Origin of the sequence: Blautia sp. AF19-1 (assembly GCF_003479155.1) — a bacterium.
GTDB classification, from domain to species: domain Bacteria; phylum Bacillota; class Clostridia; order Lachnospirales; family Lachnospiraceae; genus Fusicatenibacter; species Fusicatenibacter saccharivorans.
Genome location: NZ_QUGQ01000020.1, coordinates 1 through 57,671 on the forward strand (window position 1 = coordinate 1; position 57,671 = coordinate 57,671).

General features: G+C 46.0%; 53 protein-coding genes and 2 tRNA genes (1 of these 55 running past the window's edge). 8 read left to right on the forward strand and 47 right to left on the reverse strand.

The window, feature by feature from the left end:
• Window positions 1-381: 381 nt before the first annotated feature.
• The 23 genes from glmM to DWX26_RS12945 all read right to left on the reverse strand — a co-directional run bounded on the left by glmM (window position 382) and on the right by DWX26_RS12945 (window position 22,499).
• Window positions 382-1,767 carry a phosphoglucosamine mutase gene (glmM, locus tag DWX26_RS12830; protein WP_118601568.1) on the reverse strand — a complete coding sequence of 462 codons (1,386 nt, stop codon included), beginning with the start codon at window positions 1,765-1,767 and terminating at the stop codon, window positions 382-384.
• 3 nt (window positions 1,768-1,770) lie between these two features.
• Complete coding sequence (locus DWX26_RS12835; protein WP_118601569.1) at window positions 1,771-3,258, reverse strand: flippase; 1,488 nt, start codon at window positions 3,256-3,258, stop codon at window positions 1,771-1,773.
• Between the two features lie 65 nt (window positions 3,259-3,323).
• The gene (locus tag DWX26_RS12840) at window positions 3,324-4,058 is read right to left on the reverse strand and encodes a glycosyltransferase family 2 protein (protein ID WP_118601570.1); all 735 of its coding nucleotides are present in this window, start codon (window positions 4,056-4,058) and stop codon (window positions 3,324-3,326) included.
• Window positions 4,048-5,292, reverse strand: a complete 1,245-nt coding sequence (locus DWX26_RS12845; protein WP_118601571.1) for a hypothetical protein — start codon at window positions 5,290-5,292, stop codon at window positions 4,048-4,050. The genes DWX26_RS12840 and DWX26_RS12845 overlap by 11 nt, the downstream gene beginning before the upstream one ends.
• Before the next feature lie 178 nt (window positions 5,293-5,470).
• Entirely contained in the window at window positions 5,471-6,760 is a 1,290-nt protein-coding gene (locus DWX26_RS12850; protein WP_118601572.1) for a hypothetical protein, read from the reverse strand.
• Window positions 6,761-6,769: 9 nt separating this feature from the next.
• A complete protein-coding gene (locus tag DWX26_RS12855; protein WP_118601573.1) occupies window positions 6,770-7,525 on the reverse strand; it encodes a glycosyltransferase in 756 nt (251 codons plus the stop codon).
• Window positions 7,526-8,851, reverse strand: coding sequence for an adenylyltransferase/cytidyltransferase family protein (locus DWX26_RS12860; protein WP_118601574.1), 1,326 nt, complete (start codon window positions 8,849-8,851; stop codon window positions 7,526-7,528).
• Between the two features lie 21 nt (window positions 8,852-8,872).
• Window positions 8,873-9,946, reverse strand: a complete 1,074-nt coding sequence (locus DWX26_RS12865; protein WP_118601575.1) for a pyridoxal-phosphate-dependent aminotransferase family protein — start codon at window positions 9,944-9,946, stop codon at window positions 8,873-8,875.
• A 106-nt stretch (window positions 9,947-10,052) separates the two neighbouring features.
• Complete coding sequence (locus DWX26_RS12870; protein ID WP_118601576.1) at window positions 10,053-10,280, reverse strand: DapH/DapD/GlmU-related protein; 228 nt, start codon at window positions 10,278-10,280, stop codon at window positions 10,053-10,055.
• Window positions 10,281-10,564: 284 nt separating this feature from the next.
• Entirely contained in the window at window positions 10,565-11,836 is a 1,272-nt protein-coding gene (locus DWX26_RS12880) for a CDP-glycerol glycerophosphotransferase family protein (RefSeq protein ID WP_118601578.1), read from the reverse strand.
• Window positions 11,837-11,848: 12 nt separating this feature from the next.
• Window positions 11,849-12,796 carry a glycosyltransferase gene (locus DWX26_RS12885; protein ID WP_118601579.1) on the reverse strand — a complete coding sequence of 316 codons (948 nt, stop codon included), beginning with the start codon at window positions 12,794-12,796 and terminating at the stop codon, window positions 11,849-11,851.
• Window positions 12,797-12,838: 42 nt separating this feature from the next.
• Window positions 12,839-13,330, reverse strand: coding sequence for a PssE/Cps14G family polysaccharide biosynthesis glycosyltransferase (gene pssE, locus DWX26_RS12890; RefSeq protein WP_118601580.1), 492 nt, complete (start codon window positions 13,328-13,330; stop codon window positions 12,839-12,841).
• A complete protein-coding gene (pssD, locus tag DWX26_RS12895; protein ID WP_118601581.1) occupies window positions 13,331-13,804 on the reverse strand; it encodes a PssD/Cps14F family polysaccharide biosynthesis glycosyltransferase in 474 nt (157 codons plus the stop codon).
• Window positions 13,805-13,824: 20 nt separating this feature from the next.
• Window positions 13,825-15,075 carry a nucleotide sugar dehydrogenase gene (locus DWX26_RS12900; protein ID WP_118601582.1) on the reverse strand — a complete coding sequence of 417 codons (1,251 nt, stop codon included), beginning with the start codon at window positions 15,073-15,075 and terminating at the stop codon, window positions 13,825-13,827.
• 1,194 nt (window positions 15,076-16,269) lie between these two features.
• Window positions 16,270-17,499 (reverse strand): peptidase U32 family protein, encoded by a 1,230-nt coding sequence (locus DWX26_RS12905; RefSeq protein ID WP_055228330.1) that lies wholly within the window; start codon window positions 17,497-17,499, stop codon window positions 16,270-16,272.
• Window positions 17,496-18,161 carry an O-methyltransferase gene (locus tag DWX26_RS12910; RefSeq protein WP_055265050.1) on the reverse strand — a complete coding sequence of 222 codons (666 nt, stop codon included), beginning with the start codon at window positions 18,159-18,161 and terminating at the stop codon, window positions 17,496-17,498. Before DWX26_RS12910 ends, DWX26_RS12905 begins: the two co-directional genes overlap by 4 nt.
• A 30-nt stretch (window positions 18,162-18,191) precedes the next feature.
• Window positions 18,192-18,605 carry a solute-binding protein gene (locus DWX26_RS12915; protein WP_118601583.1) on the reverse strand — a complete coding sequence of 138 codons (414 nt, stop codon included), beginning with the start codon at window positions 18,603-18,605 and terminating at the stop codon, window positions 18,192-18,194.
• A 26-nt stretch (window positions 18,606-18,631) separates the two neighbouring features.
• The gene (locus DWX26_RS12920; protein ID WP_158579754.1) at window positions 18,632-18,967 is read right to left on the reverse strand and encodes a YlbF family regulator; all 336 of its coding nucleotides are present in this window, start codon (window positions 18,965-18,967) and stop codon (window positions 18,632-18,634) included.
• A 5-nt stretch (window positions 18,968-18,972) separates the two neighbouring features.
• Window positions 18,973-20,637, reverse strand: coding sequence for a ribonuclease J (locus tag DWX26_RS12925; RefSeq protein WP_055218756.1), 1,665 nt, complete (start codon window positions 20,635-20,637; stop codon window positions 18,973-18,975).
• A 178-nt stretch (window positions 20,638-20,815) separates the two neighbouring features.
• Entirely contained in the window at window positions 20,816-21,076 is a 261-nt protein-coding gene (locus DWX26_RS12930; RefSeq protein WP_022461718.1) for a DUF1292 domain-containing protein, read from the reverse strand.
• A 15-nt stretch (window positions 21,077-21,091) separates the two neighbouring features.
• Window positions 21,092-21,535 (reverse strand): Holliday junction resolvase RuvX, encoded by a 444-nt coding sequence (gene ruvX, locus DWX26_RS12935; protein ID WP_055228327.1) that lies wholly within the window; start codon window positions 21,533-21,535, stop codon window positions 21,092-21,094.
• Window positions 21,536-21,546: 11 nt separating this feature from the next.
• Window positions 21,547-21,810, reverse strand: a complete 264-nt coding sequence (locus tag DWX26_RS12940; protein ID WP_022461716.1) for an IreB family regulatory phosphoprotein — start codon at window positions 21,808-21,810, stop codon at window positions 21,547-21,549.
• A 206-nt stretch (window positions 21,811-22,016) separates the two neighbouring features.
• A complete protein-coding gene (locus DWX26_RS12945; RefSeq protein ID WP_442857768.1) occupies window positions 22,017-22,499 on the reverse strand; it encodes a glycoside hydrolase family 3 N-terminal domain-containing protein in 483 nt (160 codons plus the stop codon).
• A gap of 136 nt (window positions 22,500-22,635) precedes the next feature.
• On the opposite strand from DWX26_RS12945, the gene DWX26_RS12950 reads away from it, so the two are divergent.
• A complete protein-coding gene (locus DWX26_RS12950) occupies window positions 22,636-22,878 on the forward strand; it encodes a hypothetical protein (RefSeq protein ID WP_055265060.1) in 243 nt (80 codons plus the stop codon).
• A 225-nt stretch (window positions 22,879-23,103) separates the two neighbouring features.
• On the opposite strand, the gene DWX26_RS17565 is transcribed toward DWX26_RS12950, so the two are convergent.
• A complete protein-coding gene (locus DWX26_RS17565) occupies window positions 23,104-23,229 on the reverse strand; it encodes a hypothetical protein (protein ID WP_319638347.1) in 126 nt (41 codons plus the stop codon).
• Between the two features lie 299 nt (window positions 23,230-23,528).
• Between DWX26_RS17565 and DWX26_RS12965 the strand changes: the two genes are divergently transcribed.
• Both DWX26_RS12965 and DWX26_RS12970 read left to right on the forward strand, forming a co-directional pair.
• Window positions 23,529-24,164, forward strand: a complete 636-nt coding sequence (locus DWX26_RS12965) for a helix-turn-helix domain-containing protein (protein ID WP_117813047.1) — start codon at window positions 23,529-23,531, stop codon at window positions 24,162-24,164.
• The gene (locus DWX26_RS12970; protein WP_055265068.1) at window positions 24,145-24,966 is read left to right on the forward strand and encodes a hypothetical protein; all 822 of its coding nucleotides are present in this window, start codon (window positions 24,145-24,147) and stop codon (window positions 24,964-24,966) included. The genes DWX26_RS12965 and DWX26_RS12970 overlap by 20 nt, the downstream gene beginning before the upstream one ends.
• Before the next feature lie 84 nt (window positions 24,967-25,050).
• On the opposite strand, the gene DWX26_RS12975 is transcribed toward DWX26_RS12970, so the two are convergent.
• The 3 genes from DWX26_RS12975 to DWX26_RS12985 form a co-directional block, all read right to left on the reverse strand.
• Complete coding sequence (locus DWX26_RS12975; RefSeq protein ID WP_118601587.1) at window positions 25,051-27,078, reverse strand: glycoside hydrolase family 31 protein; 2,028 nt, start codon at window positions 27,076-27,078, stop codon at window positions 25,051-25,053.
• An 88-nt stretch (window positions 27,079-27,166) separates the two neighbouring features.
• Window positions 27,167-29,485: an alpha-xylosidase gene (gene yicI, locus DWX26_RS12980; protein ID WP_118601588.1), complete on the reverse strand. Its 2,319-nt coding sequence runs from the start codon at window positions 29,483-29,485 to the stop codon at window positions 27,167-27,169.
• A 276-nt stretch (window positions 29,486-29,761) separates the two neighbouring features.
• Complete coding sequence (locus DWX26_RS12985; RefSeq protein WP_118601589.1) at window positions 29,762-30,712, reverse strand: phospho-N-acetylmuramoyl-pentapeptide-transferase; 951 nt, start codon at window positions 30,710-30,712, stop codon at window positions 29,762-29,764.
• A 167-nt stretch (window positions 30,713-30,879) separates the two neighbouring features.
• On the opposite strand from DWX26_RS12985, the gene DWX26_RS12990 reads away from it, so the two are divergent.
• Both DWX26_RS12990 and DWX26_RS12995 read left to right on the forward strand, forming a co-directional pair.
• The gene (locus DWX26_RS12990; RefSeq protein WP_118601590.1) at window positions 30,880-31,755 is read left to right on the forward strand and encodes an AraC family transcriptional regulator; all 876 of its coding nucleotides are present in this window, start codon (window positions 30,880-30,882) and stop codon (window positions 31,753-31,755) included.
• A 45-nt stretch (window positions 31,756-31,800) separates the two neighbouring features.
• Complete coding sequence (locus DWX26_RS12995) at window positions 31,801-32,442, forward strand: endonuclease III domain-containing protein (protein WP_022463034.1); 642 nt, start codon at window positions 31,801-31,803, stop codon at window positions 32,440-32,442.
• Window positions 32,443-32,532: 90 nt separating this feature from the next.
• Here DWX26_RS12995 and DWX26_RS13000 read toward each other — a convergent pair whose 3' ends face one another.
• The 11 genes from DWX26_RS13000 to tadA all read right to left on the reverse strand — a co-directional run bounded on the left by DWX26_RS13000 (window position 32,533) and on the right by tadA (window position 45,173).
• A complete protein-coding gene (locus tag DWX26_RS13000) occupies window positions 32,533-32,970 on the reverse strand; it encodes a MarR family winged helix-turn-helix transcriptional regulator (protein WP_022463033.1) in 438 nt (145 codons plus the stop codon).
• Between the two features lie 163 nt (window positions 32,971-33,133).
• Complete coding sequence (locus tag DWX26_RS13005) at window positions 33,134-34,483, reverse strand: MATE family efflux transporter (protein ID WP_118601591.1); 1,350 nt, start codon at window positions 34,481-34,483, stop codon at window positions 33,134-33,136.
• Window positions 34,467-34,931 (reverse strand): MarR family winged helix-turn-helix transcriptional regulator, encoded by a 465-nt coding sequence (locus tag DWX26_RS13010; protein ID WP_022463031.1) that lies wholly within the window; start codon window positions 34,929-34,931, stop codon window positions 34,467-34,469. Before DWX26_RS13010 ends, DWX26_RS13005 begins: the two co-directional genes overlap by 17 nt.
• Window positions 34,932-34,957: 26 nt before the next feature.
• A complete protein-coding gene (locus tag DWX26_RS13015) occupies window positions 34,958-36,289 on the reverse strand; it encodes an ABC transporter substrate-binding protein (protein ID WP_243030674.1) in 1,332 nt (443 codons plus the stop codon).
• 58 nt (window positions 36,290-36,347) lie between these two features.
• Window positions 36,348-39,554, reverse strand: coding sequence for a hybrid sensor histidine kinase/response regulator (locus tag DWX26_RS13020; protein WP_118601592.1), 3,207 nt, complete (start codon window positions 39,552-39,554; stop codon window positions 36,348-36,350).
• A gap of 518 nt (window positions 39,555-40,072) precedes the next feature.
• A complete protein-coding gene (locus tag DWX26_RS13030) occupies window positions 40,073-40,858 on the reverse strand; it encodes a Cof-type HAD-IIB family hydrolase (RefSeq protein WP_242857168.1) in 786 nt (261 codons plus the stop codon).
• A gap of 99 nt (window positions 40,859-40,957) precedes the next feature.
• Window positions 40,958-41,031: transfer RNA gene (locus tag DWX26_RS13035), tRNA-Pro, on the reverse strand.
• 236 nt (window positions 41,032-41,267) lie between these two features.
• The gene (locus DWX26_RS13040) at window positions 41,268-42,563 is read right to left on the reverse strand and encodes a PcsB-like coiled-coil domain-containing protein (protein WP_117761688.1); all 1,296 of its coding nucleotides are present in this window, start codon (window positions 42,561-42,563) and stop codon (window positions 41,268-41,270) included.
• 190 nt (window positions 42,564-42,753) lie between these two features.
• A complete protein-coding gene (locus tag DWX26_RS13045; RefSeq protein WP_118595855.1) occupies window positions 42,754-44,187 on the reverse strand; it encodes an RsmF rRNA methyltransferase first C-terminal domain-containing protein in 1,434 nt (477 codons plus the stop codon).
• A gap of 172 nt (window positions 44,188-44,359) precedes the next feature.
• Window positions 44,360-44,445, reverse strand: a tRNA-Ser gene (locus DWX26_RS13050).
• Between the two features lie 179 nt (window positions 44,446-44,624).
• Window positions 44,625-45,173, reverse strand: a complete 549-nt coding sequence (gene tadA / locus DWX26_RS13055; protein WP_117509593.1) for a tRNA adenosine(34) deaminase TadA — start codon at window positions 45,171-45,173, stop codon at window positions 44,625-44,627.
• A 107-nt stretch (window positions 45,174-45,280) separates the two neighbouring features.
• Here tadA and DWX26_RS13060 point away from each other — a divergent pair, with 107 nt between their 5' ends.
• Entirely contained in the window at window positions 45,281-46,462 is a 1,182-nt protein-coding gene (locus DWX26_RS13060) for a DUF6128 domain-containing protein (protein WP_118595856.1), read from the forward strand.
• An 8-nt stretch (window positions 46,463-46,470) separates the two neighbouring features.
• On the opposite strand, the gene DWX26_RS13065 is transcribed toward DWX26_RS13060, so the two are convergent.
• The 4 genes from DWX26_RS13065 to DWX26_RS13080 all read right to left on the reverse strand — a co-directional run bounded on the left by DWX26_RS13065 (window position 46,471) and on the right by DWX26_RS13080 (window position 51,494).
• Window positions 46,471-47,166 (reverse strand): anaerobic ribonucleoside-triphosphate reductase activating protein, encoded by a 696-nt coding sequence (locus DWX26_RS13065; protein ID WP_117813038.1) that lies wholly within the window; start codon window positions 47,164-47,166, stop codon window positions 46,471-46,473.
• A 102-nt stretch (window positions 47,167-47,268) separates the two neighbouring features.
• Window positions 47,269-48,354, reverse strand: a complete 1,086-nt coding sequence (gene trpS, locus DWX26_RS13070) for a tryptophan--tRNA ligase (RefSeq protein ID WP_022461312.1) — start codon at window positions 48,352-48,354, stop codon at window positions 47,269-47,271.
• 164 nt (window positions 48,355-48,518) lie between these two features.
• Window positions 48,519-49,283 (reverse strand): YlmH family RNA-binding protein, encoded by a 765-nt coding sequence (locus tag DWX26_RS13075; protein ID WP_022461313.1) that lies wholly within the window; start codon window positions 49,281-49,283, stop codon window positions 48,519-48,521.
• 66 nt (window positions 49,284-49,349) lie between these two features.
• Window positions 49,350-51,494, reverse strand: a complete 2,145-nt coding sequence (locus DWX26_RS13080; RefSeq protein ID WP_118601593.1) for a Tex family protein — start codon at window positions 51,492-51,494, stop codon at window positions 49,350-49,352.
• 209 nt (window positions 51,495-51,703) lie between these two features.
• On the opposite strand from DWX26_RS13080, the gene DWX26_RS13085 reads away from it, so the two are divergent.
• Together DWX26_RS13085 and DWX26_RS13090 are read left to right on the forward strand one after the other, a co-directional pair.
• A complete protein-coding gene (locus tag DWX26_RS13085; protein ID WP_055218430.1) occupies window positions 51,704-52,183 on the forward strand; it encodes a hypothetical protein in 480 nt (159 codons plus the stop codon).
• 19 nt (window positions 52,184-52,202) lie between these two features.
• Window positions 52,203-53,021: a DUF975 family protein gene (locus DWX26_RS13090; protein ID WP_118601594.1), complete on the forward strand. Its 819-nt coding sequence runs from the start codon at window positions 52,203-52,205 to the stop codon at window positions 53,019-53,021.
• Between the two features lie 89 nt (window positions 53,022-53,110).
• Here DWX26_RS13090 and DWX26_RS13095 read toward each other — a convergent pair whose 3' ends face one another.
• From DWX26_RS13095 to DWX26_RS13115, 5 genes are all read right to left on the reverse strand, one after another.
• Window positions 53,111-54,328, reverse strand: coding sequence for a homoserine dehydrogenase (locus DWX26_RS13095; protein WP_055228305.1), 1,218 nt, complete (start codon window positions 54,326-54,328; stop codon window positions 53,111-53,113).
• A 30-nt stretch (window positions 54,329-54,358) separates the two neighbouring features.
• Window positions 54,359-54,805 (reverse strand): ACT domain-containing protein, encoded by a 447-nt coding sequence (locus tag DWX26_RS13100; protein ID WP_022461318.1) that lies wholly within the window; start codon window positions 54,803-54,805, stop codon window positions 54,359-54,361.
• A gap of 92 nt (window positions 54,806-54,897) precedes the next feature.
• Window positions 54,898-55,749 (reverse strand): TPM domain-containing protein, encoded by an 852-nt coding sequence (locus DWX26_RS13105; RefSeq protein WP_118601595.1) that lies wholly within the window; start codon window positions 55,747-55,749, stop codon window positions 54,898-54,900.
• The gene (locus DWX26_RS13110) at window positions 55,746-56,855 is read right to left on the reverse strand and encodes a TFIIB-type zinc ribbon-containing protein (protein WP_118601596.1); all 1,110 of its coding nucleotides are present in this window, start codon (window positions 56,853-56,855) and stop codon (window positions 55,746-55,748) included. The genes DWX26_RS13105 and DWX26_RS13110 overlap by 4 nt, the downstream gene beginning before the upstream one ends.
• A gap of 56 nt (window positions 56,856-56,911) precedes the next feature.
• Window positions 56,912-57,671: the 3' portion of an SPFH domain-containing protein gene (locus DWX26_RS13115; RefSeq protein WP_055228302.1), read on the reverse strand. Its footprint extends 494 nt past the window's final position; the window shows 760 of its 1,254 coding nt (coding positions 495-1,254); the start codon falls outside the window, past its right edge; it ends in the stop codon at window positions 56,912-56,914.

Sequence of the window (57,671 nt, forward strand, 5' to 3'; positions counted from 1 at the left end):
ACTTCCGACTACTCTATTCTCCCCAGCATAGCTGGGGGATTAGACTTTTCATTAAAGCAAACGTGGCGAACCATAAAAGCAAATTGTTATCCTTAAGCATTAACATAAGTGCACAGTTGATTACAATCTAATGGAAACAGTAGATTCCATAGCTGTACTTGCCAATATACCCAATAGATGCAAGTACTTTTTCCCTCCAGACTCTCCACTGATGCATCTACAAAACAAGAACAGGCATCCAAGCATTAATCCTGCGTTTCCATTACAAACTATTCCTTCACATCTCAGCCAGTCATAAGACCGTTGCCTGCTGCTCACCACGGAGAGGTGTGTGAAGATTTGAGCAGCTTACTGTGTGGATGTATATCCACACAGCCTGATTTATGCTTTATAGCCCTTTTCGCAGATTACATTGACCACTTCATCCACATATTTCTGGCAGGTATCGTGCTCAGGCGCTTCCACCATAACACGCACCACCGGCTCGGTACCGGATTCACGCACCAAAATACGGCCAGTATCGCCCAGTGCATCGGTAACTTTACTTACTGCTTCCTGCACAGCCGGGTCGTTCTGTGCCGCCTTCTTATCCGTAACACGGACATTCTCCAGCACCTGCGGATAAATCTTCAGCGGGGAGGCCAGCTCGCTCATCGGCTTCTTCTTGGCCAGCATGACCTCCATCATCTTCAGGCTCGTCAGGATGCCATCGCCGGTGCTGGCGTACTTGCTGAAAATGATATGACCGCTCTGCTCACCGCCAATACGGCAGCCGTTCTTGGCCATATACTCGTAGACGTATTTGTCGCCCACGGCGGTCTTTGCGTAACCAATCCCCTGCTCGTCAAAAGCCTTGTACAGGCCAAAGTTGGACATAACTGTAGTGACAACGGTATTGGTCAGCAGCTTACCACGCTCTTTCATGTAGCAACCATAGATATACAGAATGTGGTCACCAGTGATGACATTGCCTTTCTCATCTACACACAGGCAACGATCCGCATCGCCGTCGTAAGCAAATCCAACATCCAGACCTTTTTCTACAACAAACTTTTGCAAACCCTCAATATGAGTAGAGCCTGCATCGTTATTGATGTTCAGTCCGTTGGGCTGGTTATTGATCACATAGGTATCTGCGCCGAGTGCGTCAAACACAGACTTCGCAATATTCCAAGAGCTGCCGTTGGCACAGTCAAGACCGACCTTGACGCCCTTGAAGGAATAGATACCCAGAGAAATCAGATAGCCCATATAGCGGTTGCGGCCTGCTACATAGTCCACCGTGCAGCCAATATGCTCTCGATGTGCAAACGGCAGCTCTGGCCAGTCCTGGTCGAACACATGGAGCTTACCATCAATGTAGTCCTCAACCAGCAGCAGCGTTTCTTCTGGCATCTTCTCACCGTAGCAGTCGATCAGCTTGATGCCATTGTCATAGTATGGATTATGGCTGGCGGAAATCATAATGCCGCAGTCAAAGTCATCCACACGGGCAATATAAGCCACCGACGGGGTGGTGGTAACATGGAGCAGATAGGCATCTGCACCAGATGCAGTCAGGCCTGCCACAAGGCTGTACTCAAACATATAAGAACTACGGCGAGTATCCTTACCAATAACAATACGAGCGGGCTCGTTATCTCCGTTACGCTCACGGAGAGCATTATAGTACCAGCCAAGAAAACGCCCTACCTTGTAGGCATGGTCAGCTGTCAAAGTAATTCCGGCTTCACCACGGAAGCCGTCTGTTCCAAAGTATTTTCCAATTATTTATTTTCCCCTCTTATTGCAAAAACGTAAGAACGAAGAAGTCTTCTCCCTAACAGCATTGTATCCCTCATTTATTATTGGATCTTTAAGAATCCACAAAATAATGTAATACAAGCCAAAAAAGACAATTGTCTGAGTAGCTAAATAAAAGAAAATATTATTCACTGAAAGAAGTTGTCCTGTAAAGATTTCAACTACGCAGGCAACAGCTATAGCGAAAAAATAGTTGTATGCTTTTATGCGCCTTAAAAGTTCTGCAATATATTTCTTGCATCCGATTCCCATCCAAATTGCATTCCAAACCTCTGTTATCAATGTACCTATTGCGGCTCCAAAAGCACCTAGTGATGGAATCAGAAGAAAGTTTAGAATCAAATTAATCCAAAGTCCTACAAATATACTCTGAGAATATCGATTTTCATTTTCATGAGGTATTAAAATCTGATTACCAAATATATTTGTAATACATAACACAATAATACACACAGAAAGAATAACCAATGTATTTGAAGCATCCAAATATTCTCTTCCGCAAAAGAAAAGAAGGAGTGGTTTAACATTAAACATAATAAAGATTGATAAAGGAATAGCAAGTACTAATGTAATCCGTAAAGATTTTTCTAACAAAGTGACTACTTTAGATTCATTTTTATTCTTTATATAAAATGTGATACGCGGTATCAAAACTGATGTTACAGCAGTTGACAAAGCCAAAACCAAATTCTTGATTTTAAGAGCCGCATTATATAAGCCAACAGCCTTCTCAGAATCAAGTATGCCAATCATAACCACATCGAAATTAGAATAAATAGTAATCATAACTGATGCTGAGAACAAGACAAAAATTGGCTTTAAATGCTTTTTAAAATCATGTTTCTCGCTCACCTGTCCCTTAAAAGAAATATATTTTCGTACATTCAAGAAATTGCAAATATAATTTGCTGCCGATGCAAATACTGTCACAAAACCGTACCATAAATAATCTTCCGAATTTCTTATAAGAAGAAATGTTAAAGCGACTGAAATAGTTTTAAACAGCAGCGAACGTTTTGTAATATATTCATATTCTTCAAGCGATTGATAGAGCCACTCAAATCCAATACTCGTCAGTATTATTGTAATGCTTTGAACAGCAAAGAGATAGCGATATTCATAAAACTTAGGATAGAAAGCAACGCCAATAAATAAAAGAATATATGCAACAATTGTAGCACACAAATTGATTACAAAGAGTTCATAAACCAAGCCAGATAGTTTTTCCTTATCATTGCGCACCTTCGCACATTCACGTAACCCGTAAGCCGGAATACCTAATGTTGCTATATAGCCAAAATACTGCAGCACCGAAGTTACAAAAGCGACTTTTCCGGTTCCAATGGGTCCTAAAACCCTTGCAACATAACTATACGTAAGTAAAGGAAACACACAATTTGACACTGTCAACAGTGTGCTCATAATGATGTTCTTTTTTATGGACTTCTCTCCCAATTTTTCAGTCTCCTTATTACAATAACAATTAAGAGAAACAAACCATCTTCTCTAATATAAATTCATTATTTCCCAAGTAATGCTTTTTTTAATCTTAGCTTAAGGCTTGTAATATAATACTCCTTAGAGGAAATCAGCTTATATTTATGTTTAATTTCATTACTTTCGATTGCCCCCACTAGTGATGAAGACATTCCACCAAGTGAAAAATTACTAACAATTTTCATAATAGGTATAAACGATACCTTTCTGCTAAAATAAAATTTTAAGAATAAATCGTAGTCTGCGGATGATTTGTATGTTTCATCATACATGCCCAAGTCAAGATACGTATCTCTTGTAACAAAACATGATGGGTGTGGTATCATAACTTTATTGAGAAACTCATAATTTATCATATAAATCTGATAAGGCTTATTATTCAGATAATTATATGTCATACCATACAGCACACTGTACTTTTCATGATTAAAACTATATACAATTGTTTGAAGCGCATCCGGCTCATACCAGTCATCGCTGTTTATGATGCCAACTAGTTCACCACTAGCCATTTTGATTCCTTTATTCATCGCATTATAGATGCCTGAATCTCTTTCACTAACTACTTTAAGCTTTGATCCAAAAGCGTTGCGGTATGCATCAATTATTTTCAAAGTGTCGTCCGTTGACATGCCATCAATTATAATATATTCATAATTACTATATGTCTGAGCAAGAACACTTTTTAGTGTACGTTCAATTGTTTTCTCGCTATTATAACAAGCTGTAATAATAGAAACTTTGTAGTTATCTGACATTATTTTCCTTCTCCATTTTTATCAACTGATTCTTTTCTTCTAATAGTAGTACGGACAATATAAAGATTCCAAATCCCGTTTCCCAGTACCAATGGATTTCATTAACAGATGTAATAATAAAAAACAGATAGAAAAACAGGAAATACGTTTCGTTCGTTTGTTTAAAAATATTAACTGACATTTTTATCAGTTTCCGCCAAATCATAATTACCCACATAGCTCCAAGAGTGCCATATATATATATATATCCAAAAACACCATTGTCTGAAAGAAATATTGCCTTATTATACCCTGCCGCTTCTAGTGCTTTTTGAATATATGGATAGCCTGCCCCTAATATCGGATGTTGTGCTATCATACTTAAATACAATTTACGTCCGTCCAGTCTAACACCGAAATGTCCATAGTCAGAAAAGCCAGATTTAATTTGATAAATTAAGTCCTGGGCCATGGTTGTATTGAGCAAAAGTACAAATAGAACAACACCTAAAAAAGTGTATACGATTTTAGTGTCTATCCCTGAACGTTTGATGTACATGGCCAAGGCAAGACAAATCAATAGAGCTATTGATGTTAGGCGAAATTTTTGAACAACCATGGTTTCAAATATTACTAATAAGCATGTTACTGCGGACAGTAATCTTTTCTGATGGCTTCTTTTTTTATCTAACAATTTGTCAGCTTCTACCATAAACAGAAAATCAAGCAACGTAGGCATGAAGTAAAATCTCAAGCCTCCGTATCGCGTGCTAGTGTTTACATGTAAAAACATAAATGATGGAGCTATCAAATACTGTAGAATAAACAAGAACAACTCTAAGAACGCAACAATTTTTAAGGCCTCAAAAAGAGTTGAGTACCTAATATTTCCACTTTCAAGTGCCTTTTTTATAAGAAAATAAATCAAGCACCATATTATAAGTCTCCTTTGTTGAATTAAACCGTCTATAATTGATTGTCCAAAAACAAGGTTGCTTTGAATACTACTTGTAAGAATCAAAGCAAAAAATAAGACAATATATAGATCCAAATTATATTCTATGTTAATTATTTTTTTCTTAGTTCGTAATGACTTAATCAAAGCGAACGTAAAAAAGACAAGTAAGCCAACATCAGATGGCTGCAGTTTCAGTATCTCAAATGCTTCATCTGCAAAATATAGAAATGACTGAATGCAAACAATCATAACCACTAGCACTAATTTATTTTTTGATATCTTCATTTCTTCAGACATTGATTTCCAAAGGTAAAATCACGTTTCTCCTTAAATTATATTGTAGTAGTTATTTAAGTCCCTCTCCAAGGACTATATGCTATAACCGACTTCATTGTCTGAGTATCCAGAATAAATCATATATACGATTATTCAATAGAAAACAGTTCTGTCTTTGAAGTTAATAGTTATAAGGCAATCATCTTAACATATGCCATTGAAGAGCCTTATAAATTGCATTAATTATCAGCATCTGTAAATCGACGTTCGATTGCTTAACATACGTAGGCTCTATACATCCTTTCCCTCCAACAAGATTAAGAATATCTGTGTTAGCTTCATATTTAAGTGGGCCTTTACTAGTGGATTTATTCATAATGTCAAGAATAGTATCATCTCGCAGATCCGAAATAAATTGCTCTATCGTACTGTACACCTTTCCATTGTTATTTTCATTAACCAATGAAGCAATATTCCCACTATCTGAATCTGTAATCACTAAACAGTTTGCCGAATAAGCCTCATGATAAGTATACGAATACGTCTCTGGGCAAAGCGACCACAAAAAAGCACAATTTATTCCATTATCAACTAAAGCTTCATACATTGCTTTAGGATTATCTGGTTTAACTTGTACATAAACATTAGTAACACCATCGATTTTTATATCAGATGTGCCAAAATAAAACAGCTCATATTCTAACTTTTCACTTTTAACTACATTTGCCACCTTAATCCATTCATTTTTTCCTTTGTTATCACCAAATTTCCCCAAAAAAGCAATCTTAATTTTATCATTCAGGTCTGGCACAAGAGTATTCACACCAAAAGCCTTTTGATGTGGCACAACAAAACAATGATTTTCTTGAACCAAATCCCCGAATGTCATAAGCCATAAATTCATAGCTATTTTCGATGGAGCAACAATATATAGGTTTTTAAAGCTACCTAATATTTTTCTTGTTTTTTGCTGGATACTTTTAATACCATGTACATATTGACAATCTATGCAATCATCACATGGCTTTGCTGTATATCCACAAAATCTACTTCCGTTTTCTAATAGATTGGGATGCTCACAGATTGAGTTATAATCATGCACAAAAAAATAGGTATTACATTTCGCAATACTTGATATTCTATTCAAAAATCGTATATTATTCTTTTTCAAATGATGAATATGAAATGCTATCATTTGCTTTTCACCGCGTTCGTATCGCATGAGCATTCTAATTATTTCTTCTTCATCAACAAGCTTCTGAAAGGAACCATCGATTACTAATGTATATATATTTCGCTTAATGCAATTAAATATCATTCCGCTTATTCCGCCAGGCTTTAATGGTGCAATTTGAATATATGATACACCAGCATTATTAAAAAGCTGACAATGCTCAGCTATAACTTTATCTACTCCACCATCTGCTTTAAGATAATTACCATAGGAGACTGCCAAAACATACTGATTGTTAATTTCATGAATTCTCATACATCTCACCTAGTAATTTTCTCTAAATACTTTCTTTTTAAATGCCCAGATTTCTCTCAATAGCCTAACATATATATAATTTGTATTTATCTTATAGCATGTTGTCCATATACGCTTAAAATCTTTCCTGTATTTGTCACTTAACTCTACAAGCCCATCCATGTATTTAAGATTTATTTTTCCTTTGCTAAAGTGATGTACATTCACCGGAACAACATAGACCGCACCTCCATTTTTACGGTTATACAGACACAACTCAACGGCATATAAATGCCAACTGTTGCATAATTTTTCGTCAAAATCGTGTCTAATATACGTTTCTTTTCTCATTCCAAACAGAAATTCATCCACGCAGGATACTTGAATTGGAGCTGAAACAGTAGTCAACAATCGAGGATCATATTTCTCCCCTGATGTATAGATACCTATATTTTCTTTCCTACCTTCAACCGCTCCCGCAACACCTAAAATTGTTCCTACTGGATAATCGGCTATATATTTAGCAAATAAGGAAAGTTCGTTTTGTGTCTTAAAAATAATATCTTGATGCGCAAAAACAAGAATATCACCCTTAGCTTTCAGAGCTCCAAAATTAAGTGCTTCTGCAGCCGATTTAAATTGATTGTTGACGTTATTTACAGGAACAAAGTCGTATGTGCACGCTTGGTCTGATAAAGTTTTCTTCAGCTGTTCATTCATTCTTTGTTTATCATTATATACACATATAACAGATATACTGTACTCCCTATTTTTATCCTCCATCATTTAAATCCATGTCACCTTTCTTCCGTTTTCATAGTCTTCTATTATTTTAGAAATTGCTAGGCTTGTTTCATATTCAATATTATAATTTCGTGTATTCTTTTCTATTGCCCTACTAAAAGTCACAAGTTCATAGCGGATTCCCTCTCCCTCAAGTTGATAGAAATATCTTTTATTCTCATTTGAATTTTCATACCTAACTTCAAAATAATCGGTCTTCCACCATGGCGCAGGTACATAAATGTAGCCTTTGGTTCCTGAAACGATAAGATTTCCTTCTGATTTTACTCCATCACCAACTTTAATTGAAGCAACTGCGTGTTCAAAAACAAAATCTATTTTGGTAAATAGATCAGAGAGTTGATTGTTTCGATATGAAACAATCCTTTTCGAAGTATAGTTCGTTCTTAATATACCAAATATCGGCAATAACGCTGTTGGGGCCCATTCATAAAATCCAGGCCAGTCTGAGTATTTATTGTTAGCAAAAGATTTCAAACTTGTACAAGTTGCATCAACTGAAACAACTCTTCCAATTTTCCCACTTTCAATTAATAAAAGTAATCTTTGATATGCTGTTGAATAAGCGGTCTTTATTCCTTCCATTAGGACCACCCCTCGTTCATTGGCCATACCAAACAAATGCTTGGTTTGATTGAAGTCTACCGCGATTGGTGACTCGCATAAAACATGTTTTCCGCACTCAATAGCATGTAAAATTTGACCATAGTGTAAACTCGGAAGAGAACGAATATAAACAGCGTCCACTTTTTTAAGAAAATCATCATAATTATCCGTTACTGTATCAACTGAAAGAACTCTATTATCTAAACCATTTTCTTCATCTGTACAAACGGCAACCACATCTACGCCATTTACATAATCACATTCACTATATACCTTGTTTAAAAAACTAGAACTACCAACCAGCCCAAGTCTAATAGAGTGTTGTATACTTCTTAATTCAGTACTCGAAATTCCTTCTGTTCGTTCCAGATACACTACTTTGCAGTATTCATTCAAATAATCGAATTTCCCTACCCAATCCGACCCAACTGTAAAAATATCCACATCATACCTGCGAATATCATCTATCTTTTGCCCCTCATATTCCTCCACAATGATCTTATCCGCAAGCCCTGTAGCACGAACTGCCTCAATGCGCTCCATCAATGACTGCTGCACATTGATTTTTCCGCGAGTTTTATCAAAGTCATCTGCCGTGACACCTACAATTAAATAATCACCCAGTGCTTTTGCGCGTTCCAATAGCTTAATATGACCATAGTGAAGCAAGTCATATGTACCATATGTAATCACTTTTACCATATCTTGCTTCCCTCCATATAATCAAAGAAGTCCACGCTTCTGTAAATCCTTAAAAGCATTCACAAGTGTAGTATTGTCCTCTTTTGTCAACGCACCAATATGACCAACCCGGAAAATGGTATCTTTCATTTCTCCGCCATTAGGACAAATCCAAATGCCATACTCATCTTTGAGCGTCATAAAAACATCGTAGGCCGAAACATTCAGCGGATGCAACGGTGTAACTGCGTTGGACATTGACTCAGAAACGACTTCAAGAGGCAATCCCTTAATCTTAGCTCTAAAATCTTGAGCAAGTTCCGCAATTTTCTTTGTTTCACTCTCAACACCACCTGCAGCTTCAATTTCTTTTAAACGCGCATTAATTTGACGCAAAGTTCCCACTGCTGGCGTAAAAGGTGTCTGTCCCCGCTCGCCATTTTTAAGAGCAGATTTTAGATTCAGATACATGCACTTCACATCACGCTCCTCTACACGCTTGACAGCTTCATCAGATAAGACAATAACCGATACACCCGGAGGACAAGCCAATGCTTTCTGGGAACCCGTAAGCATTACCTGTACACCAAGTTTGTTCATATCAAAGTCATCTGCAAGGAAGGAGCTAATGGCATCTACGACCAGAAAGATTCCGTTCTTCTTACAAAACTCACTGATCATCTCAATGTCATAGTGAACACCAGTTGAGGTTTCGTGTACATTAACGAGGAACCCAGTAAAGCCTTTCCCATCGTACATATCCAACTGTTCTTTTTTAAGTGCTTTACCTTTCTTCAGCTTGATTTCCTCATACGGAATCTCATGAATCTGGCACAACTCCACAAAACGCTGACCAAAGCTGCCGCCGTTTACGACTAGGACCTTATCCGTCTTATCAAAGACATTCATAACAGTTGCTTCCATAGCTGCCGTACCAGAACCAGTAATAAACACTACTCTAGCGTTATCGCCGGCTTTTGCAAATTTTTTCATCAACTTTTCATTTTCAAGCATGACAGCAGAAAACTCAGGCGTTCTAAAATATGGAACCTGTTCTGCGCCAATAGTGCGCACTGTATTATCTGACATTACCGGACCAACTGTAAAATTAAGCATTTTATCTATCCTCCACCTAACCAATATCGTTCTAGTTCTATAAAATCATCAAAACAAATAATAGAACTGTTATCTTTAACAAATTCTCTCCATTCAAGTTACCACTTCATAAAACTGGTAGCCGCTTTATAATCCTTGCAGGAACACCTGCCACCATTGTGTTTTCCTCAACATCTGTTGTAACAATAGCTCCTGCTGCCACAACACACCCTTTTCCTATTGTAACTCCTGGCAGAATGAGAACCTCTGCACCTATCCAGCACTTTTCCTTTATATGTATAGTTTTATATACGTCTTTACCTGCTCGTCTTCCCCCCCCCGTTGCACATTTCATGTGTTTCGCATATAAACTTAACGCCCATAGCTATGTCACAATCGTCTTCTATTATAATACGACCGCCTTGTCCTATTCCTGTATGAAACTCGCAAAATTTATTAATATAAACATTATTTCCTATTTCAACACGATTAGTCTGAAAGTATGTAGTTTTGGAAATTGTCGAATTATTTCCTACTCGAATACCTAGCAAATTCAATCCCACATTTGTGTACTTCTGTGGAAGCAATTTTATTATAACCGCTATAATCTTTTTCCATCCTTTATCAAGAAATCGCATTTTATCTTTCCTCAAAATCCATACGCAGAATATTTGCAATTATATTTCCGATTTCCTCTTCATTTCTCGTTGATAATTCACCAATGATTTGCTCGCGTTTTTGCTTTATAGTGTCCCCATTATTTAGATAATCAACTATCATTTTACAGATATCATGCGATTTATTTAAATGATAGAAGCCTTCATCCATTTTCTTACCTACAATATCAAAATTATCGCTTTTTCCACAATATATAATTGGTTTATCAAGGAGTAAAAACTCAATAAGCATCGATGAAAAATCGGAAATAATCAAATCCGCATTGCGACCCGATATCAAATAGTTTTCGCAATCATCAAATGATACATTTTTCATTAAATCAATACGATGCCTCAAATTTGCCACATCTATTTTGCTCATAACACCAAGCTTTAAAAAATTCTCAAACATCAACGGATGCGGGCGAATGACCAGAAATAAATTTTTATTACGTGGCATTTCAAAGAAATTCAAAAAAGGGTTAATAAACTCAAAAAAAGAAGTGCCATCATTAGCGAGACTTTCAACCGACCAACGTGGTGTCCACAAAATAGTAAATTTTTCTTTACCCTGAGCATTCTCACTCGTTTTCAATCTATTCACAACATCAAATCGAGGGTATCCAATATTATAAATTTTACGTAAGGTCTCGTTTCTAGCCAATTTTTTACAGTACTCATAAGAAGAGTCACCATCGCAGAATGTCATATAACAATATGGGAAGAAGTTCATGTTATATTCTATTTCTAAGTGATAGCCTTTGACAAATTCATATCCATAAGGAATATAGCAAATTCGAGTGTATCTTGATACAACAGCTGGCCTCAATTGCTCTGGATATTCCTTAGCATAAGGTCGAGTATAAAAAACATAATCCGGATGCAGCTGTTGCAAATCTATCCATTTTTTATTAATCTTATCGTACCCGTCAATTACATTTCTATTTTTTTTTCTTGCAAACTCAAATGCTGGATTATCTTTAATATTAGGATACTTGGGCAAAGTATAAATCCATACTTCTGTGTTCTGCATGCGATTAATTGCCTCATATACAGTTTTTGAGGAATTCCAGATTTCACTATATTCCAGAACAAACACTACACGCATTTTATCTTTGCTTTTTTTTATTTTATTTATGTTTTCCGCGTAGTTCTTTGTTCCTTTTTGATAGCTTATCATATAGTGAACTTGTCGAATTGGCTTTGCCATTTCTGAATAATACAGGCCTTTTATAATATTTTTTAAAGTGCTCATTCTTCCCCCTTCTTAGATACGGCCAAACAAAAATGCAGCCCTATATCCAATTTCATCAGTAAGAAATAGTCTAAACCGCCCCCGATAAAAAACTTTCTTCACCTTTTTGTCCATTGTATTAGGTTGAGCGAATAATTCAATTATTCTCTTATTTTCTTGTGACATATTTTCCAGGTCATGAACATTTAAGTAATTGATTGTATCCTGAATAGAAGCCATTCCATCCTTCTGCAAATATATTTTATTTGCCATATTTAATAGCCTATGAAACTTCCCGGCCGGATTCATTCCAACCGTCGTTGCTGATGCATGTCGTCTGTATTTTGCACACGGTTCTGAAGAATAAATCACGATACCCTTTGCAGCACAATAAATTTTCATGAAGGTATCTTTAAAATCGTTTCCACCATTTTGTACAACAGTTCGCATAACATCTCTAAGACAATTGTTAAATAGAAAAGTCATTCCCATAGCTTCTCCGCCTAATAACATTTCCTGAAGTGAATATTTCGCAACGGTAGGCTTTTTGTGGTCTATAAACCTTGCATTCCTTATATAATTCAAATTTCCATCATAATAATCAACTGCGGAGTAGAAAAGTGATGGCTTGCTTTCTTCACCAAACTTTTCGATTGCTTTAACTGCTTTTTCTATTTTATCTTCATTCCAGACATCGTCCTGATCACAAAACGCATAGTAATCGGCTTTTGGAATTTCAAGAAGCGTGTTAATAAAACACATTGGATACCTTAAGCTTTTTTTACTAAATAATTCGAATTCAATCGTTCCTCGTTTATGCTCAACATATTCTTTTATGATATCAAGTGTTTTATCACTAGAGCCATCATCATGAATATAGACCTTAATATTTTTATATGTTTGTTTTCTTAAACTTTCCAACTGTTCAGATAAGTATCTTTCTCCATTATATGTAGCTAAAATTATTGCAACTTTTTTCATTTATTCTCATCCTTATCTATATAATCGCACACTACATCTTTTTTATAATGTGCTAATATATGTGTCTATGCTTTCTATAATATTACAGGTATTTGATTGATATCGTTTATACTTTGCATGCTTCACTATCTCCAATGCATTTGCAAGTTCACATGTATTATAACAAGTACAAATCAAATTAAGATCATCAAATTGCTTAATTAGCTGAAGTTGATGGTCATCAACATGTTCTCCATATTTTGCACGGCGGGGAACAGCTATGACCTTCTTTTCCTTCTTTACAGCTCCAATAATAGCGCCAGTACCTCCATGAGTTATGACAATATCGGCTTCTCCCATTTCTTTGCTGAACTCATCTCTGTTTAAAAACTTTTTATAGCTATATTTTTCGGGCAAATAATCGCTATATCCAATCTGCGCAAATACATTTTCAGCGTCAACTATTCCCTTTTCGCACAACTCATCTACAGCCTTCAACAATCTATTAAATTGAAATTTTTGTGATCCAAGTGTTATAAAAATCTTATTATCCATTTAATAGATTCCTCCTAAATATATGGCTTTAGGATAGAACTTTAGCATCGGCTTCCACTGAACATAAAACTGATCTGCAAATTTATAGAGCAGTTTTCCGGTTTCTGTCGGAGAAGTAACTTTTGCAAAAGATTCAATGTAAATCAGCTTTTTCCCCATAAGTTTAGAAATCAAACAAATCGGTATCATCGCTAGAACTCCTGTGCAGATTACTACATCAGGTTTCTCTTTTCTGTAAATGCCGATAGACTTCCAAGCATTTTGAATCATCCGCCAGATAAAATCTTTTTCTCTGCGGTTGACCTGCTGCATATAATATGTTTTTTCATCTTTTGCTTCTGCGTTATAATCAGTCTTTTCAGTAATGACAAAGCTATCATATTTTTCCATCAGCGGTTTTAACATCATGAGCTGCTCATAGTGTCCGCCTGATGAAGCCGCAAAGCATATCTTGATTTTTTTCTTTTCATCCATCTCTTAACCAACCCACACTATTAGTCACGCTGGAAAATATCGCGTGTATAAACCTTATCCTTCACATCATCCAGACACTTGTCATAGCGATTTGCGATGATGGCATGGCTCATTTCCTTGAACTTTGCCAGGTCATTCACAACAACAGATCCAAAGAAAGTCTCACCGTCTTTCAGAGTTGGCTCATAGATGATCACAGTTGCGCCCTTTGCCTTAATACGCTTCATAACACCCTGGATAGAACTCTGACGGAAGTTATCGCTGTTGCTCTTCATGGTCAAACGGTACACACCAATCGTTACCTTTTTCTCTTTATCTTCATCAAACTCGTTCTCTGCATCGTAGCCGTAGTAGCCTGCTAGCTTCAGGACACGGTCGGCGATGAAGTCTTTTCTTGTTCTGTTGCTCTCAACGATTGCTTCGATCAGATTCTCCGGCACATCAGCATAGTTAGCCAGCAGCTGCTTGGTATCCTTCGGCAGGCAGTATCCGCCGTAGCCAAAGGACGGATTGTTGTAGTGGCTGCCGATACGAGGATCAAGGCAAACACCATCGATGATCTGCTGGGTGTTCAATCCCTTGCTTTCTGCATAGGTGTCCAGCTCGTTGAAATAAGCCACGCGCAGGGCAAGATATGTATTGGCGAACAGCTTAACAGCCTCTGCTTCGGTGAAGCCCATGAACAGGGTGTCGATGTTCTCCTTAATAGCTCCCTCCTGCAGCAGATCAGCGAACTCATGAGCTGCTTCGACCAGCCGCTCATCGTTCAAGTCAGTGCCAACGATGATACGAGAAGGATACAGATTGTCATACAGAGCCTTAGACTCACGCAGGAACTCCGGGCTGAAAATGATGTTCTTGCTGTTGAACTTCTCACGCACGCTTGCGGTGTAGCCAACCGGAATGGTGGACTTGATGACCATAATTGCATCCGGATTGTACTCCATGACCAGCTTGATCACAGCCTCAACCGCAGATGTGTCGAAATGCTGCGTGTGACTGTCGTAGTTCGTAGGGGCCGCTATAACAACAAAGTCCGCATCAGAGTATGCAGCCTTTGCATCCAGTGTTGCGGTCAGGTTCAGTTCTTTTTCTGCGAGATACTTCTCGATATAGTCATCCTGAATCGGGGACTTACGGTTGTTAATCATGTCCACCTTCTCCGGGATGATATCCACAGCAGTCACCTGATGGTGCTGGGAGAGCAATGTAGCAATTGACAAACCAACATAGCCTGTACCGGCAACCGCAATTTTATAGTCCTTTTTCATAATCCTATATCCTCCTGAAATTCATCTTACTTATATGGAAGGCTCATATTGAGCCGAGCAATCTATATCAAACAATCTGTTCATCACACTGTAGTTATCATTTTTCTCACAGTAGTCATCTATTTTTCCGACCACCACTGAATCTTTTATGTAGACCTGTCACAGGCTACACTCTCATTTTTCCTCAACTGAAACTTTATGGTAGACACCTTCATACCAGCTCACCGACAAAGTGTTAGGTCTTATTGTCATAACTCGCAGTCGCACTTCTCCATTTTTCAAAGTGCTGACCTTTATTGTCATAACCCGTACACCGACTCACTTTGTTAAAACTGTACAAGCTCATACCTCGCTCTTGTTGCAACATGAACAATCATCTCCCCCTCACTACCTCTAATTCTCCAGAAAAATGCAGTTATCATATCCATCTCTCGTCTGCAATAAACTTTTCCAGAAAAATAGATTTTGGGCTTTTCAATACTTTCAACCTCCACCTCTAATTCTTCGGAAAAATGAAGGTATCATGCCACTATCTTGCTCTGCAATAAAACAGGCTCGTAGTAGGGGTATTTTGTATGAGTTTTATACGCCACCGTAGACCATCATGCCGCCACTGAAAGTTTGAGGTAGACATTTATTCTGTGCTGCAACGTATTTTTTAGTGCATTTTGTATATTTTATTGAGTGTTTTTCAAAAGCATGTTGTTTAACTTAACAAAAATTTTTATTAAATGATTTTTTCACTTCATTCTCATGCAATATTTCCAGTTAATTAGAGGTATACATATCTCTACACGAAACCTCGTTTATCTGTATCAGGATGTAGTGAAAAGCTCACTTATTGCCCAAAACCATGTTTTTAGAACTCCACCCTTGACCATTCTATTTTTCCGGAGAATTAGACCTAGACATTGCCAGTTATATACATTCCGTTTGTAATGATACTTAACATATTTTTGTGACTTATGGCCTATTAAAACAGCATTTAGCCTTCGCCCACTAATATCATGTACATTCTAGCTTATTTGCTCCAGTTTGTAAACATTATGAAGCAACTTTCTTCACAGAATGTCGAACTTTTTCCTATTTGTTTCTTTTATCATTACCATTGCTTTACATAATCTCTATTCGCACAAAAAAGGATTAGCAACCTTTCGAAAATGACACGTTCCTAATCCCTTTTATTTTCCTATCCTATTCCATTTCTTTCCTTCTCAAAATATCAAACCTATCCAATTCCACGCCAAGATCAATCCACAATTTCTGCTTCGGATGCGGCGCACTCTCCATCTGGTTCCCTTCATCATCCCAGATCCCCTTCACCGTAACGCAGACATTCTCCCCATCCGGTTTCATCACTTCAATCTCTTCCCCAACCGAAAACTTATTCCTCTGCTCAATCGCATATCTACTTTTTTCATTCTTCTCCCCAACAATCCCCAGATACGTATACTCCTTCACATACGTATTACTATCATAAATCTGGCTCTCATGATCCGGCTTCCCATAGAAAAATCCCGTAGTAAACTGCCTGTACGTACAGTTCGAGATCTGATCACGATACCACTCCATATTCTCCTCATACTTCTTGGGGCTCTCCAGATAATCATCAATCGCCTTCCGATACGTCCTTGCCACCGTCGCCACATACAGCGCCGTCTTCATTCTTCCTTCAATCTTATAACTGTCAATCCCTGCATCCAGCAAATCCGGGATATGCTCAATCATACAAAGATCTTTCGAGTTAAAGATATACGTCCCTCTCTCATTCTCATACACCGGCAGATACTCCCCCGGTCTGGACTCTTCCACGACCGCATACTTCCACCGGCACGGATGTGTACAAGCCCCCTGGTTCGCATCTCTTCCTGTGAAATAATTGGACAGCAGACATCTTCCCGAGTACGAAATACACATCGCCCCATGAATAAATGTCTCAATCTCCATCTCCTCCGGAATATGCTCCCGAATCTCTTTAATCTCCGCCAGCGACAGCTCCCGCGCTGTCACGACGCGCTTCGCCCCCTGTTCATACCAGAACTGATACGTTCCATAGTTCGTATTATTCGCCTGTGTACTGATATGCCGTTCAATCTCCGGGCACACTTCCATGGCGATGCGATAGACTCCCGGATCGGAAATAATCAGTGCATCCGGCCCGATCTCTTTCAATTCGGCAAAGTAAGCCCGCACACCCTCAAGATCCTGGTTATGTGCCAGAATATTCGCGGTGACATACACTTTCACTCCATGCGCATGCGCAAACTCCACGCCTTCTTTCATATCTTCCATCGAAAAGTTCTTCGCCTTCGCGCGGAGTCCGAAGACTTCTCCGCCGATATATACGGCATCTGCGCCGAAGATCACTGCTACTTTTAATACTTCCAGACTGCTGGCTGGAACCAGTAATTCCGGTTTTCTCATGTTGTTTCCTCTCTCTTCTCATGGCTTTTCATCGTGATCGCGATTCCATCTCCCAGCGGCACGACCGATGTCAGCAGCCCTTCATTGTGTGTCAGTTCAAATAAGTATTCCCGCATCCGTTTGTGGATCGTGCGGTTCCGGCGTTCCACGGCGAAGCGGGATTCGATGACGTCGCCGTCCTGCAGCACGTTGTCGGTGATCAGTACGCCGTTCTTATCAAGGACACGCAGGACTTCCGGCAGGAAGTGGATGTACTGTCCCTTAGCGGCGTCCATAAAGATAAAATCGTACGGGCCGTCCAGGGTTTTTAAGACTTCTGCAGCGTCTCCCGGGATCAGCGTGATGCGGTCGGCGAAGCCGGATTTTTCGAAGTTCTCCCGTGCGATCGGGATGCGTTTTTCGTAATTTTCTATTGTGGTAATCTCTGCGTCCGGTTCGCCGTACTGTGCCATGAAAACAGCAGAGAATCCTACGGCAGTTCCTACCTCCAGGATTCTCTTTGGCTGTTTCATCTTTAAGAATACTTTTAAAAAGCTCTGCATTTCACGGCGAATGATCGGCACCCGGTCCTGTTTGGCCGTCCGCTCCAGATTTTCCAGAAACGGGGTGTGGCCGGTGTCCAAGGAATTGATGTAGGTTACCATTCGTTCGTCTATTATCATGTAAGATTCCTCTTGTTTTGCAAACGTGCGTTATTCCGCGGACGGCTGTCCTTCGGTGTTGACGCCCGCCAGAATTTCCAGCATTTCATCGACGGTCTGTGCGGTATTCAGCACGTAGGAGCCGTCCTTGATGCCGCCGTAATAGCCGGACAGGCGGTACTGGACTTCGAAAACCAGAATGCTTTCGTCGATCAGTCCGTTGTCTTTCAGGAGTTCACCGAGTTCTTTTGCCTCCATGCCGGAACGCACCTGTACGGTGACTTCCTTTCCTTTTCCTCTGGATGCGACTGGCTCCTCGGCAAACACGTCATGTCCAAACTGATATGAAGTTTTCGCTGCCAGAATGATCACAAGAATCACGCAGACGTAAATGAGCAGGCGCACGGTTCCTTTCGCACCTGTCAGCGCTGCGCGGTATCCGGCATCCCTTTTCTTTTCGGACATGGGCGCTCTCCTTTTGATTTTCGGTTTTAGATTTCCGGTACGCCGATGCGGATTTCTTCTGAAATACGGTCCTGCACCTTCTGTACCATCTTACAGACCTCAAGCTCCGCCTCAAGATAAGCGTTTGCCTTCTCGCTTTTGCGGAGTGCGTAGGAATCCCGCTCCAGGGAATCTACCGCATCGTAAAGGTCTACGTTTTCGGACTGCTGCAGTCGGTAGTTGCGGATTCGATAGTCGTCGACCCGGCTTTTTAAGTCCGGGTCTTTTTCAAGTTCCTCTTCCATCCACAAGTAATTCTGATATGCCCTGCTCTCCCTCATTTCTTCGATGAGCGCATCCAGACATTCTGTTACTTTGTCCATGGTATTTATGCCTCCATGATGATTGGAAGGATCATCGGTCTTCTCTTTGTTTTCTTCCATACATAATCGCCGAGGGCATCTTTGATCGTGGATTTGATCTTGCCCCAGTCGGAGATATTTTTGGAAAGGCAGCCATCCAGTGCCTCTTCTACAACTTCTCTTGCCTCGCCCATCAAATCCTCGGATTCGCGTACATAGACGAAACCGCGGGATACGATGTCCGGGCCGGCCAGAAGCTGGTTTGTTCTCTTTTCGAGAGTCAGTACAACGACCATGATTCCGTCCTCGGACAGATGCTGGCGGTCACGCAGGACGATATTTCCCACATCACCAACGCCGAGTCCGTCGACCATGATGGCTCCGGTGTGGACTTTGCCAGTTACTGCTGCGCCGTCCTCATCGAGTTCCATGACATCACCGGAATACATGAGGAAGATGTTCTCTTTCGGGATGCCGAGGCTCTGTGCTACTTCTGCGTGTGCTTTTAAGTGGCGGTATTCGCCGTGTACCGGGATCGCGTATTTCGGTTTTACCAGGGAGTAGATCAGCTTGATTTCCTCCTGGCAGGCATGTCCGGATACGTGAACGTCCTGGAATACGACGTTGGCACCCTGTGCAGACAGTTCGTTGATGACGTTCGAAACGGCTTTTTCATTTCCCGGGATTGGGTGGGAACTGAAGATCACGGTGTCGCCCGGCAGGATCGAGATCTTTTTGTGCAGGTGTGCCGCCATACGGGACAGTGCTGCCATGGACTCGCCCTGGCTTCCGGTAGTGATCAGGACAAGCTGCTCGCCGGTGTAGTTTTTCATCTGCTCCACATCGATCAGGGTATTTTCCGGGATATTGATGTAGCCCAGCTCCTGCGCGATGGAGATGATGTTGACCATACTGCGGCCTTCGATGACAACTTTACGGCCGTATTTATAAGCAGAATTGATGATCTGCTGCACACGGTCGACGTTCGATGCGAAGGTTGCGATGATGATTCGGGAATTCTGATGCTCGGCAAACAGGCCGTCGATCGTCTTTCCTACGGTCCGCTCGGACATGGTAAAGCCAGGCCGCTCTGCATTGGTACTGTCGCACATCAGTGCCAGAACGCCTTTCTTTCCGATCTCTGCGAATCTCTGCAGGTCGATGACATCACCAAAGACTGGTGTGTAGTCGACTTTGAAGTCTCCGGTGTGGACGATGATGCCAGCCGGGGAGTAGATTGCCAGTGCTGCTGCATCTGCAATACTGTGGTTTGTTTTGATAAACTCAATGCGGAATGCGCCCAGGTTGATGGACTGTCCGTGTTTGATGATTTTCCGTTTTGTGGTGCGGAGCAGGTTGTGCTCCTTTAATTTGTTTTCGATCAGGCCAATCGTCAGTTTGGTGGCGTAGACCGGCACGTTCACTTCTTTTAAGATGTAAGGCAGGGCTCCGATATGGTCCTCGTGGCCGTGGGTGATGACGAAGCCTTTGACTTTGTCGATGTTTTCTTTCAGATATGTTACATCCGGGATGACCAGGTCGATACCGAGCATGTCGTCTTCCGGGAACGCAAGTCCGCAGTCTACGACGATGATACTGTCCTCATACTCGAAAACGGTGATGTTCATACCGATCTGTTCCAGACCGCCAAGCGGTATAATTTTTAATTTACTTCCATTATTCTTTTTCAAATAGCACCTCCGCGCATGTTTTCCAAACGATTCCGTTACCGGTACGGCTTCACGCACGCATCCCCTGAGCGTCACTTCAGGCTGATGGAGCATGTCCCGCACCTGCAGGATTTGCCCTTTAAAGCGCTGTCCCGGTCCCGCTTCGTCTGCGTCCCGGTATGGCTTCAAAACGGCTGGTTCAATAGGTGATGTCTGCCTCGTCATCCAACATGGAAGCAAATACGCCGGAAACGGCATCGAATTCGGTGTCGTCTTCTACCATAACATACTCTGCCTCTGCGTCGGTGTCGGTGGAGATATCCTTCAGAATATAGGCATTTGCCTCGTCGTCCTTCGAATCGGATACCAGAATGTAGTTGACTCCGTTGATTCTGGTCTGCTCCTCCACGTAAAATTCTTCTTTGCCGCCATCATCTGTTACAAATGTTATTTTTTCCATACAATATTCCTTTGTTCAGTTTTCCTGTGATTCCTTCTGATGGGAAAGATAGTCCAGATATCCCTGCAGGATAAAAACAGCTGCAATCATATCTACGTACTCCTTGCGGTTTTCCCTGCGGATTCCGGTTTCCATCATGGTGCGGTCTGCTTCGACCGTTGTCAGCCGCTCGTCCCACATAACAACGGGCAGACCTGTCCGTCTCTCCAGCATTTCTTTGAACTCGAGAGATTTTTCGGCCCGCTCTCCGATGTCGTTGTTCATATGTTTCGGGAAGCCGAGTACGATTTTTTCCACGCCGTACTCTTTTGCTATCTCTTCAATCCGGGCCAGCGTCTGGCGCAGCTTATTCTCCGATTTTCTGCGGACAATTTCGATTCCCTGCGCAGTAAGACCCAGAGGGTCGCTGACTGCCACCCCTACTGTTTTTGAGCCGTAATCTAATCCCATTATTCTCATAGTAATTACGCTCACTTCCAGGATTCATTTTTGATGTACTCTTTTAACAGTTCCTCTACCAGTTCATCACGCTCTACTTTCATGATCAGGCTTCTGGCCCCCTTGAAGCTTGTAATGTACGTCGGATCGCCTGACATGATATAGCCTACGATCTGGTTGACTGGATTATACCCTTTTTCTACCATGGCGTTGTAAACGGTTTCGAGTACCTCTTTTACCTGAATCTCCGGCTCTGTTTTTACTTTAAAATATTGTGTGTTACTTAATCCTGACATTCTTTTCACGTCCTCGTATTTATTGATATCATTTATATTCTAATACATGTTATGGGAAATTTCAATCGTGAAATTGCCCAACTATTTGAATGTTACAGTTCACTGCATCTCAGCGAACTGTAACATTCAAAGCCCGCATGGAAAATTTTGCTTTGTGAAGTGGCGGCAGCTATTTCTGATGTTATTTTATCCCTGAAAACGCCGCATTATTCATATAAATTGGAAGTAAAAATCATTTCCAGGATTCTCTGGGCACAGGCGGTCAGGTCTTTTTCCTCGAGATACTGGTCATTTTCGGCACTCAGCGCATCCAGGATTTCGCGGCGGTCGGTGTCGGTTCCCGGCATCACAAGATCGTTTCCGGCAGCGATGCATTTTGCGGCAGAGGAGCCTCCGTCGGCGTTTGTTGTGGTCCAGTCTGTCATGATGATGCCGGCAAAGCCCCATTCCTTTCTTGCAGCGGTTGTGCACAGATCATAGCTGTTGGCGGTGTGGACACCGTTTACCTTGTTGTAGGAGGTCATGATCGCCTTTGGCTGGGATTCTTTGATTGCAATTTCGAAGCCCTTCAGATAGATCTCACGCAGAGCGCGCTCGGAGACGATGCTCGATACGCCGCGGCGGTTTTCTTCCTGATTGTTGCAGGCGTAATGTTTGATGGTCGTTCCGACCCCGTGCTGTCTCTGCACACCGCGTGTGAGAGCTGCTGCGATGATTCTGACCAGAATTTCGATTGAATTTTCTCCCGCCCTGTTCTATACTAATGTAAACAAATGTAGCTGTTTTTTATTCCAGATAACTACAAAATCGGAGGTATCACGCTTTATGCATATGACACAAATTCAATCTGTCTTAAACGAGAAAAAAATCACGTTTTCCTATACGGAAGAGGACAACTGCGGAAGCATCGACTTTGAGCACCGCGGTCTGCGGTATCATATCTGGGAATTTGCAGACGATGTGGAGCCGGTCGGCGTGGAGACCAATCTGCGGTATGCAGGGCGCGATGAGGAAATCGAAGGCGATTACGATACGATTCTCGCAGAACATTTAAAGAAAGAATTTTAAGCGATTTCATTTCATTTTTGGGAAAAGATGTGTATTTTATGACGCCAGTTCTTCAACCACAGCTCGAAAAAGGTCACGCTGGAACAGTATGAAATGCTTCCAGAAGAGAAACGCTTCGAAGTTTTTGACGGTGTCATCTACGACATGGCAAGCCCTTCGCAGGTTCATCAGGCACTATCCATGCAGCTTTCTACACTCATCAATACTTACATTCTTCGCAAAAAATCATATATTTTCTAACGCTGCCAGAAACAGCTCATAGAAGTCATCTTCCCCTTCAAGCGCCGGGGAATTTTCTCCGCCGCCATTGGTGCTGCGTTTGATTTCTGCGTAAAATTCTTCACCTGCCATGGCAAGATCCATTTCATAGATGGAAACGCCATAGGCATGGCAGATTTCGCAGAATGCGTGGATTGGATTCGGATTTTCCCTTGTCTGAAGCAGTTTTTCACGCAGAATGGGGTCTGCCTTTGCTTTTTTCTGTCAAGCTTTTGCCTGCACTGCAGGGAAGTTCTTTCATCGCCATGATTGCTGTTCTCAGACATCTGCGAGCCGTAACTTTTCTCAATCAGTTCGTTTTTTGTCAATAAATGATTTCTTGACGCTTTCAGATCTCTGTGATACAGTAATGGCAGAAACGAGGTGATTGCATGAAAAACACATTTGAGCAGCAGATTTATGAGATCTTTGGAACAACAGATCCAAAGGAGCTGCGCAGGCTTTCCAAGGACGCGGAACAATACCAGCAGTTAGCCCAAAAAGAAGCCCTGCGCCATGCAGCTGGAAGAAAACCTGCTTTTTCGCTGCCACAAATCATTCAGATGGCTGCCATGCAGCAGCAGGGAAAAAGTATTGCCGAGATCGCGCGCACCTTTCAGGTCAGCAGGCAGACGGTATACAATCAAATTGCCCGTGCTCACTGTTTCAGCACGGATCCCGATGTCAAAACGCGGATGTGTTTTCTTTACCGCGATCAGCTTTGCACAACGATTGATATCGACTTCCGTCATGAGAAAATTGCAATCCAGAATTACACAAAAAAAATTCCGCTTCGTGCCTTTGGCGTTGTGGAGCATCCGACCTGGGATGATTTTACCTGGTTTCTGGAAAGCCGCTGTTTTCCCAAAACACGCGATCATGCCAAAGATATTTTAAAAGAAATGGGACTTCCCTTTTATGATCCGCTGCTTATCATTGAAAAAACAGATGGGCGAATGGCCGGTGACGAGCAATGGATCCTGATTCTGAAGAATAAGGAGGCACGCCATGGAACAGATCCGTCTTGATAATCAGCTGCCTGTCAAAAAAACAGATCACACCTCAAAAGGGGACCAGCTCAAGTGGAAAATCGGTAATATCTGGTACAAATCCGACTATATGGGATATGAGGGACTCTCGGAGACACTGGTGTCTCATTTACTGCAAAAAAGCACTCTTTCCCACCCGTTTGTCCTGTATCAGCCTGTTCGGATTGCATACCGCGGCACTCTCCGCAGTGGCTGTTCCAGTCCTGATTTTCTAAAAGCAAATCAGATGCTGATCCCATTGGAAAAACTGTACCGTCAGAATACCGGAGACAGTCTGGCAATCTCACTTGCTGCTTTTTCAGAACCTGCGGAACGCATTCGTTTTCTGGCAGACCAGTTAGAAAACATGACGGGAATTCAGAACTTCGGCGCATATTTGACCGCTATGCTGGAAATTGATGCCTTCTTTCTGAATGAAGACCGGCACACCAACAACATCGCTGTTCTATATGATACAGAAACAGAGCAATATTCTCTAAGTCCTCTGTTCGATCAGGGTTTATGCCTGTTTGCAGACACCAGCAATGACTACCCTCTGGATCTGCCGATGGATGTTTGTATGGAACGCATCGAAGCCAAACCTTTCAGCTCTGATTTTGATACACAGCTGGATGCTGCGGAGGAATTATACGGTATCCAGCTTCACTTTTCCTTTACTACAAAAGATGTCTGCACGGAACTGGCTTCTCTGGCCGATTACTATCCTCTGGAAATCCGCCAGCGTGTTGAGCAAATCATACGCCGACAGATGCGCAAATATGGATATCTGATGCGCAGTTAGAGACAAAGTAAAAACAGTACAGAAAATTCCACACGCTGTGTGTTTTTTCTGTACTGTTTTCTTTTTTGACCTTTTTACACGATCTTATGCTATTTTCTTGAATACCGGAATCGAATCGATTGGTGCGGCGGCAAGAACGGTCTGTCCTCCTTCGTACACTTTTCCGTCTCTGGTATCTTCCCAGCGTCCTGCCGGAAGATATACTTCACGCTCGAACTCGTTCAGATGGAAAATCGGCGCTACCAGGTATTCGCTTCCGAACATATACTGATCCTGCAGCTCCCAGCATTTTTTGTCATCCGGGAACTCATAGAACATGGTACGGATCAGCGGAGAACCGTTTTCGGATGCCTCGTCATACAGCTGTTTGATGTAATCGTGCATGCTGATGCGGATGTCGTAATATTTCTTCATGATCCGGTAATTTTCTTCTCCATAGCTCCACAGTTCATTGGACTGGCCGGTATACAGGTAGCCGCCGCCAAAATCACGGTCATCGAGCGTTGGAATGTTGTGCGGTCCGCGGTCGCCGTGCATACGGAAAACAGCAGAGTAAACGGCAAACTCATACCAGCGGATCAGAAGCTGCTGGAAATCCGGGTCGTTGACATCATCTGTCATAAAGCCGCCGATATCGGTTGTCCACCATGGAATGCCGGCAAGACCCATATTAAGGCCGGCCTGGAGCTGATCATAGAAGGCTTCAAAGGTACTCGGCACATCGCCGGACCATACAACATTTCCGTATTTCTGGCTTCCGGCCCAGGCGCAGCGAAGCAGGTTTACAATATTTTCTTCTCCTTCTGCTTTCATGCCGTCATAGAAGACACGGCTGTACAGCTGCGGATAGATATTGCTGCAGGAAAGAGCAGGTCCGTCGATATAGCGGTAATGATCGAAATCGTAAACGCCGAAATCCGGTTCTGAGTTGTCCAGCCAGAAGGCATCGATTCCAAAATCATAATAGTTTTTCTTGCAGACTTCCCAGACGTATTTTCTGGTTTCCGGGTTGAACACATCGATTTCCACGCAGTCCCCCTGGAAATCATACGTCTGCAGGGCGCCGCGCTCTGTTTTAATCAGCAGGCCGCGGTCCAGCATCGGCCAGAAATTCTCGCTCTTCCGGTCTACGCTTGGCCATACGGAAACGATAACTTTGATTCCCATGGAATGCAGTTCGTCCACCATGGCTTTTGGATCCGGCCAGTATTTTTCATCGAATTTCCAGTCGCCCTGTACGGTCCAGTGGAAGAAATCGATGACAATCTGATCGATTTTGATGCCTTCCTTCTGGTAGCGGCGTGCCACTTCAAGCACTTCCTCCTGCGTACGGTAGCGCAGCTTGCACTGCCACAGGCCCATACGGTCCTCCGGGAATTTCGGCGCGCGGCCGGTCACTGCGGTGTAATTTTCCAGGATCTCTTTCGGTGTATCGGCTGCGGTCAGCCAGTAGTCCATATCTTTGGTCGAGCGTGCAGTCCATTCGGTGTAGTTCTTTCCGAAGGTTACCTGTCCGACAGCCGGATTGTTCCACAGCATACCATATCCTAAGCTGGATACGGCGAATGGTACGCTGATCTGGGAGTTCCGCTGCGCCAGCTCCAGGGTGCATCCCTTCAGATCCATGTATTTCTGCTGATACTGGCCCATTCCGAAAATCTTCTCTTCGTCGTTGCTCTCAAATTTCAGGTTCAGGCTGTATTCGCTTCCGCCGATCACACCTTTCCACTCACGGTTGACCGTTTTTAAGCAGCGGCTCTCTTTGCTGATCGTTCCGTCGTAGCAACGGTGATATTCTCTTAAAATTTCCTGTTCTTCTTTGTAGAAGGTGATAACTCCTGCAAAGTTGACCACAGCACGGATTTTTCCATTGGTGATGGATGCGCTGGTTCTTTTTCCCATCGATCCGTCGATTTCCAGATGATCGACCGCAAACTGCTCTGCTTTTGCCTCTGTTTTTTCCGGCACTTCGGTCAGCGCCCAATCCTTTCCGGAAAATCCCGGAAGCATCGTTGCGCGGACACGTAAGGAATCTTTTCCCCACGGCTCAATCCGCAGTGTTTCTCCGTTTGCCTGTGCAATTAATACACCATTTTTTGTCTGAAAACGCATTGTTTTATTCTCCTTTTTTGAAAAGAGAGGTCACAGAAAAATTTGCTTTTCCGTGCCTCTCCCTCCCTATATTCTTACATTCCGATGCTTATGCAACAACAACTTCGTTCGCATCTGCTGCCAGCACAGCCTCTTTCTTCTCGTTTCCGACGAATACTTCTACTTTCAGTTCGGTATGTGCGCCTTCTACGGATACTTTCACTGCATCGCCGTCTTTGACTGCTTTCACGGTGAATACGGTGTTTCCGTGGATATCCGAAACCTTTGTCTCAGCTGCGTCTTTTAACTGATATACGCATACGTTTGCATGGTCCGCGTAGTCATAATCCGGTTTGGTGTCGCAGTTTCCTCTGACTACGATGCTGTTTTCTCTTACATACAGCGGCATGGAGAAGTAGTCATAGGTTCCCTGGAACCATCTGCCGCCTTCTTTTGTCTCGCCGGTCAGAAGTTCTGTCCAGGTGCCTTCCGGCAGATAGTACTGTGCTACCTTGTCCTCACGGAAGACAGGTGCTACCAGAAGGGCATCACCCAGCATGTACTGCTGATCCAGATACGGAACGGCCGGGTCGTTCATGAACTCGAATACCATCGGGCGCATAACCGGGGTTCCTTCCTCGTGTGCCTCTACAGATTTCTGGAAGATGTACGGCATCAGAGAGCATTTCAGGTTGGTGAAGAATTTTACAACGTCGCATGCTTCGTCGTCAAACAGCCACGGCACACGGTAGCTTCCTGATCCGTGCAGACGGCTGTGGGTAGACATCAGTCCAAATGCGCACCATCTCTTGTACAGATCCGGTGTTGCTGTGCTCTCGAAGCCGGAGATATCATGGCTCCAGAAGGAGAATCCGCTCATCGCGAAGGAAAGGCCGCCGCGCAGGGTTTCTGCCATGGACGGATAGTTTGCGGAGCAGTCGCCGCCCCAGTGTACCGGGAATTTCTGGCTTCCTGCTGTTGCACTTCTCGCAAACAGAACTGCCTCGTTCTCACCTTTTACTTCTTTTAACAGGCTGAATACTGCCTGGTTGTACAGGTATGTATAGTAGTTGTGCATTGCCTGCGGATCGCTTCCGTCGTGGTAAACAACGTCAACCGGGATTCTCTCGCCGAAGTCGGTCTTAAAGCAGTCTACGCCGCAGTCCAGAACGGTTTTCAGTTTGTCTGTGTACCATTTTACGGCATCCGGGTTGGTGAAATCTACCAGACCCATACCAGCCTGCCAGTTGTCGGTCTGCCATACGCCTCTGCCGTCTGCTCTCTGAAGGAGATAGCCGTTTGCTGCACCCTCTTTAAAGAACGCGGTTCCCTGTGCGATGTACGGGTTGATCCATGCGCAGATGTGCAGGCCTTTGTCATGATATTTCTTTAAGGTTGCACGGATGTCCGGGAAGCATTTCTTATCCCACTCGAAATCGCACCAGTGGAATTCATGCATCCAGAAGCAGTCGAAATGGAAAACGCTGAGCGGAATATTTCTCTTTTCCATTCCCTCGATGAAGGATGTGGTGGTCTCTTCGTCGTAGTTGGTGGTGAAGGATGTGGACAGCCACAGACCAAAGGACCATGCCGGAGGAAGTGCCGGACGTCCGGTCAGTGCGGTGTACTCGTTCATGATCTTCTTCGGTGACGGGCCGTGGAACAGATAATATTTAATTCTCTCGCCCGGTACGGAGAAGCCGACATACTCAACTTTTTCGCTTGCTACTTCGAAGGAAACGTTGTCGGTGCTGTCAACGAGAATACCGTAGCCGTTGTTTGTCATATAGAATGGTACGCATTTGTATCCGATCTCGGATGCAGTACCGCCGTCCTCGTTCCAGGTGTCTACAACCTGTCCGTTTTTCACGAATGGGGTGAATCTCTCGCCAAGGCCGTATACGCACTCACCTACGCCAAGGGACAGCTCACTTACCATGTATGGCTGATATTGTTCGGTCATGTAGTTCGGTGCCGGCAGCATGGTGCTCTGCTTGCGATCCCATCTGATATAGGAAAGGTTGCGGAATCCGCTTCCGGTCAGGACTTTTCCGTCTGCCTCGAAGGTGTAAGCGAAGATTCCTTTTCTCTGTACGCGTACCAGTACGCTTCCGGTGTCGAGAACTGCCTCATCGTCGTTGATGGTAACGGTTACGTCCTCATATACGCTCTCTGTTTTGTCGAAGGACGGAACTTTGTTGTCGTATGCTTCATAGTGCCATGCTTCCATGGAGATGGTATCCGGTGTGTGTGCCACGAACTCAACGGTGATGGTCGGCAGGTTCAGGGTCATACCTCTGTGCTCGATCGGGCGGGTGGTAGCCAGGATACGCATACCGCCTGGGATCTGCTCTACTTCATAAGCCTGCATTGCATGGGATGCATTTGCTTTTTCACTCGGAAGCCAGTAACCTTCTGTGAATTTCATTTTTTCATTACCTCCTGATTGGATGAGCCTGAAACAGATAGCCGAAAGCACTTTCTTTTCATCAATCTTTACAGAATTATTGTTTCAGGCTGACGTTTTTTGGTAATTTTATACTACCACACTCTTGCTTTCGAAAACAGGGCGGATTCTGTGAAAAAATACGGCGATATTATCTTTTTCTATCTTTTTGGTGTATTCGGGGGCTGGGATGCAAAACGGGAGTGTGCCCCGCAGACGTCTGCAAAAGACACACTCCCGTTTCTCTTCTGTTTTTTCTTATGCTGCAATCAGATACGCAATGACGGCCAGCAGGATCTGCAGGATCACAAAGCGGATCACAACCTGACTGTCGGACCATTTGTATTTCAGGCGGACATGGTCATGCAGCGGTGTTCTTGTATTTTTGAGGATCGCGATTTTCAGGAAACGGAGTAAAAATACTTTGACAAGGCCGATTCCTCCGTCGACGATCATCACGCCTGCCATCAGCAGATATAAGAACGGATGGCGGGACTGCATGGCAAGGATGGCGATGTAGAAACCAAGTGCTCTCGAACCGGCATCGCCCATCAGCATGCTGCTCGGCGAGGTGTTGAAATACAGGTACGCGAGAAGCGCTGCCACGAACAGGTAATTGGCTACGGTGAAGCTTCCGAGGACATCGTGGAAAATCATACTGAACGCGAAGATAACCACACAGGAAAGGCTCGCGCAGAGTCCGTCGACACCGTCGGAACAGTTTGTAACGTTGATCGAAATCCAGATCAGGATGATGCCGAGGATTATGTAGACCACTTTCGGAATGGTAAGGGACATGTTTCCGAAGCAGATCGTGGTGGAATTGTAATTCACAAAGGTGATGACGGTCACAATGGAGATGACGAGGTCAATCGCGCCTTTTTTGTAATCGCTCCACGGGGTTTCGGATGCATCATCGAGGTAGCCGCTCAGCATGATGCAGACGAGCAGGATCGCGTAGATCACATACTCGGCGCCAAGAGGCAGGAACAGAACGCTTCCGATCAGGAAACAGATGACGATCACGAGGCCGACGCCGCGCAGTTTTCCGCGGGAGAGGCCGCCGTTTACGGCAAATTCTCTGCCGTGATCGCTCGGCAGAAAGGAAAATGGATGCTTTAACGCCAGAAAGGTCAGCAGAAAGGTGACCACGATTCCCAGCATGGCGATCTGGCCGGGATTTAAAAAGTTACTCCATACTTGATACATACGTTTTCTTCCTTCACTTTTCTTTAGATTGAGTTTGCACGAAGCCGTATGTGACGTGGCTTTGTGTTCATTTATTATAACAACTTCATGCAAAAATTGCTATACCCAATTCGGGGGTTTCGTGATAAGATAGTGATACACTAAGTTGAACAAAAAAGGAGTTTTTTATGCCACGCAAAGATCATCTGCCGCGCCAGACACGCCAGGAACACATCACGCTGCAGCCGAACCGCAGCATCGAATTTCGTATAACCGACGATTTCGGCAGTTTTTCGCCGCCGCACTGGCACGACGCGCTGGAAATTATTTATATTCTGGAGGGTTCCTCCATTGTCACGCTCTCGGACCGCACCAAGACCGTCCTTCCGGGTCAATTTCTGCTGATCAATTCCGGGCGTATCCACACGGCGCGCTGTCCGTCCACGGGAAACCGCTCGATTCTGATGCAGATTCCGGATGCGTTCCTTGCGAACTATCTGCCTGATCCGTCACAGCTCTGGTTCTCGATTGACTACGACAGTACGAATCCGGAAGTGCAGAAAAATATCAGCCAGTTCCGGCGTCTTCTGCTTTCGATGATGCAGCTTCATGAGGAAATGCCCGACGGCTATCTGCTGACGTTCCAGCGGGAGCTTTTTACGTTTCTCGATCTGCTCTACACGAAATTTTCTGAGAAGAGTCCGCTTGCGCACCACCCGATGAGCTCCCGGACGCAGACACGGCTCGATACGATTCTGACGTACACGCAGGAAAATTACCAGCGGCCGATTACGCTGAAGGAGGCTGCCGATGTTGTCTCGCTGCAGCCGGAATATTTCTGCCGGTTCTTCCGCCAGAACATGGAAACGACGTATCTGGAATATCTGAATTCCTACCGTCTTTCCCGCATCTACCGCGACCTGATCGCCACGGATCTGCCGGTCGGCACGCTCGCGGAAAAGCATGGTTTTACAAACGATAAGCTGTTTCACCGCCTCTTCCGCGAGCGGTTTCACACGACGCCGCTGCAGCTTCGGAAGGCAGCACGCGAGAAAGGATCCTGATAGCTTTCGCTGTTTTTATATCTTTGAGAATGGGAGTTTAACACGATGACAAAAGAAGAACTGGCGCTTGCCGTCATTGAACGTTTGAAACAAGAATATCCTGACGCCGACTGTACGCTCGACTACGATCAGGCGTGGAAGCTGCTCGTCAGTGTCCGCCTCGCCGCACAGTGCACCGATGCGCGCGTCAATGTGGTGGTGGAGGATCTCTACGCAAAGTATCCTGATATCGATGCGCTGGCAAACGCGACACCGGAGGAAATCGAGGAAATTGTGCGGCCATGCGGTCTTGGAAAGAGCAAGGCACGCGACATCAACGCCTGCATGCGCATGCTGCGCGACGAGTACCACAGCCAGGTGCCGGATGACTTTAACGCACTTTTGAAGCTCCCGGGCGTGGGACGGAAAAGTGCGAACCTGATTATGGGCGATGTATTCAAAAAGCCTGCGATTGTGACGGATACGCACTGCATCCGGCTGTGCAACCGCATCGGGCTCGTGCATGACTGCAAGGATCCGAAGAAGGTGGAGATGGCACTCTGGAAAATTGTGCCGCCCGAAGAAGGAAGCTCGCTCTGCCACCGGTTTGTGGAGCACGGACGCGAGGTCTGTACTGCGCGGACGACACCGCACTGTGAACGGTGTGTGCTCGCGGATATCTGTGAGAAGAACGGCGTAGAAAAATAGCATTTTTCCATGCGTTTCCATGCGAAAAATGCTTTTGCATACCGGACAGATTTTTCTGATTCTGTCCCGGCTGCAAAAGCCTTTTTGTTTCTATTTTTTATACGACCGAAAGAAGTCCGTCAGCGCTTTCAGCGTTTTCCCGAGCACCTGCACTTCCTCTTCTCCGAGTTCCGCCATCACGGCATCCGTCATCTGCTCGTGGAATTTTGCGTGATGATGGAATGCCTGCCGTCCCTTTCCGGTCAGGTGGATGTAGACGATCCGGCGGTCCTTCTCGCTGCGCTCCCGCTCGGTGTAGCCTTTTTTCACCAGACTGTTCATCGACGTTGTCAGCGATCCGACCGTGATGTCGAGCTTTGCCGCGATCGATGACATATTGCCGCCCTCCAGGCCGACGGCTTCTATGATGTGCATATCGTTGTTCGTCAGATCCTTGAAATCCTCGGTGATGATCGCCTCTTCTTCCAGTTTTTGTATCTCGTGAAACAGATGGACCAGTGTCTCATTGATGATTTCTCTGTTATCCACTCCTCTTCCCCTTTCCGTCTGTTCTGTCCCTTCTGAACAGGGTTCCGCTCTTTCTGTCTGTATTGTATCAAAAAAGTTCCAGACAAACAATACCAAAAACTGCCTGGGAAACGGCGGATCGCTCCGTGCCGTTTCCTAGGCAGTTCTGTTATGTTTGATTCAATTACATCTGCCCTTTTTTCTTTAACCGTGTAAAACAGATCATGAAAAAGCAGATGCCGTATACGGTTGTGATCGGGGTGGACATGCCGACGAAGGTCAGGTTCGTATTCGGCAGGTGTGAGAAGAACAGCGCCAGCGGAATACGGATCAGGCAGGCGGAGGTGATTCCCTGGATCATAACCGGGATGCTGATGCCGCGGCCGTTGAAGTATCCGATGCTGCTGAACAGCACACAGGTCAGAATACATTCCGGTGCGAAACCGCGCAGGTAAGCGGCGCTCTGCTCGATAACGGCCGGATCGCTCGTGAAGATTCTGGAGATGACACTTCCACCGAAGAAACCGATGCAGAAAATCACAACTCCAAGAGAGCAGCCCGTTGCGATTGCGGTGAGGAAGCCCTTCCACGCGCGGTCTTTCTTTCCGGCTCCGGTGTTCTGTGCCACGAATGCTGACACAGACTGCATCACAGAGGACGGGATCAGCATGATGAATGAGGTCAGCTTCTGCGCCACACCGTATCCGGCGGACGGCATAAGGCCCATGCCGTTGATGATCGAGTTGATCACAAGGAAGGAAATCTGTACGGTCGTCTCCTGCAGCGCGATCGGCACACCGACGTTCAGGACTTTCTTCAGCTCGTCATGGTCGATGCGGCAGTCTTCTTTTTTGAATTCAATCGGCAGATTGCCTTTTTTCAACACACCCATGGAGGCGATGACAGAAATCAGCTGCGCCAGAACCGTCGCAAGCGCTGCTCCCGCAACGTCCAGTTTCAGCACACCGACGAAGAACAGATCTCCGGCAATATTGGCTGCGCAGGCGATGCCGACGAATAAAAGCGGCAGATTTGCATTACCGATTCCGCGAAGCACGCTGCTGATGACGTTGTACGCGATGATGATCAGAATACCGCCGGAACAGATCCGCAGGTAGAGGACGGTTTTGTCAAAAGACTCCGCCGGGACCTGTAAAATATTGGCGATCGGGCCTGCGAACAGCTCCAGAATCACCGTCATGACGACACCGATGATGGCGAACAGAACAATCGAGGTTCCCACGGTTTTGCCGGCCTTATCCGGCTTGCCCTCGCCGATGTGCTGGCCGATCATAACGGTCGAACCCATCGCAAGGCTGGTGATGATAAATGTTACCATCTGCATGAAGCTGCTTCCGGTTCCGACAGCGGAAATACTCGACGCATCGCCGAACCAGCCGACCACGAGAAGGTCGACCGCACCGTAAGCCGCCTGCAGAATCAGCGCGCCGAGCACCGGCAGCGCAAAACGGATCAGGGACTGGAAAATCGGTCCCTCTACAAACGATACTTCTTTCTTATTTTCTTTTGCCATTGTTTTTCACTCCTTTTATTCCCGGCATCGTTTCCTGCATCCGTGTGATTGCATGCACAAATTCGTCCACCACCGCGTCGTCCAGATCTGGCAGGCGGGATGCCCATTCCCCGTGAAAGTGCGTCACGCGGAGTTCCACAAACTCTTTTCCCTCTTCGGTCAGTGTCAGGTTGATCACGCGCTTATCTTTTTCATCCGCCTGTTTCACGAGAAGATTTCTCTCCTCCAGTTCCTGCACCAGCTTGGTGATGCTCGGCAGCGTTGTGTTCATATAGCTGCTGATGTCGCTGACGCGGCAGAAGCCCTGCTTTTTCTGAATCTCATTCACCGCATCCAGCACATGCACCTGCCGCGGCTTCATACCGTCCGGCAGGTCCGGGAGCTTCTCGATCAGACGCTTTGCATCAAAACACGCATCCAGGAACTGCTTTAATTTTTCCTGTGTCATGGAAAAGGTTCCTTTCTGTTTAAAAATTAGTTATCTTTAGTAATTACTTTTGATAAGTATAGCAGGAAATGAAAAAATGTCAAGAGGGAACTGATGCTAAAAAAGAGCTGATTGAAAGTTCTGGCAATGCCAGATTCTTTCATCAGCTGTGTTTCATCCATTTCCCCTGACAATAATCCGTGAACAGCCTCAAGACTGGCATCAAATGATTTTTGAGCAGAATATCGGATATAAACAGAATTATTATTAATTTCATCTTCCAGTCCAGGTACATCTTCCATCATGTTTGGAACATCTACATTTAATGAAATTACACCCTTTCCATCTGCGATCAATGTTTGTCCTTCTTTTGAAATCATACACTCCAGGACATCGAATGCCAGGTCCAGTTTTTCCTGATCTTTTTCCAGTTCTTTGTTAAATGCAATATTCAGAGAAGGGGTCATATTTATAAAAGCTTCATCCGAAATCTGTGAAAAAAACGGTATACGAGTTAATTCTGCATCCATCTGTTCCTGAAATTCCTGCATAAGTGCCGGATAACCATGAAACATTGCTGCTTTTCCCTCAAGGAACATCTGCGTTGCAGTATTAATATCGACGCTGATATCATCACTTGTAAAATGTGAGTCCTTCAAAAATGTATTGGTTTCTGAAAAAATACGTTTCCATAACGCATCATCAAACGCGATATCCCCTGATGCACTTTCAGCTGAGCTTCTCCATTCGATTCCATCCAGACTCATGAATTCCCCAATTGCACCTGTCTGAATCACCTCATGAGCAGACCAGTCTTCTGCAAGATCCAGGGAATACGGTTTTATACCATTATCATAAAATTGCTGACATGCCTGTGCATATTCCTTATAGTTTTTCGGTATCTTGATTCCATACTGTTCAAACAATGTCTTGTTGGCAATAATCGTCTGCGGTATACCGCAGATAGGAAGCCACTGAATCTCATTTTTTGAATTTTTATAATATTGCAATGCATAGGAGTAATACCTGGAAACCACGTCATAAGAAGCAAAATCCATTAGATATGGCTCCAGATCCTGTGCATCTTTTCCAGAAAATCGACGTACGGTTATGATATCCGGCAGTTCACCATGTTCCTCAAAATAGCTATATAAATCGGTATCATTGTTACCGGTAATAAACTCAATATCCTGATCTGGAAACTGCTCATGGATATAGGGTACAATATTTTTCATTAAACGATTTTCCCACAGATACACGGTAAGGTGATCGTCATTTTTAGATACTGCTTTTTGAGATTGTCCACAGCCAGACAAAACAGTAATTGCTAAAAGCACACCTGGCAGTAATGCTGTCAGACATTGTTTTGCCTTTTTCATCCTCGTATTTTCCTCATTCTTTCCTGATAAAATCATTAATTCAATAATTGGGAAACAATTACAGCCAGTTTTCCAGAACATCATTCAGCTTATTCATATCCAGCGGTTTCGCGATATGTCCATTCATGCCTGTATTTTTTGCCAGCTGTACATCTTCTGCAAAAGCATTTGCTGTCATGGCAACAATCGGTAGTTTTCCCTGTTCACCCGGAAGGCTCCTGATTGCTGCGGTTGCCTCATAACCATTCATGACGGGCATTTGGATATCCATAAAAATAAGGTCATACAAGCCTTTCGGAGAAGCTTCTACTTTTTCAACTGCAATTTTTCCATTTTCTGCCGTTTCCACTTCCGCCCCTGTCATCTGCAGAATTTCAACAGCAATTTCTCTGTTTAACTCATTATCCTCGACCAGCAGAATTCTTTTTCCTGTGTAATCTGCTTCAGACAGCTCATCCAGATAATTTCTTGCTGTTTTTTCTTTTCTGCCAGAAGTAAACTGCCGCAATGTAGCCGTCAAACGGGAACGGAACAGCGGTTTTGCAATAAAAGCATCTACGCCTGCAGTCTTTGCTTCTTCTTCGATCTCGCTGAATTCATAAGATGTCAGTACAATAATGGTAATCTCTTTCCCTATCCGTTTCCGGATCTGTCTGGCTGTTTCAATTCCGTCCATATCCGGCATTTTCCAATCTAAAATAACAGCAAAGTAATCATTTTTTAGCTCATGATGTGCATAACAGCGCTCAACGGCTTCTCTGCCGGAGAGAACCCATTCGCCTGTAATCCCAATCTCCTTCAATGTGGCAACTGTACTTTCACAGCATGTCTTATCATCATCCACAACCAGAACAGGTAGATTCATCAGATTTCTGTCCTGTTCTTTTTCTTTTTCCTGAAGTTCCAGATAAATTGTTACTGTAATTTTAGTTCCCTTATGTAAGGTGCTTTCCACTTTAATATTACCATTCATCAGGTTCACAATATTTCTGCTGATTGCCATTCCCAGACCTGTTCCCTGGACTCTGGTTGTCCGATGGTCATCTGCGCGGCTGAAAGGATCAAACATGATTTTCTGGAATTCCGGTGACATACCGATCCCATTATCCTCAATCGTAAATTCATAGCATCCAAGTTCCGAAAATCCATTTGGCTTTTCCTCTATAGAAAAAGTAATATTCCCGCCATCCGGTGTATACTTGACCGCATTACTCATCAGATTCACAAATACCTGCTGGATTCTCAGGCTGTCACCACAGACACTCTCATGTTCAATGTGATTAATGTGTATATCTAAATTGTGTTTATGTTCATCAATCACCGGTTTTGTGAGTGTTATAAGATTATCCACCAGATCTGGCAGATTGAAATCCTCCTGTGCCAGCGTCATTTTTCCACTTTCAATACGTGCCATATCCAGCACTTCATTAATCAGCCCCAGCAGATGACGGCTTGATTTTGTAATTTTACTGAGACATTCAATGACTCTGTCCTGGCTCTCAATATTTGCTCCTGCAATTGCTGTCAGGCCGACAATGGCATTCATCGGTGTCCGGATATCGTGGGACATATTGGAAAGGAATTCTGTTTTCGCACGGTTTGCATTTTCTGCAGACCGGTAAGCCTCTTTCAGTGCCTGACGGGATTCAATCTCTGCTTTCTTCTCCTGTGTCACATCCATGGATGCCAGCAATACCTTTTCCAGCTTTCCATTCTTCCATTCCAAAGGAATATAAGAAGCGATCTTATAAGTCTTTTCATCCAGGCTGCAGTACTCAAACTTATAAATATCATTTTCACTTTTCAGATTCTTCCGGATATTTTCCGGTGCGATCAGGATGTCCATAGTTTCCAATGGTTCCAGTGTCTTATACTTTTCAAGAACCTGCATCTGAAAATCATGATAGAATCCCAAAGGTTTATATAGCATCTGTCCATTCAGGTTATAGAATTCATATCTGTCATTTTCCAGATCACAGACAACAAAGCGGTCAACCAGACGCACAATACTCTGAATTATCTGCTCCATGGAAGCATTATCCGCTGCCATCTGCAAATGCCGTGCGCTCTCTACCTTTGTCTCTGTGATATCACGCAGAAAGATCATGGCATATTCTGAATCCTCTATTTCGCCACGTATGACCACATTGCGGACCCATCGTTCTTCTCCATTCAGAGTGATACGGCACTCTAAAGCCAATTCGGTTTCCAGACCCTTCAGCCTTTCTGCAATATAACCACGGTCGTAAAAAGAGGATACCGCCTTCTTATCTGTCTCCACAACATAGGAATCCACAAAATGACGGATCAGTTCATCCCATGTATGACTCTGTTCAAAGACTGTCATCAGGGACGGTTCAACCTTAAAGGTATCAAAAGTATTCGCTTCCAGATTTACATAATACTCACACAGGTCTGCTTTCGTAAAAGCCCGGTGGAAAGCAGCAGATTTTTGTGCCTGCATGGCCTCTTTTTTTTCCGCATCAATATTAATAAAAATCCCGGCAATCCTGCTGGCAGAACCATCCAGACGGCGTATTACTTCTGCCGATGCCCGAAACCACTGGTATTGATTATCCTTCATTCTCATACGATACTCTACCTGGTATTTTATCTGGTTCGTCTTATCCTTAATTGCCGCCTGAAGCTGCACCATTACTCTTTCTTTATCCTGTGGATGCAGAAGATCTGACCAGGATTCCAGTTTATTCGGAAAGTCCAGAGTGTCATGATAGCCAAGCATTTTTCGGAATTCATGACTCCAGTTTGCATTCACAATCTCACTGTTTTCGTCACAGTCAAAATACCAGAAGCCGGAACAGATAGCCTCATTGAGCAGTGTCAAATTTACATGATCCCAGTTGACCTGTACGGACATAACCCAGATCTGTCTGCCCGCCTCATCTGTCGCATCCTCTTTACAAAGCCGTACATTTTTCACTGTACCGTCTGCTGTAAGGATCTGTGCTTCCCCTGTTCCGTGAAGCTGCAAAAAACGGTCTCGCTCCAGTCTATCTTCCTCGTCATAAAAGAAGTTTCTCAATGAGCCTTTTGTCTGTTCCATGAAAGTATCGAATGTATATCCTGTACTATGCAACAGCAGATTATTCACAGACAAAATAGACAGGTTTTGGTCATAAGATCCTGTCATTATACCTACCCCGCCATTATTTTCCAGTGTTTTCTGTACGGCCTGTGACATAGCCTGTGTCTGTCCCGTTACAGCCTCACCTAAAGAATATATTTTGTCTTCATACTTTTCCATTTTATAAAAATCCTCTCTCTGTTTTATACTTCATTATCCTGCTTTTATCTGTATACAGAGAACCTGTCCCTGCCAGTTTTACATTTACGTTATAATATCCTACAAAACGTGAAAAACAGGTATACGGATTTGAGAAGTTGCAACCACTACACACAATATTCACACAAAATTCTCTTTATGTTTTCAATTTTTATAGGCTTTGCCAAGTGAGCATTCATTCCTGCTGCCAGACACTTACTCCGATCGTTCCTGCTGTAAAACGGTATCTGAGGCTTTTTTTATTTATCTGATTTTTTTCTGTTTCCATGGAACTTCTGAACGCTCACCTCCTGGTATCATTACAAATATACATAAAAACTCATTTTTATATTACCATGAAATTTTTTACTTTGCAATGCACATACCTTTTCAGACGCTGCTTTTCTTGTTTCCTTTTTCAAAAAATTGCAACCAAAGGGGCGCACCTGAAAATTTCTTTTCAAATGCGCCCCTTCGCTTTCTTTTTTTCTTTTTTTCTGTCAGATCAATCCGTAATGCTCCATCGCCTTTGCCACGCCGTCCCGCTCGACGGTATCGGTTACGTACTCTGTGTACGGATCCAGAATCTCATCATGTTTTCCAAGCGCAATGGTGTGTGCGCCGCACCGGAACATGGTAAGGTCGTTGCTGCTGTCGCCAAATACGTATGCATCTTCTTTCTCCAGCTGAAACTGTTTCAGCGCATAGTCCACAGCTGTTCCTTTGCTGCAGCCGTGCGGAACGATTTCGTATACACCGCCGCGGCGATCCATGATATCAAACTCCTGCTCAAATTCACGGTACATACGTTCTATATCAGACTGTGCATCGGTTACGATACAAAATTTATCGTAAATGATTCCTTTTGTCTCCGCTGTCTCCGCGAGTCCGATTCCGACAGCTGCGAAATAGGCACGGGTCTGCTCGACCTCCCGAAAACGGGATACCTCCGACGAAAAATAAACATTATCCGTTCCCTCCAGAATCATGCCGATCCTGCACTCCTTTAAAATAACCGGGATTTCCTCACAGCGCTTTTTCGGAATCGTCTGATGCATCAGGATTTCGCCGTCCCGGCGCAGATAGGTCCCGCAGCCGCACAGAAATCCGGAAAACGGAAGCTTTTTCAGCTCCTCGGGCAGCTCCGACCAGGTGCGGCCGGTATTAATAAACGTAAGATTTCCTTTTTCCGCTGTCTTTTTCAATGCATCGAGCGCGCTCTGCGGAATTTCTTTTGTAATCTCACTCAGTAACGTTCCATCAATATCAAAAAATAATGCTTTCACAAAAATTTCCTCCTCGTGTACTGTTTCCTGTTCTCTTTCTGACATACGAAAAAATGCCGAAGCTCTTGATTGTCAAGGCTTTCGGCATTTTCATTCCAGTCGAAGCGACGGGATTCGAACCCACGACCTCTGCGTCCCGAACGCAGCGCTCTACCAAACTGAGCCACGCTTCGATTTTATTTGTTTTCTGAACTCTCGTCCGTCAACAATAGCTATTATATATGATGTCTATAGGAATGTCAACACCTTTTTTGAATTTTTTTTAATTTTTTTTATTATTGCTTCAAAAGGTACATTTTACACAGGTTTGCGGCCTTTTTGGTGTTATTTTAGAATGACAGTTTCTGAGAAAGTCAAAAAAAGAGATATGCCGGAAGTTCTGTTCCGGCATATCTCTTATCTTTGTTTCTCAGCTCAGCTGATATACATCTGCATACTGCACGCCGAAGCTCAGCGCCTCGGAATGGCTGCTGCAGAAGATGTCTACGTGGCCGTAAGCGGTTCCGCGGTCTTCTACCGTGTAAACCTGGCCGTTGATCATCAGTTTCGTTCCGAATGGTACACCGCCCATGGCGATCGTTCTTCCTGCGGTCGGTGTGGTTCCGCTCGCGGTGGATCCGCCGGACCACTGTCCGGTACAGATGGAACAGGAGCAATAGCCTGTCAGTTTAAATCTTCCAAGGTATGTTCCGCTGGAGGAGCTGCTGGAAGTATCTGACGCGGATGGACTCCCCGTTGTCGTGGAGGATGCGCTGCTGTCCGAAGAACTGCTTCCGGAGCTGCTGCTTGTATCGGTATCTGCTTTCGCTGCGGCATTTGCTGCTTCTGCGGCTGCGACTCTTGCGGCCTCGGCTGCCTGTTTTCTGGCGGCCTCAGCCTCAGCTTCTGCGGCAGCCTGCTGTGCGGCGGCTGCTGCGGCTGCTTCCTCTTCTGCTTTCTTCTGCGCTGCAATCTCCTCTTCTTTCGCCTGACGGATCAGGTCATTGATTGCATCTGCTTTGCTGTTGATTTCATCTACCAGTGCACTCTCGCTGGATTTTGCATCGTCCAGCTCTGCGGAGTAGGTACGGAGTTCCTGATAAGCTGCTGCGTACAGCTCCTGAATGGCTTCCTGCTGATCGCTGCTCTGCTGCTGCAGTTCTACGATCGCTGCCTGCTCTTCCTGCACCTGTGTTTCTTTTTCTTTTACCTGGTCTACCGTGTCCTCATACTCCTGCATAAGATCGCGGTCGAAATCGGAAATTTTCTGTATGTATTCTGCCCGGCTGATCAGCTCTGAAATGCTTTTGGAAGAAAAGAGCATTGCCATGTATCCGTTTCCGGAGGAATTTTCATACATATACTGGATACGGAGCTTCATCGCCTCGTACTGCTCTTCTTCTTTTGCTTTTGCATCTTCCAGATCTGCCTGAATCTGTACCAGTTCGTTCTGCTTCGCATCATACTGATCCTGAAGCTCCTGCAGACGGTTCTGCAGATCGTCCAGCTGCTGGTTCAGTTCGGAAAGATATTCTTCTGATTGTCCCTTTTTGGAATTGAGTTCGTCAATCCTGCTCTGTATGCTGTCAAGCTGAGACTGTGCGGCAGCCTGTTCTGCCTGAGCATTTGAAATTTTCTCCTTTGTACTGGCACCATAGCATGGCAGAACGGTTGCTGCCGTAAGCACTGTGGCCAAAACCAGGCTGAATAATTTCTTTTTTTTCATGTCGTACACCTCATACTTATTACGTTCTGTTGCTGATTGTCACTCCAAGTTACTGCGGAAAATGGGCCTTTTTTCCCGCCGTACTTTGCCATTATAACACAAGTATGTCTGAAATGAAAGTCTTTTTTAATTTCTGTTAATAACTTTGTAATATTTCGACGTTTTTCCTGCAAAAACTGGCATGATTTTTCTACTTTCTCCATCCAACAGGGTACTTATTTTTCAAGGTTCCATTGACCAGTTTGCCCCATCCAAGGCCGAATCCATCGACGCAGACCAGCTTCCAGCCCGACGGCGATGCGGTCTCTCCCGGCTCTACGGAAATTGTCTCACCGTGGAGATATTTTTCGGTACGCTCGTCATCTGCCTTTAAATTCATGTAATCTTTGAACTTGTCCGCGGAGAGTGTCACGGCAAACGGCTGTGACGGCTCGAAACGGTCTTTTTTCAGTTCACCGAGATACAGACCGTTCCGCAGGAAATGAAGATTCCGCACGCCATCCGGCAGGGACGGGGAATGGTATACTTTTCCGGCGCGGACTTCCAGTTCCTCCACCGGGATCGGTGCTGTCATCCGGGACAGGAAATCGGAAAGGATCTGTTTTTCTGCTTTCGACGGACCCGGTGCTTCCGTTCCGCGGTCTTTTTTCCGGTTTTTCTGTTTTTTGTTTTTCTTTTCGATCGGTTTTTCTTCTGTCTCATAAGGAATGGCTTCGCCTTTTTTGCGGAACAGGGCAAGGTAATGGCCCTCGCCGTTCATTTTATGCGGCCAGATGCGCACGGTCTTTTCGATCTCCGGATCGCCGTTTCCCCAGACTGGATTGCCTTTTGAAAAACCTTCGTAGCCTTCCATCTCGATCAGTTCCATTTCCGGGAAGTTTTCCAGAAGGAAAGAAACGGTTCCCTCGTCCTCCTGCGGGGCGAAGGTACACGTCGAATACATCATGAGGCCGCCCGGACGCAGCATTTTGACAGCATCCGAGGTGATCTCGCGCTGCAGATCCGCAAAGAAATCCGGCCTCTCCGGGGTCCAGGTGCCGATGACTGCCTCGTCTTTCCGGAACATGCCCTCGCCGGAGCACGGTGCATCCACGAGGATTTTATCGAAGAAGCCCGGGAAGACGTCTGCAAGGCCTGCCGGTGTCTCATTGGTGACAAGCACGTTTTCACTTCCGAACAGCTCCAGATTGCGCAGCAGTGCTTTGGCGCGGGCGTTGCTGATGTCATTGGCGACGAGAAGGCCGGTTCCTTTCAGGCGCGCATTCAGCTCGGTTGCCTTGCCGCCCGGTGCGGCGCAGAGATCGAGCACACGCTCACCCGGTTCGATCGGGAGGCGGGACGCCGGGGTCATGGCGCTTGGCTCCTGCAGATAGAAGACGCCTGCCGCATACAGCGGAGACTGGCCCATGCGCATGCCGTCCGGCACGAAATAGCCGTTTGGAATCCACGGAATTTTCTTCCACGTTCCCGGAACAAGCGGCGGGAAATCTTCGGTCCGGCATTTTTTTGTATTCACACGCAGCCCGGCTGTGCGGGGTGCGTCGTAGGAAGTTAAAAATGCATCAAATTCATCGCCCAGCATGTCCTGCATGCGGGTCAGAAATTCCTGTGGTAACTGCGCCATGTATTGTCTCTCCTTTTTATTTTGCTTTGTTGTGCATCGGTCCCTTTTCGTGAACTGGCGATGCTTTTTCTGTCTTTGTTTCTTTTGTTTTGCATCTATTTCATAATTTCTCACAGAAAAAGAGACAGCTTTTTCGATTTTTCAATCTTTTTGCTGTCTCTTTTTTGCATAGCGGAGAAGAAGGGATTTGAACCCTTGCGCCGTTTCCGACCTACTGGTGTTCGAAGCCAGACCCTTCAGCCTCTTGGGTACTTCTCCGTATTTTGTCAAATACATCATATATTATAGTGCTTTTTTCGGGATTCGTCAATGATTTTTTCGATGGTTTCCGATGGAAATACGGGGATTGTATTTTTTACGGAAATATTCGAAAGTGCAACTTACTCAAACAAATAATCTTCCTCAGGCAGCATCCCATCCCGATGCTGCCTCTTCTTTTATTCTTTCCCTTCTTCCGCCCTCTTCCTCTCTTCTTTTTTCTTCTTTTTCACCACCCGCAGTCTCCGGAAAAACGCACTCAGCATCTCCGAGCACTCTTCTTTCAGCACGCCGCGCTCGACCTTCACCTGATGGTTAAACTCGTGCATTTCCAGCATATTTAAGATCGATCCCGCGCAGCCCGCCTTCGGGTTCATGCTGCCGATGACGACTTCGCTGACTCTTGCCTGTACGATCGCACCGGCGCACATCTGGCATGGTTCCAGGGTGACATACAACGTACAGCCCTCCAGCCGCCAGTCGCCGAGCTTTTTGCTGGCTTTCCGGATCGCATTCAGTTCCGCGTGGGACAGCGTGTTTTTATCCGTATTTCTGCGGTTATATCCCCGCGCAATCACCTTTCCCTCGTACACAATCACACAGCCGATCGGCACTTCCATCAGCTTTTCCGCTTTCTTCGCCTGCGTAATCGCCTGGCGCATGAAGCGTTCCCGTTCTTTCCGGTGCGCTTTTTCCTCCGGCGTTTCCAGCTTTGTTTCTTCTTCCATTGTGCACTTCCTTTCTTCTCTGCGTATATTTTCTGTCCTTCCCGCATATCGTGAACTGTAGCGCAGTATCTTTTTCTACTCTTTTTACTTCTATGCAGGAGGTTTTTATGTCTGATTACCGGCGTTTCATTGCCTATCTATACGAATACCCGAACAACCGCAAGGGCGGATGCTGCGGCTTTGTCCGCGTGGAGTCGCAGAACGGCTTCTGCCGCATGGACTTCCAGATCAAATCGCCGTCGCTTCCGCCGGAGACCTCGGTCACGGTCTACGGATTTATCCGCCGGTCAGGGCGGATGTACGGCATTCCGCTCGGAAATCTCCTTGCGGGGCGCTCTTCTACGAGTGGAAAACTCTTCACGCACTCCGATGCCATTGGGCAGACGGATGTCACGCTCGACGAGCTTGGCGGTCTGATCCTGCTCTGCCGCCAGACCGGCGTCATCGCCACCCAGTGGGACGATCTTCCGATTCAGCCGGAGTTTTTCTCGCCCACGCTCCCGCAGGAGCCCAAAACATCCGCAGACAATGGTACCAGACCGACCGAAGAGAAAACTGCCGAAACACCCGAACCTCTGGATCCCGCCGTACCTGCGCAGTCCCTGCCATCATCAGACGCTTCAAAAGCACAGTTCGATGAACTTTCCACAGAATTCAGCAGCAATTCCGAACTTTATCCACAAAATTCCAACCCGGAATCCACCGTCTCCACAGAATCCACATCAACTGACACGGTAAACACCGTTCCTGCAGACAGGATCACGCAATCATCCGCCAACACACTCTATCCCGCATCCGCGGAATCTGTGAAAACCGCAGAAAGCTATCCCTCTGCCAACCCGGAACCGCCGCAGCCCATCCCGGATTCTACCGCCCAGCCGCTACATATGACTTCCGCCGATTTTCCCGCCGCAGCAGCCGTGCCGCCGTCCCGGGCTGCTCTCTATCTCCAGCTTCAGGACCAGTTCCCGGAGTTCCATCCGTTCCCAGATGATGATCTGACCGACTGCCTGCGCCTATCACTCGACGATCTTCCACAGCTCCGCGCCGCCGGTCTTTCGGTGGATGCGAACCGCTTCGTCCTCCATGGCTCCTCGTCCTATCGCCATCTGCTCCTCGCCCGGAACCGCGACCAGCAGGAACTCTGGTATTTCGGCGTCCCCGGCGTCTACACGCCGAATGAGCAGTTCATGGCAAGCCTCTTCGGCTTTTTCCACTTTAAGCAGGCGATGCGCCCATCCGAGCTCGCGCCCGATGCCCGCTTCGGCTACTGGTACCGCACGCTTTAAAGCGTTTTTTAATCCACGCCGCGGATCTCCACCGTCTCAATCTTTCCGCGCAGGATCTCGCAGAACCGCTCGAGCTGCTCCCGCGCATACCCCGAGAACCTCGGATCAATCACATAATCCGATTCCCGGTAATTCTGCAGGAAGTACCGTTTTGCCCCGGAAAGCCACTTTCCGATCGCTTCGATCTCTTCCCTTCCATGCAGCTCTTTGCAGAGCGTTGTCCGGAACTCATAGTCCACCACGCCGCTCTTTAAAAACTCGACCGACTCATTGATCCGCATCACATCGATCTTTTTCACGCCCGCCGTCTCGCCGTACCGGGACGGCGCATTTTTGATGTCCATGGCGACGTAATCGATTTTCTTCTCTTCCACCAGCTTTTTCAAAATCTCCGGCCGGTATCCATTCGTATCGAGCTTCACAAGATATCCCAGTTCCTTAATTTTCGTCACGAACCGCTCCAGATCCGGATCCAGCGTCGGCTCACCGCCCGTCACGCAGACGCCGTCCAGCACGCCGCACCGCTTTTCGAGCACTGCAAAAATCTCCTCCTCCGGAATCACCGGCTCCCATTCGGGATGCTGCACGAGATTTCCGTTCTGGCAGAACGGGCAGCGGAAATTACATCCGCCCGAAAACAATGTGCACGCCACCTTGCCCGGGTAATCCAGCAGCGTCAGCTTTTGAAATCCATGTATGACCATATGCTATCCTCTCTGACCGCAGGACTCCGAACTTTCGTCCGCCCTGCAACAGAAAAAGCGGAACCATAATGTCCGCTTTTTCCATTTATCTTCTATTGGTAATTATTTGCCGTAACGCTCTGCCTGGGAACGGATCAGGTCCAGATCATCAAAATAGTTGATTTTCATGGCTGCTTTGACATCCGCCAGTGTCTGAGCGGCAACTTTTTCTGCCTCTTCGCTGCCTTTTTTCAGCATCTCATAGATCGCCGGAATGTCTTTTTCCAGTTCTTTTCTGCGATTGCGGATCGGCTCTAAGGTCTCCTGCAGTACATTGTTCAGGAACTTCTTCACTTTGACATCGCCAAGGCCGCCTCTCTGGTAATGTGCTTTCAACTCGTCGAGATTTGCGTAATCCGGCAGATAGCGCTCGAAGTGCTCCGGCTGGCAGAATGCATCGAGATAAGTAAATACGGTATTTCCCTCGATCTTGCCCGGGTCGGTGATCTTGATGTGATCCGGGTCGGTGTACATGCTCATGACTTTTTTCTTGATCTCATCCGGCTCCTCGGACAGGTAAATGCAGTTTCCAAGCGATTTACTCATCTTCGCTTTTCCATCGATACCCGGCAGACGTCTGCAGGAATCATTCTCCGGCAACATAATCTTCGGCTGCACAAGTGCCTCGCCATAAACCGTATTGAATTTGTGGACGATCTCCTGTGTCTGCTCGATCATCGGCATCTGATCCTCTCCAACCGGAACGGTCGTTGCCTTGAATGCAGTGATATCGGCTGCCTGGCTGATCGGGTAGGTGAAGAATCCAACCGGGATGCTCGCCTCAAAGTTTCTCATCTGGATCTCCGATTTTACGGTTGGATTTCTCTGCAGTCTGGAAACCGTAACGAGATTCATATAATAGAAAGAAAGCTCGCACAGTTCCGGAATCTGAGACTGGATAAAGATGGTGCTCTTTTCCGGATCAAGTCCGCAGGAAAGGTAATCCAGCGCTACCTCCAGAATGTTCTGGCGCACCTTCTCCGGGTTGTCCGCATTGTCGGTCAGCGCCTGTGCGTCTGCAATCATGATGTAAATTTTATCGAATTCACCGGAGTTCTGCAGCTCCACGCGGCGGCGCAGTGAACCAACGTAATGTCCTACATGCAGCTTGCCGGTCGGTCGGTCGCCGGTCAGTATAATTTTTCCCATTTTTTCTTCCTGCCTTCCTGATACGTAATCTTCGCAGTCCGCTTCTGTATGAAAAATTTCATGAAAATTCTCATAACTGCGGACCTTCTACATACCCTCTATAATACCGTCTTTTTACAAACACTGTCAATGGTCTTTTCCTGTAAAATCCCTCAAAATATCTATTATGAGACAAATCGTTCAACAGCCACGTACAGCCTTCCCTTTTTCGTCTGATTCTGCACGCCAACATAGCGGAATTTTCCCATATGGCGCACGGTCACGAGATCGTCCTCTTTTAATGACGCGCTCGGCGACGTCACCAGCTTTCCGTTGATAAACACCTGGCCGCCCTCGATCAGCGGCACCATTTTGCTCCGCGAACTGCTGAACGCCAGCGACAGCACCGCATCGAGCCGCACGGAAGCGACGGAGCCTTCTTTCCGCTCGGTTTTCGGCTCCGTCAGCTCCTCCGGCAGTCCCGCCTCGACTTCACAGTACACGCTCGTATGGCGCACTTTTTTCAGCTCCGCACAGATGTAGTCCGCCATATCCGCCATACAGATCAGATACGCCTGGTTTCCATCGATCAGAATGTCTCCCAGCTTATACCGCTCCACGCCGAGATTCATCAGTGATCCTAAGAAATCACGGTGTGACAGCGCATCCGCAAATTTTTCATTCAGCGGGCTGATGCGCACGACTGCGATCGGAAGCATCGACGCATCACCGTCCTCTGCATAGGATGGCAGAAACAGCGCCGCTTTCCGCTCTGCCGCCTCGTATCCGCCGGACAGCACGTAACGCACGCCCGGGATTTTATTTACCGTACGGTAGAACAGATCCTGCTCCGCCAGCGTCAGAAACTCCGTGTGTGACGGAACATCCCTGTGATAACACTGCTCTGCCAGATCCTGAATCCGTCCGACCAGCACTTCTTCCTCATTCATGGTAATCCCCCTTTGATACACCGCGGGCTGCCCCTGTTTTCTTTCGGGCAACCCACATATCACACTTTATTTATCCAGCAGCATCGACAGCCCGATCCGCTTCTTCGCCAGATCAAGGCTGATGACCTTCACTTCCACGATATCGCCGACGCTCACAGCCTCCAGCGGATGCTTGATGAAGCGTTTCGTCATCTGGGAAATGTGGACGAGTCCGTCCTGATGCACGCCGATATCGACGAATGCACCGAAGTCAATGACGTTGCGCACGGTTCCCTTTAAGATCATGCCGACCTTCAGGTCCTTCATATCGAGCACGTCGGTGCGCAGGATCGGGCGCGGCATCTCGTCACGCGGGTCACGGCCAGGCTTCTGCAGCTCTTTGATGATATCGCGCAGCGTAATCTCGCCGACACCGATCTCCTCTGCCATCTTCTTGTAATCTTTGATGAAGAACGCCGTCGGTCCCTCGCTGATCTGCTCTGTCTTCATATTTAACTTTGCGAACAGCTTCTCGACTGCCTCGTAGCTCTCCGGATGAACGCTTGTGCCGTCCAGCGGATTTTTGCCGCCGGTAATGCGCATAAAGCCCGCGCACTGCTCAAACGCCTTCGGTCCGAGTTTTGCCACTTTCAGGAGCTCTTTTCTGCTCTCGAAACGGCCGTTCTCCTCGCGGTATGCCACGATGTTTTTTGCTATCACCTTGCTGACACCGGAAATGTATTCCAGCAGCGACGCAGATGCCGTGTTCAGATCCACACCGACTTTATTCACGCAGTCCTCAACGACACCGCCGAGCGCCTCGCCGAGCTTCTTCTGGTTCATATCGTGCTGATACTGGCCGACACCGATGGATTTCGGATCGATTTTGACAAGCTCTGCCAGCGGATCCTGCACACGGCGTGCGATGGAAGCGGCGCTTCGCTGTCCGACATCAAAGTTTGGAAATTCCTCGGTTGCCAGCTTGCTTGCGGAGTAAACGGACGCTCCTGCCTCGTTTGTGATCACATACGCAACCTTCTCCGGGATCTCTTTTAAGATCTCGACGATGATCTGCTCGGACTCACGGCTTGCAGTTCCGTTTCCGACAGAAATCAGGGTGACGCCGTATTTGTGGATCAGATCTTTTACGGTCGCTTTTGCTGCTGCAATCTTCTTCTCGTTCGTCGGCGCCGTCGGGTAAACAACGGTGGTGTCGAGCACTTTTCCGGTCGCATCGACAACGGCCAGCTTGCATCCCGTACGGAACGCCGGGTCCCATCCAAGGACAACCTGGCCTGCGATCGGCGGCTGCATCAGAAGCTGCTCAAGGTTCTTTCCAAAGACCTTGATCGCACCGTCCTCTGCCTTTTCGGTGAGCTGATTTCTGACCTCACGCTCGATGGCCGGAGCGATCAGACGGTTGTAGGCATCCTCGATGGTCGCCTGCAGAACCGGCTTTGTCTGCGGATTCTCTTTGGTGATGATTTTTTTCTCGAGATAACGCAGGATTTCTTCCGTCGGCGCCTCAATTTTGACGTTCAGGAATTTTTCTTTCTCACCGCGGTTCAGTGCCAGCACACGGTGTCCGGCAATTTTCGATACCGGCTCGGAAAACTCATAGTAATTCTCGTAAACGGACTCTGCTTTCTCATCCTTTGCTGTCGAGACGATCAGGCCCTTCGCCTCGGTTCTGCGGCGGATCTCCATACGGTAATCGGCCTCATCGGAAATGCTCTCGGCGATGATGTCGCAGGCACCAGCAATGGCGTCTTTTGCCGTTTTGACTTCCTTTTCTTCTGAAACAAAAACCTCTGCCTCTTTTTCGAGCGGCTCTTTTGTCATCTGCAGAAGAATGATATTCGCCAGCGGCTCCAGTCCTTTTTCTTTTGCGATCGTCGCACGCGTCCGGCGTTTCGGACGGTACGGGCGGTATAAATCCTCTACGACCACGAGAGTTGCGGCCTCTTCGATGGATTTTTTCAGTTCTGCGGTCAGCTTGCCCTGCTCCTCGATGCTCGCAAGGACAACGGCCTTGCGGTCATTTAAACTGCGCAGGTACATCAGACGGTCGTACAGATTTCGCAGTATCTCATCGTTTAAGGAACCTGTTGCTTCTTTTCGATATCGTGAAATAAAAGGGATCGTGTTTCCCTCGTCAATCAGTTTCACTGCAGCTTCTACCTGCCACGGTTTGACGTTCAGCTCGGCTGCCAATACCTGATTCATATCCATAGGTAAATTCCTCCTGTTGTCTCTTCCAAAACACGCTGTTCCTTCTCTGTTTTTCCCGCATAAAAAGCGGGACCCTTGGCGGAACAGCCACTCTATTACCTTATCAATAGGTCTTGTTTTTGTCAACCTTACATGATAAAATCTTTACTATAGCTTTTTTGACAGACTGCGTGTGAAACCGCGCTTTTTTGCAGAAGAAAGGACATTTTATGACACCAGAAAATTACGATCCAAACACCAATGAGTCCGGAGATTCCTATCAGTCCTCCCATCCGTACGGCGTGCCTGAGGGCCAGCGTCCCGGACCGTATCAGCATTACCAGCAGCAGCCTCCCGTACAGCCGCCGCGCAGGACGGGTTCGCAGGCCCTTGCGGCCGCTTCGATGGTCATGGCGATCTGCTCCTTTTTGTTCATGCTCAACATGGGTTCCCTGTTTTTCGGCTCGCTCGGCGTGATCTTCGCCCTTTTAAGCCGCGGCGCAGGACGCATGAGCGGCACGGCAAAAGCCGGTCTGGCGGGCTGTACCATCGGCATCATTGTCGGTATCTGCATGTATGCTTCTTTCCTGCTTTTCAACATGGTCAGCGGCGGCAGCACCAACCTGCTCGAGCGGTATTACAATCAGTACATGCAGGAATACCAGATGACACCGGATAACGGAACAACCACCGACGGAAATACTATTTAGGTACCAGAAAGGATTTTTCATGAACGGACAAAAACAGAAATTTTCAGAACTGAAAAAGCAGGCCCGTGAGGCCATGGCAGGCCGATGCGGCACGCTGGTGGGCGCAACCGCGATCAACCTGTTTCTCACCTTCTCCTGTTCCCTCATCCCGACGCTGATTTTTTCAGGCACAACGCTGTACGATATCATTTTCCTGAATCTGACGCTGTTCCTGTTTTCCCTGCTCCTCAGCCTCTTCCAGGCAGGCTACTTAAAAATCTGCCTCTCGACGCTGCGCGGGGAACCGATTTCCGTCGGTGATATGCTCTACGCTTTCTATCACCACCCGGACCAGTACGTGCTGATGTTCCTTATCATCAACGGCATCAGCTCCGTGATCGCCCTGATTTCCAGCATTCCAGGCTTCCAGTATCTTTCCTCCCCGAGTGCGGAACTGACGCTTGGAACTGCACTTTCCATTGACGCCGAGCTTTCTTCGCTCATGAATGTTTACGTTTATAAGCTGATCGGCTCTCTCGTTTCCACGCTGGTGCTGGTTCCGTTTTCCCTTTCCACCTTCGTGATGAACGACACTCCCGGCATCGGCCCGATCCAGGCGATCCGTCAGAGCTTTGTGCTGATGAAAAAGAATTTCTTCCGCTACATTCTGCTGCTCCTCAGCTTTTTAGGACTTGAGATCCTCGCATCCTGCTCCTGCGCCATCGGCTTCTTATGGGTGATGCCGTATATGCAGATCACGATGGCTGCGTTCTATCAGGAACGGAAAGATATCCTGTATCCGGCATCGGAACCGGTGGGATATGATACGGATTCCTTTGGATCCGGCACAGATCTTTAAAAATAAATCTTAAGATAACTAAAAAGACGTTTCACACCCCTTGCTTTACGGCTGTGAAACGTCTTTTTAGTTATGTCTATTTCGAGATCTTAAATTCTCGCGCGGATTCTGCTCTGGATTCCGTCGAGTTTCTCTGCTTTTTCTCTGTACTCCTGCTCTGTGATTTCGCCTGTGATGAATGCGAACTCCTCGGACAGACTTGGAACTGCTACGATTTCTACTTTTCCGAACAGCTCCTCGATCTCACTCTGGCGCTCTGCGGCGTGGCCGGATACGCGGACGAAGAAGCGGCTCTTCACATCATCGATCTGCAGCAGGTTCAGTTTCTCCTCGCTCCAGCTCATCATGATGTTTCTGCCTTTGTTCTTTGCGCAGTCTACAACATCGGCAACAACAGCACTTGCGGTCGGGAGTTTTCCTGCTCCGCTTCCGTAGAACATGGCATCACCCAGTACATTTCCGTGGATGAAGATGGCGTTGAAGACACCGTTTACGCTGTACAGCGGGTTTTTCGCGTCAATCATCACCGGGCTTACCATAGCGTAATACTGATCACCCACCTTGCGGCTTGTTGCGAGCAGTTTGATTGCGGTTCCCATCGAGGTCGCATATTTGATATCCTCTGCGGTGATCTTTGTGATTCCCTCGGTGTAAACCTCTTCGTAATTGACTTCTTTTCCATAAGCAAGAGAAGAAAGAATCGCAATTTTACGGCACGCATCGTACCCTTCTACATCTGCTTCCGGGTTGCGCTCTGCGTAGCCGAGGCGCTGTGCCTCTTTTAATACATCCGCGAAATCGGAACCGTCGCTTGCCATTTTGCTTAAGATGTAGTTTGTCGTACCGTTTAAGATACCCGTTACTTCATCGATCTCATCTGCAGTCAGGGAGGAGTTTAACGGACGGATGATCGGGATACCGCCGCCGCAGCTTGCCTCAAACAGATAGTTTGCGCCGTGCTCTTTTGCAATGGCGAGAAGCTCGGTGCCGTGTCTTGCCACCAGCTCTTTGTTGGATGTGCAGACGCTCTTTCCAGCCTCCAGCGCACGTTTTGTGAAGGTGTAAGCCGGCTCAACGCCGCCCATAACCTCGACAACAATATCAACCTCCGGATCGTTTGCGATCACTTCGTAATCATGTACCAGCACTTTTTCCACTGGATCTCCCGGGAAATCTCTTAAATCCAGAACGTATTTGATATTAATCTCGTTCTCTGCTCTCTTGTTGATGCTGTCATGGTTCGTGTTGATGACTTCTACCACGCCGGAACCAACGGTGCCATATCCTAATACTGCAATCTGAATCATCTCTTTTGTCCCTCTCTTGCTTTTTCTTTTTCAGGACTCCTGTCCTAAAATTTTAAAATAATGAACTCCCTGTCTGGACTCAATCTCGTTGATCATCTCCGAGGCGTCTCCCCGGTCTTCCGCGATATCCACGCTGATTGTCAGCGACGCCACGCCGTTTAACGGAATCGTCTGATGAATGGTCAGAATGTTTCCGTGAAACTCGGCGATAATCTTCAGCACATCGGAAAGCAGTCCCGGCTCATCGTCCATCTGCAGAATAAACGTAATCGTTTTTCCTTTTGCATTGTCATGAAAAGGAAGAATATCATCTTTGTATTTATAGAAAGAGCTTCTGCTGATTCCCGCTTTTTCCGTTGCCTGCTGCACGGTAAGCTCCTGCATATCCATCAACCGTTTGGCCTCGATGACCTTCAAAAGGACCTCCGGAACCGCCTTTTCTTTGATTACATAATACTTTGTTTTCTCTTCTCTCATGGCAATCCTCTGTTTCTATGTTCTTTCCAGGAAATACATTTGTTTTCACAGGAAAGATCGTACCATATTCCGGCACAATGCGCAAGGACTTTTTAGAATCCGATACTTCCGCCGCCGTGGCTGTTTCCGCTGGCGGATGTGTGAACGTGGCTTCCGCCGCCACCGCCTCCTCCGCCGCCGGAACCGCCTCCTCCGTGGTTTCCGTCGTCCCTCGGAATCTTGTGCATCGACACATGGCGGTCAATCAGTGCATCCCTGCGGTCTCTGATTTTTACGCGTTTCAGATCCGCATAGCCCTTTGCACCGCGGTTTTTCTTTCGTCTGTAACTCTTCCAGATTCCAAAATAAACACAAAATCCTGTCACAGCAGCTAAAAGGACAGCAGTCATTGCCTCGGTACTGTTGATTTTACGGTAATGAATGATCGAACCGTCTTCTGTAATCAGGTAGTCCGCCTCGGAAACACCGCGGTCGAAGCACTCCTGCGTTATCGTAATCATTTTTGCAAACGTCCCCGCATAGTCGCCCTCTTTTGCATAGCTCTGCGCTGCCTGCAGAATGTCATCGATTTCCGCGTCCGACATATAATACTGCATAATGCCCGACGTTGAAATCACAATCTGGCGCTGTCCCATGTCAATGAGGAAGCAGACGCCGTTCGGCTCCTTCGGATACTTTTTATCATAGAAATCATCCGCAATCGCCTGGCAGTCCTCGGAGCCGCTGCTGTACTCGGTCAGGATCACCATATGAATGTCCGTATTGCTCTCGAACTCCGCACAGGAACGCTCGAGATCCTGCTCCTCCTCATCCGAAAGAAGCGATGCGTTGTCGTAGACATACTGGGTGTCCGCTTTTACGGTATTCACAGAAAAAATCCCGCACAGCAGAAGGGCTGCAAAAATGCCGAGCAGATATTGTCTCGCTTTTTTCATTCTTCTCATGAGAAATACCCTCCCACCAGCATAAAGATCAGTACAAAAAGTGCACTCACAACCGACGTCAGCAGCGCTTTTTTCCGCTCAAACGGAAAATCACCGTTGATCGTGCCGGTCTGGCCGTTCATCGCGTAGTAATAAACCTTTCCGTCTTTTCCCGGATACGTCAGTGTCCAGACCGGAAACAGTACGTAACGCCAGTCCTCCCGCTTTGGAGAAAGCTTCATTTTCTCCTGCTCGAGGGAGAGATACTCGTTCGCCTCGTTCCGCATTGCGCCGCGCGCCATCGTCTCCAGTTCTTTTTTCAGTTCCGGTGCGATCTGCGCCTGTTCGATATCACGTTTTTCCGCCTGAAATCCGGAAAGATAGCCCATAGAAAACGGCTGCATCTCCTCCAGACGATAGGGCTGCACGCATTCGATCAGATCGCGGTCGGCCTTGTTCAGTGCATTGCGCGACAGACCGTCCACGCGGACCTCGCCCTCCCGGCGGACATCGTAGATGCTGGTCTCTTTGTACTCCACATCACCGGTCTGCCAGACTCTCACCTTCCGGCCGTGTGCTATGTAATCCGTCTCAAAGTCTCCGCCGTAAATCCAGTATGGGAAATAGACACCCGTCATCTTCTGTACCTGGTTTTTCTCGAAAAAGTCCTTCGGAATAAAGCGTTTCTTCCGCGCAAATGACAAAAATTTCTCGATTGCCTGCTCCTTGCTGATCTTAAACGGCAGCACGAAATCCGGCATATATTCTCCCGAGAGCCGGCCGGAAAGCACCACCGGATTGTGGCAGTAGAAACAGTATGTCGCTGCCGTCGTCGCATCGGTCACAATCTCAGCGCCGCAGTTCGGACAGGTGTAGACAACTGCTTCGCCCTGCTCTGTTTCCCCTTTTGTTTCCTCCGTACTGCTTTCCTTCTGTGCATCGGATGCTTCCTGTGCACCGGCAGCATCGTCCTCCCCGTTCAGCGCTTCCGCTGCTTTCGGGTTCGCCTTTTCGGCTTCTTCCTGTGTAAACGAGGACAGGCAGTACTCGCATTTATACTTTCCGCTTGCCGGATCGAAGGTCAGATCGCCTCCGCAGTTCGGGCATTTGTATGTAATAACCTCCATATTCTATCCCTCCTTCCCCGGAGCCGCTGTTGTATTGGATGGTTATCTGTTTTCTTTTACTGTCTTGGTTTTCCGCAGTTCGAGCAGAACTTGCCGGTATTCTCCGTTCCGCATGCGCAGACCCATTTTCCTGCCGCTTCCGGTTTCGGGCTGCCACAGTTCGAACAGAATTTACCGCTGTTCTCGGTTCCACACTTGCCGCAGATCCACACCATCGGCTTTGCACTTCCGCAGTTTGAGCAGAAATTGCCGGTGTTCTCCGTTCCGCAGGAGCATTTCCATACGCCTTTTGCAGCTTCCTGCTGTGCCTTGGCTGCCGCCTGCTGCTGCATCTGCTGCTGATTCGAAGCGGACGCCGATGCAAACGAGGAACCGAAGGCATTCATGCCCATCTGAACACCCATAAAGCCGTTCATGGCTCCGTTTGGGTTGGCTGCTGCTTTCTCCATACTGCGTGCCATCGCTCCCTGTACATAGCCCTCACGGATCGATGGATCAGACATCATCGCACCTTCGTTGCGCATCTGGATCAGTTTCTGGGAAGCTTCATCGTAGGAAAGGCTTGCGATTGCCACGGACTGGATCTCCATGCCGCGCATTGCCCGCCAGCTCTCATCCATCGCATCTGCCATGTAGCGGGACAGCTCGGCGCTCTTGGATGCTGCGAACGAAATGCGGATGCCGTCGGCTGCCATCTGATTGATCGAGGACTGCAGGCCCTCTAAAAATTCGTTCATATACTGCTCGTTGATATCCTCGATCTCTACGCGGGATGCGTTTCTCGGCACAGCCTCTGCGTAGAAGCGGAGCGGATCG

Excerpts from the sequence above, each read along its gene's own strand:
- DWX26_RS12840 (WP_118601570.1), bottom strand. The coding sequence starts at position 4,058 with ATGTCAGATAACTACAAAGTTTCTATTATTACAGCTTGTTATAATAGC.
- DWX26_RS12845 (WP_118601571.1), bottom strand. The coding sequence starts at position 5,292 with ATGTCTGAAGAAATGAAGATATCAAAAAATAAATTAGTGCTAGTGGTT.
- DWX26_RS12850 (WP_118601572.1), bottom strand. The coding sequence starts at position 6,760 with ATGAGAATTCATGAAATTAACAATCAGTATGTTTTGGCAGTCTCCTAT.
- DWX26_RS12855 (WP_118601573.1), bottom strand. The coding sequence starts at position 7,525 with ATGATGGAGGATAAAAATAGGGAGTACAGTATATCTGTTATATGTGTA.
- DWX26_RS12860 (WP_118601574.1), bottom strand. The coding sequence starts at position 8,851 with ATGGTAAAAGTGATTACATATGGTACATATGACTTGCTTCACTATGGT.
- DWX26_RS12865 (WP_118601575.1), bottom strand. The coding sequence starts at position 9,946 with ATGCTTAATTTTACAGTTGGTCCGGTAATGTCAGATAATACAGTGCGC.
- DWX26_RS12870 (WP_118601576.1), bottom strand. The coding sequence starts at position 10,280 with ATGAAATGTGCAACGGGGGGGGGAAGACGAGCAGGTAAAGACGTATAT.
- DWX26_RS12880 (WP_118601578.1), bottom strand. The coding sequence starts at position 11,836 with ATGAGCACTTTAAAAAATATTATAAAAGGCCTGTATTATTCAGAAATG.
- DWX26_RS12885 (WP_118601579.1), bottom strand. The coding sequence starts at position 12,796 with ATGAAAAAAGTTGCAATAATTTTAGCTACATATAATGGAGAAAGATAC.
- pssE (WP_118601580.1), bottom strand. The coding sequence starts at position 13,330 with ATGGATAATAAGATTTTTATAACACTTGGATCACAAAAATTTCAATTT.
- pssD (WP_118601581.1), bottom strand. The coding sequence starts at position 13,804 with ATGGATGAAAAGAAAAAAATCAAGATATGCTTTGCGGCTTCATCAGGC.
- DWX26_RS12900 (WP_118601582.1), bottom strand. The coding sequence starts at position 15,075 with ATGAAAAAGGACTATAAAATTGCGGTTGCCGGTACAGGCTATGTTGGT.
- DWX26_RS12905 (WP_055228330.1), bottom strand. The coding sequence starts at position 17,499 with ATGAGAAAACCGGAATTACTGGTTCCAGCCAGCAGTCTGGAAGTATTA.
- DWX26_RS12910 (WP_055265050.1), bottom strand. The coding sequence starts at position 18,161 with ATGATAATAGACGAACGAATGGTAACCTACATCAATTCCTTGGACACC.
- DWX26_RS12915 (WP_118601583.1), bottom strand. The coding sequence starts at position 18,605 with ATGTCCGAAAAGAAAAGGGATGCCGGATACCGCGCAGCGCTGACAGGT.
- DWX26_RS12920 (WP_158579754.1), bottom strand. The coding sequence starts at position 18,967 with ATGGACAAAGTAACAGAATGTCTGGATGCGCTCATCGAAGAAATGAGG.
- DWX26_RS12930 (WP_022461718.1), bottom strand. The coding sequence starts at position 21,076 with ATGGAAAAAATAACATTTGTAACAGATGATGGCGGCAAAGAAGAATTT.
- ruvX (WP_055228327.1), bottom strand. The coding sequence starts at position 21,535 with ATGAGAATAATGGGATTAGATTACGGCTCAAAAACAGTAGGGGTGGCA.
- DWX26_RS12940 (WP_022461716.1), bottom strand. The coding sequence starts at position 21,810 with ATGTCAGGATTAAGTAACACACAATATTTTAAAGTAAAAACAGAGCCG.
- DWX26_RS12950 (WP_055265060.1), top strand. The coding sequence starts at position 22,636 with ATGCATATGACACAAATTCAATCTGTCTTAAACGAGAAAAAAATCACG.
- DWX26_RS17565 (WP_319638347.1), bottom strand. The coding sequence starts at position 23,229 with ATGGCAGGTGAAGAATTTTACGCAGAAATCAAACGCAGCACCAATGGC.
- DWX26_RS12965 (WP_117813047.1), top strand. The coding sequence starts at position 23,529 with ATGAAAAACACATTTGAGCAGCAGATTTATGAGATCTTTGGAACAACA.
- DWX26_RS12970 (WP_055265068.1), top strand. The coding sequence starts at position 24,145 with ATGGAACAGATCCGTCTTGATAATCAGCTGCCTGTCAAAAAAACAGAT.
- DWX26_RS12975 (WP_118601587.1), bottom strand. The coding sequence starts at position 27,078 with ATGCGTTTTCAGACAAAAAATGGTGTATTAATTGCACAGGCAAACGGA.
- yicI (WP_118601588.1), bottom strand. The coding sequence starts at position 29,485 with ATGAAATTCACAGAAGGTTACTGGCTTCCGAGTGAAAAAGCAAATGCA.
- DWX26_RS12985 (WP_118601589.1), bottom strand. The coding sequence starts at position 30,712 with ATGTATCAAGTATGGAGTAACTTTTTAAATCCCGGCCAGATCGCCATG.
- DWX26_RS12990 (WP_118601590.1), top strand. The coding sequence starts at position 30,880 with ATGCCACGCAAAGATCATCTGCCGCGCCAGACACGCCAGGAACACATC.
- DWX26_RS12995 (WP_022463034.1), top strand. The coding sequence starts at position 31,801 with ATGACAAAAGAAGAACTGGCGCTTGCCGTCATTGAACGTTTGAAACAA.
- DWX26_RS13005 (WP_118601591.1), bottom strand. The coding sequence starts at position 34,483 with ATGGCAAAAGAAAATAAGAAAGAAGTATCGTTTGTAGAGGGACCGATT.
- DWX26_RS13010 (WP_022463031.1), bottom strand. The coding sequence starts at position 34,931 with ATGACACAGGAAAAATTAAAGCAGTTCCTGGATGCGTGTTTTGATGCA.
- DWX26_RS13015 (WP_243030674.1), bottom strand. The coding sequence starts at position 36,289 with ATGAAAAAGGCAAAACAATGTCTGACAGCATTACTGCCAGGTGTGCTT.
- DWX26_RS13020 (WP_118601592.1), bottom strand. The coding sequence starts at position 39,554 with ATGGAAAAGTATGAAGACAAAATATATTCTTTAGGTGAGGCTGTAACG.
- DWX26_RS13040 (WP_117761688.1), bottom strand. The coding sequence starts at position 42,563 with ATGAAAAAAAAGAAATTATTCAGCCTGGTTTTGGCCACAGTGCTTACG.
- DWX26_RS13045 (WP_118595855.1), bottom strand. The coding sequence starts at position 44,187 with ATGGCGCAGTTACCACAGGAATTTCTGACCCGCATGCAGGACATGCTG.
- tadA (WP_117509593.1), bottom strand. The coding sequence starts at position 45,173 with ATGGAAGAAGAAACAAAGCTGGAAACGCCGGAGGAAAAAGCGCACCGG.
- DWX26_RS13060 (WP_118595856.1), top strand. The coding sequence starts at position 45,281 with ATGTCTGATTACCGGCGTTTCATTGCCTATCTATACGAATACCCGAAC.
- DWX26_RS13065 (WP_117813038.1), bottom strand. The coding sequence starts at position 47,166 with ATGGTCATACATGGATTTCAAAAGCTGACGCTGCTGGATTACCCGGGC.
- trpS (WP_022461312.1), bottom strand. The coding sequence starts at position 48,354 with ATGGGAAAAATTATACTGACCGGCGACCGACCGACCGGCAAGCTGCAT.
- DWX26_RS13075 (WP_022461313.1), bottom strand. The coding sequence starts at position 49,283 with ATGAATGAGGAAGAAGTGCTGGTCGGACGGATTCAGGATCTGGCAGAG.
- DWX26_RS13080 (WP_118601593.1), bottom strand. The coding sequence starts at position 51,494 with ATGGATATGAATCAGGTATTGGCAGCCGAGCTGAACGTCAAACCGTGG.
- DWX26_RS13085 (WP_055218430.1), top strand. The coding sequence starts at position 51,704 with ATGACACCAGAAAATTACGATCCAAACACCAATGAGTCCGGAGATTCC.
- DWX26_RS13090 (WP_118601594.1), top strand. The coding sequence starts at position 52,203 with ATGAACGGACAAAAACAGAAATTTTCAGAACTGAAAAAGCAGGCCCGT.
- DWX26_RS13095 (WP_055228305.1), bottom strand. The coding sequence starts at position 54,328 with ATGATTCAGATTGCAGTATTAGGATATGGCACCGTTGGTTCCGGCGTG.
- DWX26_RS13100 (WP_022461318.1), bottom strand. The coding sequence starts at position 54,805 with ATGAGAGAAGAGAAAACAAAGTATTATGTAATCAAAGAAAAGGCGGTT.
- DWX26_RS13105 (WP_118601595.1), bottom strand. The coding sequence starts at position 55,749 with ATGAGAAGAATGAAAAAAGCGAGACAATATCTGCTCGGCATTTTTGCA.
- DWX26_RS13110 (WP_118601596.1), bottom strand. The coding sequence starts at position 56,855 with ATGGAGGTTATTACATACAAATGCCCGAACTGCGGAGGCGATCTGACC.